We start from the raw sequence: 57,671 nt of genomic DNA, 5'->3' as shown, positions 1-57,671 counted from the left end.
TTGCCATACCACTTTTTGTTTAGTGAATATGGTAGTGTACCAACGCTCATAATCGGCCACTTTATGGCGGTGGGTTTCGGTGCGGTTTATATCTTCTTTCAGCTTATTAATTTGCTTCTTAAGCTGACCTATTTCGTCTATGTCTACACCGCGATTATTCAGCTCATTTTCAAGCCACTTTTGCATATCTTCACGGTCGCGAGCGGCATTCGCTTTTGCCTGCTGCATGTCTTTATCAATTTGAGAAATACGCCCTGTGCTATCGGCAATTAGCTGTTGCCAATGGAAGCTATGTTCTGTTTCCGACTCTCGCTGCTGATCTTTTATTTCGTCACGGCTAAGTTCATATTGGGCTTTGGCTTGTTTTTGGGCTTGAAGATTAGCTTCAAGCTTTGTTTTCGCCTTTTGCTTGCGTGCGGAAAGCGCCTGCTGATATTCACTTAACAGGCTATCACGGTCTTGTTGAGCGCGCTTACGGCTAGCTTCAGCACTTTTAACCGCATTGTCTTTTTGCGTCATCGACAATTCAGCATTGCGAACATCTTCATTGGCTTTAGCTAAGCGCGTTTCGCATTCATTCTGCGCAGCAAGGGATGCCGCTTGACGAGTTTCAGCTAACTGAAGCTGTTGCTTCAAGGCTTGTTCAGTTTGCGCGTATTCAGGCGTTTCAAGCTCTGAGAGGGCTAAGTTGATGCCCATCAGCGAAGTGCTCGTTTCGCCGGTGTCTGATTTAGCGTCTTCGGCAGCTTTAGTCACGCTGGGGCTTAAGTCGTTCCGGTCTAACAATTCAGGGCGAAGTACTTTACCTAGCGATAACTCCCAATCATCAACATTGGCACGTAAGAACTCTAGCAATGAGCCCTCACCTGGGTACAGCAAGCTATTGATTTTTGAAACTGCACTTTCTTCTTTTTGAAAGGCAACGCGCGCTTTATCAAGCGCATTTGAAGCATCTTGCCTAAACTGCACCGCTTTACTGTGGGCTTGCTGAGTTTGTCGGTAAGCCGCTCGAGCTGCATCTTCGTTAACTGACGCTTCTTTAGTAGCGGCATCAAGCAAATCTAATTGCGACTGCTCAAATTCGTTGTAACCCGCGTTAGATAGCGAGGCCTTTAGTTCAGCTTCAGCTACTTTAAGCTCACCAGAGGCGGTTTGAAAATTGGCTTGTAGGGTGCTGAGCTGGCCTGCGTAATCATCGCGAATGCGCTGTATAGCTTCATGCTCTTGTTGCGTTTGCTCTGCTTTGGTTTCCGCTGCCTCTTGCCTAGCCGCTGATAGCGACTCTAACGAGAGTGACAACTTATCGCCTAGTTCAGCCAATCGTTTGTTATAAGCTGATTCAATATCTTGGTGTTTTTCAGTAAGTAATAAATAGCGGCTGTCGGCCAATTCACGGGCGTTTTGCCATTGCGCTAAATTGGCAACGTCTTCTTTTAACTGGTCGATATTCTGGTCTTGCCATTTATCGAATTCACGTTCAACGGTATCCAGTTCACTGGTGTATTTTTCAACATCGGCCCGGGCAGACGAAATAACTTGATTAAGATGATCCCGCGTATCGTGCCACTGACTATCAGTTTGTTTACGCTGGAAGGTATTCTCATCTAATTCGTTTTTAGTGGTATCAACGCGAGTAGATAAGTGTACCTTATCAAGTTCAAAGCTATGCTTTAAGTTGGCTAACAGTTGCTCAATGCTGCTTAACGCCATATCGGCTTGTTCAAGTTTGCTGAACTCAGGGCGAATATTGTCGAACTGTTTAATTAACTGGCACTCTTTAATCCAGTCATCAACACGATTACGGCTTAAGCCTGATGTAGGCGGTGTTACCCCATCTTCTTCCAAAATAGCAGCAATCATGGCTTTGATGGTTTCCATCTTGCCTTCTTTTGAATGTACTGCTTTTGCAAGCTTTTCAATATGACGCATATGCTTGCTGGGCTCGCACAGGCTGAATATTTTGGCGTAACCTAATAGTTCTCGACCGTTACCGCTTTGGTTTAATACACCATGATCGTTTTGTACAATCGCGCGGAAATCTTTGGTGTTCAGCAAACTGGTTACCATCACGTTATTGCGTTTCATTGCGCGAGCAAGTTCCGCACTGCTTACGCTAACGTGTTTACCACTTTTTTGCTTAATTAAGTAGTCGTCAATATCGAACGGTTTTCCTACTAAGCGATAGTTAACGCCCGTGCCATTAGAGCTTAAAACCGCTTGGCATATATCACCATCGGCGCGAGCATACTCATAAATAATAAAGCTAGATAAACGAGGTAAGTACCAACGTTCAAAACTGTCACGGGTGGCTGGTACTACACGACTAGGATATTCGCCGTAAAAAACTGGAATGAGCCGCTGCAAGGTAGTTTTACCCGATGCATTTGTACCACAAATGTTGGTATGCCCATCAAGCTTCAATTCTACTACACCCGGTAAATGGGTATCGATGAGAACAATACGTTTTAAGCCTGCCATTCAGTATCCTATTATTTTGAGTATCAGCACACAGCCCCCTTTGGAGCTTGAAGCACATTTATCTATTTTAAACGTTGTATTTTTACAATTAACAAAATGCACCTCAGGTGCTACTTGTAAATCGATTAATGAGCCGTTCAGTGTATTATGAAATGAATGATTTGCACAGGCAGTATGAAGAGACAAACACAGTAGAATGAGTAACTGCTGTTTTTTTACGCAATGGTGATAAGTGTTGTACTAAAAAGGGAAAGTTAAGCGACTACCTTGGCAGTAGTAACGTGGAAACCATGCTTTGTAAGCCATGCGAAACCTTCGCTCGAATTTTCGACATGACAAATATTGTCCTTGTGTTTCTCTGCATCTAACATGCGATTAAGCTGGTACGTTTTAAGTGCGTGATCTTTATAGACCCTCGCTGTATGTGTCATATTATTAACTTGTGCCCAAGGAGTATGATTAAGCTGTCGGCCTACTTTTTTAAATTCTTGGCTAAATTTCTCTGCAATAGCAAGATCCCAAGCGCCTTTGACATGCACAACCACCTCATTATTGTCTGTTCTAATGAAGTAGTTCGCTTTGATCATTATGGTCTCGTATAAAAATCTAATCGCGTAAGACTTTATTATAGCTCACGGTTGTCTAAACCATAATTTTACTAACTGATAAAATTCACTTAATTAGCAATACAGATGCCAATTCAGGCGCGGTGATAGACGCGTAAAACTGCTTACGTCCTGTCACTTAAACCAAACGACTCGCCTATAGAATTAGATGCACGAAAATAAAAAAGCCCCATCTTAAAGGATGAGGCTTTCAACATAATTAATTTTTTTAGGCTATCTTGGTGGGAACATTCCGCCACCGCCGCCGAAGCCACCTGGGCCGCCAGGACCACCTGGAGGCATCATACCTTTCATCTGGCGCATCATTTTTTTCATGCCGCCGCCAGACATTTTTTTCATCATTTTCTGCATTTGAGTAAACTGTTTAAGTAAACGGTTTACATCTTGAATCTGGGTACCAGAACCAGCAGCAATACGGCGCTTGCGCGACCCTTTAATAATATCAGGGCGAGAACGTTCAGCCGGTGTCATCGAATTAATGATGGCTTCCATCTGATTAAACTGCTTGTCGTTAGCTTGTTCTTTAATCTTTTCTGACATACCGCCCATACCAGGCAGTTTGTCCATCATTCCCATCATGCCGCCCATGTTCTTCATTTGCTCAAGCTGATCTTTAAAATCTTGCAGATCGAAGCCCTTGCCTTTTTGAACTTTTTTGGCCAGTTGCTCCGCTTTATTGCGGTCAACCTTACGTTCTACTTCTTCAATTAAGCTGAGTACATCACCCATGCCTAAAATACGTGACGCGATGCGCTCTGGATGGAATGGCTCTAGCGCATCTACTTTCTCGCCCATACCGATAAACTTAATAGGTTTACCTGTAATATGACGAACAGAAAGGGCAGCACCGCCGCGCGCATCACCATCGGCTTTCGTTAAGATTACGCCGGTTAATGGTAGTGCATCGTTGAACGCTTTTGCTGTATTAGCCGCATCTTGGCCTGTCATGGCATCAACCACGAACAAGGTTTCAATTGGCTTCACAGCAGCATGTAAATCTTTAATCTCTGTCATCATGTCACTATCGACATGTAAACGACCCGCGGTATCAACTAGCAGTACATCAAAGAAGTTTTTCTTCGCTTCATCAATGGCGCCTTCAACAATGTGAATAGGCGTTTGCAAAATAGTTGACGGGTGAAAAGCTACATTCACTTCGCTAGCAAGGGTTTCCAATTGTTTGATCGCTGCGGGGCGATAAACATCGGCACTTACTACCATCACCTTTTTCTTTTCACGTTCGGTAAGGTATTTAGCGAGCTTAGCCACTGAGGTGGTTTTACCCGCCCCTTGAAGGCCTGCCATCAAAATAACCGCAGGTGGCTGAGTAGCAAGGTTTAGCTTTTCGTTAGCTTCCCCCATCACAGCTTCAAGTTCAGACTGAACAATCTTGATAAAGATTTGTCCAGGCTTCAGGCTCTTGGTAACTTCAGTCCCTACCGCACGTTCTTTAACTTGTGCAACGAAGGATTTAATAACCGGTAATGCAACATCCGCTTCAAGTAACGCCATGCGCACTTCGCGAAGCGTTTCTTTAATGTTGTCTTCTGTAAGACGCCCCTTACCACTGACATTTCGTAATGTCTGGCCTAAGCGTTCTGATAAATTTTCAAACATAGTATGAAACTTCTATTTATTTCAGACGTAATGCGCCTATTGTAACGTAAAAGGGCAACTTAACGTACCGTCTAGTGAAGGAAATTTCTTTCCTCTGTCTACTGCTCACGCATACAAGCGCGCTATGAGCCACCATTAAACTAATTCAGGTCGTTATTGTCTCATCTCGCAGGCTTGCATGCGAGGGAATTAAACGAACTCTATTGCCCCAATACATGGTACTTGCATAAAGAAAAACAAGGAGATGGTTGAATTTAAGCCCAACTTCCAGTATCAATACCGCCAGTATTGGTGATAAACACCATTTTTTACAGGAAACATCATGAACACCGCTTTCGCCATTGCCGCCGCTGCGCTTTACGCTATGGCCGCCATTGTTTTACTTGGCAAGTTTGTACATCAAGAAGGCCCAAACAAACGCTTAGGCCTAGGCATAGCTAGCTTAGGTGTTGTTGCGCATATTGCGTTTTTGCTTAAAGTTATTATGGTTGCGCCTGGCCAAGACATGAGTATTACCAATGTGCTTTCACTCGTGGCGTGGATAATCACCACCGTCATGCTGATATTTGCTCGCGCTATTCCCAACCTAATTTTGCTTCCGGTAGTATTTGGGTTTGCTAGCTTATCAGTGCTGGCCTCGCTATTTATCCCCGTGTCTTACATCATGCATATAGAGCTGCAACCGGGGCTAGTGGTGCATATCAGCTTGTCTCTGTTTGCTTATTGCACATTGGTTATTGCTTTTCTTTATGCCTTGCAAATGTCATACATTACCTATCGATTGAAGCAAAAAGGCGCAACGCTTCTACATTCATCTTTGCCACCTTTGATGTTAGTCGAAGGCATATTGTTTAAACTTTTGCTGGCGGGTACCTGCTTGTTATCTGTATCACTACTTAGTGGATTTGTTTTCTTAGACGATATGTTTAATAAAACGTATGCGCATAAAACGGTGCTATCAAGTGCCGCGTTAGTGGTGTACTTAATACTATTGGTCGGTCAGAAACTTAGAGGATGGCGCGGCAAACAAGTGATATTTATGACAGTACTCGGCGTTATTCTACTGTCACTTGCTTACTTCGGTAGTAAATTGGTACGAGAAATATTGCTATAAATCGCCATTTATCCAAATGAATTAATCAATTTTACGTGCACACCTAGCGTATGCTGCGTATATTGCACATGTAGACCTAATTTCAAATTATAGTATTTGAACATCAATAAATGATAGGAACCCAATAGTTGGACGACATATCTACGAGTACGCTGTTTATCGCGCTCGGCGTACTCATATTACTTTCTGCGTATTTCTCTAGCTCTGAAACAGGCATGATGTCGATAAACCGATATCGCCTCAAGCACTTGCAAAATGAAGGCAATAAATCTGCCCAACGGGTTCAAAAACTTCTTGATCGCCCCGATAGACTTATCGGTCTTATATTAATAGGGAATAACCTTGTAAATATTGCCGCGTCATCGTTAGCGACAATTATTTGTATACGCTTGTTTGGCGATTACTGGGGCTTGTTCGCCGCTACCTTTGGCTTAACTTTAATTCTACTTATTTTTGCGGAAGTCACCCCAAAAACATTAGCTGCGCTTTACCCCGAGAAAGTGGCCTTCCCGAGTTCAGTCATACTATTACCCTTGCTAACGATACTTTATCCGTTCGTGGCGTTTATCAATGGCATCACCAATGGCATTTTAGCACTGCTTAAAATTAGCCCCTCAGATGGTAATGACGACTCTTTAAGCCGCGAAGAATTACGCACTGTGGTATACGAAGCGGGAAGCCTTATCCCTAAAAAACACCAAGATATGTTGGTGAGCATCCTTGATTTAGAAAGTGTCACTGCTGAAGACATCATGGTGCCAAGAGCTGAAATTGTTGCCATAGATATTAACGATGAATGGAAGCGGATTCAGAAGCACCTTACCCATGCCCAACATACCCGCGTGTTGCTTTACCGCGATAGTATTGATGATGCAGTAGGGTTTGTGCATGTGCGCGATGCACTGCGGTTACTATCAAAAGACCAGTTCACCAAGTCGAGTCTATTACGTGCGGTAAGAGAGATATACTACACGCCAGAATCAACGCCATTACATACGTTGATGTATAAGTTCCAAGCAGAAAAAGAACGTATAGCACTCGTTGTTGATGAGTATGGCGATATTATGGGCTTGGTTACGCTAGAAGATATTCTTGAAGAAATTATCGGTGATTTCACGACAAGTATGGTGCCTGATCACAGCAAAGAAGCGCACGTTCAGCAAGACGGTTCTGTACTGGTAGACGGCAGTGCTAACATTCGCGACCTAAATAAAGAAATGGATTGGAACTTGCCTACCGAAGGGCCGAAAACGTTGAATGGGTTATTGCTAGAGTATTTAGAAGAAATTCCTGAGAACAAAGTGAGTGTTCGCTTGGCAGGTTACCCGTTAGAGATTGTGGATATTACCGAAAACATGATCAAAACGGTTCGTATTATGCCGGAGTACTTCAATGCACCCCAGTCTGGCGCTTCAGACTAGATTTTATCTACTGCTTTTTGAGCACGTTTGGCAAGCACTTGCGCTTTTGCAGCCGCAACCTTGTCAGACAACGTAGACAATTTTGTAATAATGTCCTGCATCTCCTCATCTTCGCGCAAATCTGCTTCCGCCATGTGCGACTGCAATGAACGCTTGAGGAGTTCAGGAATAGATTTGCTGGTCATTCCCCACCCTGCTTTCGAATAAACTTTGACACTCTCAATATTAATTATCGGTCAAAAACAAAACTTCTGAAGCAAAATTCACAAATAAATCTTTAGTCTAATGTAACCATGGATGTTCAAGCCAGATACACACTTATCTCGGCCTATTATCGTCAATTAAACCTTCAGCCTTGATAATGCGTTACCAAGGTACCTTTTTGTGTTCTGGGTGAGTATCGGATGACGGCAATAGAGGCGGTAGCGAATAAACTGGTTGTGTAAGACTGGCACAGTGCATCAACTAAATAGCTAACTAAGGGCATATGGCTAACCACCAATATTCGCTTAAGAGGTTGTTTTGTATTCACAGCACTGTGAATGCGTGCCGACAAATAATCGCTAACCAATTCTGCTGAGCCGTCGGGAATAATATCTTCATTGACTTCGACTTTATCAGCGACAATATCGAGAGACACCATATCAAGGGTTTGACGCGTTCTGCGATAAGGGCTGATTAATGCCAAATCCACGGCGTTGTCGGGACAATAATTCGCACACAACCACTGCGTGGCGGCCGACGATTGCTGTCTACCAACTTGAGTAAGCTGCCGACTTTTGTCATCCAAACGCGGCGCTTCTGCCTCTCCGTGGCGCATGATAAATAAAAAAATGTCGTCGTTGCTACTTTGACCTGACATAACATTACGCATACTATGTTTTATGTGCAGTTACGATAACAGAGTGCTTTAATTACGCATAGCACAAAACCTAAATAGTGGTTATTAAACTGTATTATTTCATTTCAGGGATTGTGAGCAGTTCGTGGTTTTCCTGACAATTTTGTCTTGAGTTTTTACAATGAGATCATGTGACTAACGTTCAAAAATTTGATAATGCATACCATCTTACCTTGCCTAACGGCCTTAGAGTTATGTTATGCCATGAGCCACAATCCAGCACTTCCTATGTTTCTATGGCGGTTCGTGCGGGCCATTTTTACGATCCAAACGATTGTCAGGGTTTAGCCCACTTGCTAGAACATATGCTCTTTATGGGGAGTCGACATTTTCCAAACCCAAATAGCATTAATGGGTTCATCGAGCAGCATGGCGGTAATATAAACGCGTGGACCGGCACTGAATATGCAAACTACCATTATCAGTGTGACGGCTCAGCTATTGCGCAAACCCTTCCGGCCTTTGCTGATATGTTGCGCCAACCTATTTTAAATGAAACCGCGCTCACTAATGAAATAAAGTCTATTGATGCAGAGTTTCAGTTTAAGATTAAAGACGACTTACGCCGGCTTTATCAGATTCACAAAGAAACCTGTAATCCTGCCCACCCCTTCTCAAAATTTTCGGTTGGCAATGCTGATATATTTTCAGAGCACGAGGTGAGCAGCCTTCGCGAGGCATTAAGAGCCCTACATAAACAGTATTATTGTGGTCGCAATATGTGTTTGTGTATTTCAAGCCCGGTTCCTATTGCTCAGTTAGAAGCTTTGATAACGCAAAGCTTTTCGAGTTTTGAAGCTGGCGCGTTAGCTAGCGACGCTTGGCCTGCACTTTACTCCTCATCTCAGCTTGGTATTCAAATTAACATTAAGCCGCTACAAACTGCACGGCGAATGATAGTCACTTTTGCATTGCCTGGTATTCACAACGATATCGATACCAAACCGCTAAATTATATTAGTCATCTACTTGGTGATGAAGGCGAAGGCAGTTTACTTGCTTATTTAAAGAGCCAAAACTGGGCGGTAAACCTTATCGCAGGCTCGGGTATTGAAGGCGACAAATTCAAAGATTTCAATATAAGCTTTCAGTTAACAGAGCTTGGATTAGCAAATCAACAACATGTTGTGATGGCGCTATTCAGTTACTTAGAATTGGTTAAGCAGTCGATTAACGACTCATGGCGATTCGAAGAAAAAGCGCAACTTACCGCGCTAGCACTAGAATATGAAGAAAACGTCAAGCCGCTAACGATGGTTTGCGAATTTGCTCAGCACCAATTTTTATTCACGCCAGAACAACTTAGAAAGCTTCGCACGAGTATCGGTAGTTATGACGGCGCTGTCATGAAAGAGGCTTTGTCGTTCTTTACGCCTTGTAATATTCGGTTAAAAGTAATCTCTCCGGATGTAGAAACCGACAGAAGCTGCGCATACTACAACGCAAGATACCGTGTTCAACCTATTGCTAAAGAACAATTGAACGCCTTTACGTCACCAATAACGATAGAAGCGTTATCGCTTCCCCCTCCAAACCCTTATTTAGGGGAAAGCTACGCGTTAGTATTGCCAGAAACGGGGTTTGATAACCCTACGAAACTGGTTGATAAAGACGGCGTGCGCTTTTGGTTTGCACAGGACCAGCAGTTTTTTAGTCCTAAAGGCGACATTTATTTATCGTTTGATATGGTGCATTTCTCTGATTCATTAACCGCAGTAGCTGCTAAACGAATTTGGTTAAGTGCATTAAATGACTACCTGCAAGCCAAGTATTACCGCGCTGAAATTGCAGGGTTACATTATCGAATTTATGGTCACCAAGCTGGCTTTACGCTGCATACCCGAGGCTTTACCAATCAGCAGATGTTATTAGCTGAGCAGTTATTAGAAGCAGTCTTATCGTTTAAACCATCAGAGTTTAACTTTCAGCATTACAAACAAATGCAGCTTCAGAATTTACAGAACTCACTGCTGAACAAACCGACTAACCGCTTGTTCTCTAGGTTGAGCGTGTTGATACAGCGCAATACTCAAGCTCCTGTGGAATTACTGGAAGCAGTAGCCAACACTTCCTATGAAGATATGATTAACGTGCGTGACACTGCATTTGACGATTATTTCATAGAAAGCTTCGTGCATGGCAATTGGGCCAGCGAGCAAGCACAAAGCTTCGCGAAAAGTATTGATAGTAAATGTGTTAATACCAGCGGTGTGCCTTTGTCTCGCGCGGTGTCAAAACTTCCCGTTGGTGAAGCTTTTTATCATCAAGTCAGTTGTGAGCACGACGATGCTGCTGTTGTGCTGTATTTACAAGCACCCACTGCAGGCCTACACGACACTGCACTTTGTATGGTGTTAGAGCAAATGTTGGCTGCACCATTTTTTAATGCGCTTAGAACAGAACAGCAGTTGGGCTATATTGTTGGAACCGGTTATGTTCCCCACAATCAACACCCAGGAATGGCATTTTATGTACAAAGCCCAAATAACAGTGCCAAAACGCTTCTAGATGCGATGACGGTATTTTTATTTCAACAGTTAGAAGAAATCGAGTTCTATCGTTTTTATTGGTCTACCATCAAACAGAACTTATTGAAGCAACTAGAAGAGCGCGACCTTAACTTGTCGATGAAGTCGCAAAGACTATGGATAAGCTTAGGCACGCAAGATTTAAGCTTTAATAGAAATACCCAACTTGCTGAATGCATTAGCGCATTAAGTTTCGAAGATATACAAAGCTATGCGCATCAACTTGCCAAACGAGAGCGTTGCGGAGAGTTGATTCTGTTTGCTGAAGGTAAACACGAAAAACTAGAAACGCCAAAGCACAGAACCATAAATGGAATTTCTGAGTTTAAATCCCAAATTCCTTATTATTAGCAAATAATGGTTAACAATTGAACCATCACCCACCTATAACTAAAAATCGCTTGTAGAGCCCGCGTTATTTCGGCATATTTATTGTTCTGGCTGTTAGGGATGCGGCCAGCCTAACTATAAATTATAATGATAAGGCGTAATGCCAAAGGTGTGTAGGTGCGCTCAACCCTAGCTTACTCAGTTATAGCTATATGGCTTCAACTGCTCGGAGTAATTTTCTCCGATGCGGCAGCCATAGAAGTTGCTGATTTACAATTTTCTGAGTTAGATAAACGAGACGGTTTATCCAATACTGTTGTCCTCGACATTGCCGAAGACGACAAGGGATACATATGGCTTGCGACAATGAATGGCCTAAACCGATATTCCGGCTACGATATAAAGCAATACCACCCTTCTGATATCGACCCCAATGCACTTCCCAGCGGCTTTATTCAAAAACTATTTGTCGACTCAGAGGGGACACTTTGGATAGCTACTCATTCTGGATTGGCTAAATACCAACCTAAAACTGATAATTTCAAAACCTTCTCTAGTACGAACTCTTCTATTAAACTTGAATTAATTACCACCATCAGCGAGTCAAAAAACGGCGATATACTTTTTACTGATTCAAAGTTTCTTTACTCACTCTCTAAAGAAAAAGAGGAGGTAAGAATAGTAACGAAGGCTTTCGATGTACCAAGTAATATTAAAGTGGTTTTCGATGAAAGCTCAAAAATTTGGATTGGTTCGAATGAAGCCGGCGCTAAAATTTTCGATAAGTCACACTCTCAAATATATAGCTTAGACAAGGTTAACCCCTGGGGAATCAACATAGCTATAGGCGCAATGCATGATATTGAGGTTATCGAGGGAAATTATTGGTTAGCTACCAATAAAGGTGTTTTCATTTTAGGAAACAGAGGCAATTTAATTCGCTCTATTGATAAAGACTTGTTGTCAATAGAGCATGATGTGAATGTACTCAGTATCGAGCGGGTTTCCGATTCAGTTTGGGTTGGAACAGATGCAGGGCTATTTATTGTCCATGAAAATATTAACGAACCGACAAAAATTACCGCGTCTAGCCTTACTCATATTGATGCATCCACAGAAAATGTAACTGGATTGAATCAGAACCTTATTTTTAATCTTCAGAAAGACGCAACTGGGGGGGTATGGCTTGGTACACTTCAAGGCGCCTTTCGATTCCACAAAAATTACTCTGAAGTTAAATTTCATCCTAGCTTTAAGGAGAGTAATTCTGATAAACCAGTCGAAGCTACGATTTGGGGATTAGCTCAAAATTCTGAAGGTGAAATTTTATTTGCATCTCAAAATCGCGGTGTAGGCGCTTTACATGAGGTAACAGGAGAGCTTTCTTACTTAACGAAACATCCTAAACCCCAAGAGAGTACAACCTTCTGGGATTTGGCCGTAGATCAAAGTAACACTTACTGGGTTGCCTCATCAGATGGTCTTCTAGCTTACAGAAGAGAAAACGATAACCTTTATCTGATTAATCATTTTTTTGAAGGGCAATTTATAGATTATATACATCAAGATGCAAACTCTCTTTGGGTATGGTTAGACGAAGATGGGCTGTATTCAATTGATTTAAAAAAAACCAGTAACCAGTCATATGATTCACTTGTTACAAAACGAAAGATAGAGTCCAACTCGACTTTTCACCTACCAATCTTCACCGATTCTAATAATCGAGTTTGGCTTCGCCATAAGGACGGCGTCTTAATATACAGCGCTAAGAACGATCAAGTAGAACAAGAACTCGATAAACAAAGCGGTATTAACTCACTGGTATACAGCGTTTACGAGACATCGGATGCTCTTTGGCTAACGACTCGTTCAGACGGCGTCGTAAAGTTAAACAAAAGTACCTTTGAAGTCATTCAAAAGCAGAGCAGAGACGGTGGGAACGGATATATTTTCTCTTCTGTAGGCATAATGGATTCTATATGGTACGCAGACAGTGCTGGTGTTCATCAGATAGAGCTTCCCTCTCTCCAAGAAGTCACAACAATATCAAATGCTCAATTAGAGTTTAATTCCCTTGGTGAAAGCGCGATTTTGGCGACATCTGAAGGGGACATTTATTTTGGTGGTAATAAAGGCTTTAATAAAATTGCTAAATCATCCTCCAACTTTAATCATCAAGTAAAAACGCTAGTACCCGAGCTTTTTGGGTTCAGCGTATTTGGCCAGCCAAAGTTTAGTGGTCAAGAACTACGTAATGCTGACAATAGCCTAATAGAGAGTGATGTCTCTAAAGTAGAAAATATAACTTATGATCAGTCAAAGGTTTTAGATTATTTTGAGTCGAGATTTAGCGTTTCATTTGGGCTTATTAACCCAGTTTACCCCGATGAAGTTTCTTATCGATATCGCCTTAAAGGTTTAGATAATATTTGGGTTTACAATAATAAAAACAGAAAAGCCCAGTTCAATAATATCTCGTTTGGTAATTATCTATTCGAAGTTCAAGCCAGAGAATCGGGCAAAAGCTGGTCAGATAGTCGAACATTAGAGCTGAAAATATCTAGACCCCCTTGGTTACACTCAGTCGCATTGGTTTTTTATGCACTTATACTTACCATTGTTCTAGCCTTTATCATTCGACAGTATCAGTTGCGTAAATCGAACCAACTTTCCATACGTGAATCAGAGGAACGCCTTAAACTTACTTTATGGAGTTCTGGCGACGAACTATGGGATTGGGATGTGTACCGCGGTCAAGTTTATCGAGCCAACACATGGGGCACATTAGACTTCCCACAAGACGATATAAGAACCACTGGCGCCTATGATGCTAATATCCATCCTAACGACATTGGTCGGGTTAGGGATGCATTACGCAGCCATTTAGAAGGTAAAAGTGACTTCTACGAGCTTGCCTATCGCGCTAAAACCTTCAAAAACCAGTGGATATGGTTACTCGATCGCGGAAAAGTCGTTGAACGGGATCATAATCAGCAGCCGGTTCGTATGACCGGAACGTTGAAGAACATTAACCATCTAAAAGAAGCTGAAGAACAGCTGAATCTGTTTAAGCGTTCAATTGAAAATATCTCTGAGGGTGTGTTTATTACCACCACACAGTTCAAGTTTATTTCAGTAAATAACGCTTACTGTAGCTATACAGGTGAAACTAGAGAACAAGCCCTAGCTAGCTATCTGCATTTCCATTTGTATCCCGATGCGTTTACCGAAGAGATTAAAAAGACTCTGAAAACCAAAGGAAATTGGTCAGGTGAAGTAGAATCTGTTCGCGTTAATGGTGAACGCTATGAAATGGAATTAAACATTGATGCGGTGCACGACGACGATGGAAAAATAAGTCATTTCGTAGGTGTATTTAGTGATATCACCTCACGTAAGAGCACTGAAAAAGAATTACTGAAACTGGCTAATATAGACCCATTGACCGAGCTGCCTAACCGCTCATTCTATCAAGCGAGTCATCAAAACTTGGTCCGTAAAGGCGCCCCTCACACCCTGCTGTGTTTGGATATGGACAACTTTAAGAAAATAAATGACTCGCTTGGCCACCAAACTGGCGACATTTTAATTAAACAAATTGCTAAACGCTTACAACGAATTACGGGCAAAAATGCCACTTGCTATCGCCTTGGTGGCGATGAGTTCAGTGTCTTAATGGAAGATAGCGCAGATATTCATACTGTCACCCATTATGCGCAAAACCTACTCGATACCCTTGCTCGCCCTTTCATTATCAATAAGCAAGAGTTTGTATTGGGCGCAAGCTTAGGGATAGCCTTCTTCCCTGACGACGGTAATACGCCACAAGAAATGCTAAAAAATGCAGATACCGCCATGTACTTTGCAAAAAATAATGGTGGTAATAGCTATCAATTCTTCAGCGGTGAAATGAACCAAAATGCGGTTCGTCAGTTGCAAATCGAAAACTTAATTCGCCAAGGAATTAAAGACGACTTATTTACGGTTTACTACCAACCGAAGGTTGATATTGCCTCTGGTAAACTTGTTAGCATGGAAGCGTTGGTGCGTTTTGAACACCCGCAGAAAGGCATAGTGAGTCCCGGGCAATTTATTCCCCTTGCTGAGCAAACAGGCCAGATTATCGAAATTGGTGAGCAGGTGTTACGTAAAGCCTGTATAGATACAAAACGCTGGGTCTCTCAAGGCCTGTTTACCGGCCGAGTAGCCGTAAATATCTCAGTTAAGCAATTCGAACTTCCAGATTTAGACGACAGAATTAACCGAATTTTAAGCGAAGTAGGCCTATCTCCACTGCACTTAGAGTGTGAAATTACCGAAGGGACGCTAATGGAAGACCCTGAAAATGGTCTTCGGATGATGAGCCGACTGAGAGAGCGCGGCATACACCTTGCCCTTGATGATTTTGGTACTGGGTATTCATCCTTGGCCTATTTAAAGCGATTCCCGCTCAATACCCTTAAAATAGACAAAGCGTTTATTGACGATATCGCTAAAAGTAGCGTAGACCGTCATATGGCAGCAGCAATAATTAATATCGCCCATAACCTTGGCCTAAAAGTAGTGGCTGAAGGGGTTGAAGAAGAAGAGCAGCTTAATATCTTACGTCGCTATGATTGCGAGATGCTACAGGGCTTTTTATACAGCCGTCCGCTCAATGCAGAGCGTTTTGAAAAATTACTTTCTGAAAATCAAAAACTTCATAACCTGCTTGGCCATTCAAATATCTGACTATATTTTGGCGCTTACTACTTTTGGCTAATCCAAGTGTCAAAAAACACACCAAAACAACAATTAAACCAATTAAATCAACAAGTTAAAAAGTTGGCACAACTCTCGCAATATCCTCTATAACCGGTAAACATCCTTTCTATCGGTTTTGTTTGTTCGTTCTTAAAATAAAAAAATCAGAGGAATATTAAAATGTTAAAAGAGTATGCTGTTGCATTAGTACTATCTACCGCTACCCCTGTTGCTGCTGATAACCAAGAAGGCGCTAAACAAGCCCCTGAGCAGCAAAAAGAGTCTGTTACACAACCTCAAAGCTACCGCCCTAAAAGTGGTAATGGCTACGGTGTAGGTTTATAATAGCCTTCCAGAATTCCAAAAAAGAGAGTATATACTCTCTTTTTTTATGTCTGCAATTTAGCTGTGCACTAAATGTATAGCCTCAATGAGAAATAGAGAGGGTTAACCCCTTTAACCACAACAGGGCTTCTATAGCCGTTCTATTGTCTTTCTTTAGTCTTTATCTAATCGTTCTCTAACCGCTCTCTAGCCAATCCGTAGCCGTTTAAGCTTCTACCATCAAATTATTAAATCCTACCGCTCTGCGCCAATGTATATGTCTGGCAATACCAAACATAGGGAATACAAAAGGCCCTATCACTAAAGCAAGCACTGCCCAATATTTGGCATTCATTCCCCACTTTACAGCCTCTACATAAAAGAAAGCACTGCTTAACAGGCTTATCGATATTAAAACAAACAAGACACTCTCCTACTTAGCTCACTCTTAAGGGAAATAAAAAAATCTTTTAAATATAACGCCAATATTTTGACTGGTATTTTTTTAAGCCGCAGAATTGTACTGATAATTGACTAGCAAACCAGCAAAATTACTTATTACACACAAAAAAGCCGGGAACCTTCATTTCAGGCTCCCGGCTTTTTATCTGTAGCTTACATGTTAGTAAAAGGTGCTATTATCTTCAGCCATTTTCACCAATACATCTGCAGGTGCGAATTTGTCACCCACAGTGCTAGCGTAATGATTCAAACGCTCAACAACATGCTTAATTCCCAGTGTGTCCATATAACGGAAAGGTCCGCCTAGGAAAGGTGGGAATCCGATACCAAAGATAGCACCAATGTCGCCATCACGGGCATTGCGAATAACACTCTCGTCTAGACAACGAGCGGCTTCATTAAGCATCATAAGAACGCAGCGTTCAGCCACTTCTTTTTCACTTAATTTCGTTGACGGTGTTAAGCCCAATAACGAGTAGATACTTTCATCTACTTCTTTACCTGGCTTCTTACCTTCATAGCTGTAAAAACCTTTTTGGTTCTTTTTACCTTTACGACCATCAGCCAGTACTTTATCGAAAGCTGAAGGCGCCGTAAAACGCTCTCCAAAGGCCTCTACAAGGAAAGGAATGATCTTAGTACCAACATCAATGCCTACCTCATCAAGTAACTTCACAGGTCCAACTGGGAAGCCAAACTTAACTAGGGACTTATCAATGTGCTCAATAGGCTCACCAGCAAGAATTAAGCTTGCCGCTTCATTCATGTAAGGGGCTAAAATACGGTTAACATAAAAGCCTGCGCCGTCTTTAACAACGACGGGTGTTTTGCCCTGCTTTTTCGCAAACTCGACGGTAGATGAAATAACCTGATCCGACGTAGTTTCATGAGCGATAACTTCGGCTAATGGCATTTTATCTACAGGTGAAAAGTAATGAAGACCAATCACGTTTTGAGGACGAGCTGCTTTGGCAGCAATTTGGGTAATTGGAATAGAAGAAGTGTTAGAGGCAAAGAGGGTGTTCTCTTTGCAGTTTTCTTCAATATCCGCGACCATTTTTTGCTTAAGATCTAAATCTTCAAATACCGCTTCAACCACAATGTCGGTATCTTGGTAGCCGCTATAATCTAAGGTGCCAGTGATAAGCGACAGCTGCTTTTGCATTTCGCTACTACGCATGAAGCGCTTCTTCACTTTCTTATTTAAAATGTCGTAGCTGTATTTCATCGCGTTAGCAATGCCTTCAGGGCGAACATCTTTAATACGAACAGGCACGCCAGCTTTAGTAGAGGTTACAAACGCGATACCGCCGCCCATTAATCCGCCGCCGAGTACGCCAACCTTTTTCATCTTCTCTGGCGCTACGCCTTCAATACCGTTTTCTTTCTTCATATCGGTAGTCGCGAAGAAAATCTGACGCAATTGAAAAGATTCTGGTGTCATCACCAACTTTCCGAATGCTTCAGCTTCGGCTTTAAGGCCCGCTTCAATGCCATCACGCATGCCAGTTTCGATGACATCAATGATGTAACCTGGCGCTGGATAGTTACCTTTGGTTTTAGCAAACGTTGCTTCGCGGGCCTTTTTGAACATCATACCGCGGCCTGGGCCGGTATTTTCAAGCATTTTGTCCATTACGCTTTTTTGCGGCGCTTCACGCTCAGGCTTACGCTTAAGGGCGAACTGCTCTGCCACTTTTAGTAACACGCTATGCGGTACTACATCATCAACAATGCCGTACTTTTTAGCTTGCTTGGCGCGCGCTGGCGCACCAGTAAGCATCATTTTCATGGCTTGCTGTATACCAATCAAACGAGGTAATCGCTGCGTTCCACCACTACCTGGCAATAGACCAAGTTGAACTTCAGGCAAACCTACCTGAGTGCTCGGTGAATCGGTACAAATTCGATAGTGACATGCTAGGGCAAGCTCTAGACCACCGCCCAATGCTGGGCCATTTATGGCTGCAACAAAAGTTGCTTTCATGCGTTCAATACGGTCAAAAATAGCTTGGCCGCCAGCCGCGATGGTGGTGGCATCTTCTGCAGTATTACACGCTGCCAACATACTTATATCGGCACCGGCTACAAACGAATTTGCTTTACCACTTACCAGCACTACACCTTTAATACTGGTATCAGCATCAATGTCATCCAGCATGGCAGATATTTCATCGCCAAAAGCGGCTTTTAGCGTATTCATAGACTCACCAGGTACATCCATGGTGAGTATGGCAACGCCATTGTCTTGCTTGGTTAACGTAAAGGCACCAGATGTTGCTTGAACGTCATTTGTCATTGTTGTGTCCTGACTCATATTATTCTGTCTCCACAATCATAGCTGCACCTAAACCACCCGCTGCACAAGCGGTTAGTAGACCAGTACCACCACCGCGACGGTTAAGTTCGTTAAGCATTTGGGTAATCATTCGCGTGCCTGTTGCCGCAAACGGGTGACCGTAAGCAATAGAACTTCCCATAACGTTAAATTTGTCCATGTCGATTTCACCGGTAGCTTTTGCACGACCAAGTTTTTCTTGGGCAAATTTATCGCTGGCGAACATTTTTACGTTCGAAAGTGTCTGTGCGGCAAAAGCTTCATGCATTTCGATAAGCGTAATATCGTTTAATGTCATGCCTGCGCGATCTAGCGCAATTGGCGTGGCGTAAGATGGCCCCATCAGCATGTCTTCCCATACATCAATGGCTGAGAAGGCATAACTCTTAAGGTAACCTAATGGCTTATAACCCAATTCTTTAGCACGGCTTTCCGTCATCATAATAACGGCTGAAGCACCATCAGTTAGCGGAGTAGCGTTCGCTGCCGTTACTGTACCGTATTTTTTATCAAAAACAGGGCGAAGTTTGGCATAGCCTTCAAGCTTAGAATCGAAACGTACGTTGTTATCGCGAGATAACGCGCCTTTATACGGTTCTGCGTAAGCGGTCATTACTTCACTGTCTAACTTACCCTCTTCCCAGCTTTGCGCGGCAAAACTGTGTGAACGATGCGCAAGTGCGTCTTGTTCTTCACGTGAGATATGGTGGGATTTCGCCATTTGCTCAGCCGTTTGTCCCATAGACAAACCTGTTGAGTATTCTGCAACCGCTGGCGGCACAGGCGCTAAATCTTTAAGGCCTAAACGCTTAAAGATATTAAACTTCTGACCCAAAGTTTTAGTTTTTTGAAGATCGACCAATGCGCGTGCTAGGTTTTTAGATACACCAATTGGCGATACAGACGTAGAGTCCGCACCACCAGCAATACCTACCTGAACGTGGCCAGCCATCATACTTTCGGCAATATTAACGGTAGACTGGAAGCTGGTTGCACATGCACGAGAGACGCTGTAAGCATCAGTATGCACATTCATACCAGTACCCAATACGATTTCACGGGCGATATTCGGCGCTTCAGGCATTTGAACAACCTGACCATAGACAACCTGATCAACCCATTCTTTTTGAATGCCATGGCGAACGAGCAGTTCGTTTACGACCATTTTACCTAAATCGACAGCGGGAACACCGTGGAAGTATGTCGCCATTTTTGCAAACGGAGTACGTAACCCCGCCACAATGGCGATACGATCACCCTCGCGGGTAGTAACAGATTGTCTTGTTGACATAATGCACCTAAATTAAGGACCACGGGAAATAAGTGGTCTGACCTGTAATAAACCCAATTTTTACAAACAATGAACAAAATAGCAAATTATCAACGTTCACGGACAGTTTTCAGCCTATTTGTGTCGAATAATCGTCGCCTATCTGAAAATTAGATGTTTTTAACGACTTGAACTAGACGACAAGGGAACCATATAAGAAAAACATAGTCTGTTTTATGCCAATTTATCTACTCGTAACATACATTTGGGCGAGTTAATTGGTTTACTTTTCCTGATAACTAGAATTTCAACGGAATAATTGCATTATGGCAGCGGAACAATTTCAGCAACTGCAGAAGTATTTAGACCAGCAAATCATTGGTCAAAGTGCACTTACCAAAAGCCTCCTTATTGCGCTTTTAGCTGATGGGCACCTTTTAGTAGAAGGGCCTCCAGGTCTTGCAAAAACCAGAGCAATTAACGCGCTTGCTAATGGTATCGACGGTGACTTTCATCGCGTTCAGTTTACCCCTGATTTACTGCCTGCTGATTTAACCGGCACTGATATTTATCGCCCTGAAACCGGTGAATTTGTTTTTCAAAAAGGCCCCCTATTTCACAACTTAGTATTAGCCGATGAAATTAACCGTGCTCCAGCTAAAGTACAATCGGCACTGTTGGAAGCCATGGCTGAGCGCCAAATAACGGTAGGCAGCAAGACCTACCCGCTTCCTCCTTTATTCTTGGTAATGGCGACACAGAACCCTCTAGAACAAGAAGGGACTTACCCACTACCAGAAGCTCAGCTCGATCGCTTTTTGATGCACGTCGATATTGATTATCCAGATGCCGAAACAGAGTTAGAGATTTTGCGATTGACCCGTGGTGAAGCATTATCAGTACCGCCAGTAACGCCGCCTAAATTAACCCAGCAAGATATCTTCTCTTCACGTAAAGAGGCGCTAGCACTACATATGGCGCCCGAACTTGAGCAGTATTTAGTGCAATTGGTGATGGCGACCAGACAGCCAGCTAAATTTGACGCCAACCTTGCCGAATGGATTGCGATGGGTACTAGCCCTCGTGCCACCATTAGTTTAGACAGATGCGCACGCGCACATGCGTGGTTAAGTGGCAGAGATTTCGTTGGCCCTGATGATATTCAAGCGGTGGTACATAATGTACTTCGCCATCGCATTATTTTGTCTTATCACGCAGAAGCACAAGGCATTACTATGAATGATGTGCTTAACCAAATTGTTGCTACCGTAGCTGTTCCATAAACGATGAGTGATGTTCATTCGCAGTTAGCGTTACTGCAAACCAACGGGGTTAATTTGTCTACTGCTGAACTATTGCGGTATCAGCAGTTGGCAAAATTATTTAGTCTTGCGCCCAAGCGTTCTCCTCAAGCCCGACTTGCTGGCAGCTATTTAACCAAGCACAAGGGTCGCGGCATGGAGTTTGACGAAGCGAGACATTATCAGCCCGGCGACGACATTCGTGCGATCGACTGGCGAGTTACCGCCCGTACCGGTAAAACCCACACCAAAATATATCGTGAAGAGCGAGAACGCCCTGTATTTTTGTTTTGCGACTTCTCGCCGTCAATGATGTTTGGCACACGATTACTGACTAAATCTATGCAGGTTGCCCACATCTGTTCGTTGATAAGTTGGTCTGCGGCAGCCCATGGCGATAAAGTAGGTGCCTTGTTATTTAACCAAAGCCAGCATAAAGAAGTGAAGCCCCTTGCTCGAAAACGAGCTGTTTTGCACATTTGTCACGAATTGATGGATTTACATGCTACTAGCCATGAGCAGGTAGCGAGTAATGAGGCTGATGTCCAAGCCTTTGCCGATGCGTGTGCTCGACTTCGTCGGTTAGCTCGCCCCGGTAGCCTAGTATACCTACTGTCTGATTTTCAGCATTTAGGCAGTGCAGCACAGCAGCATTTAAGTCAGCTTTCACGTCATTGTGAAGTGAGAGCAATTATTGTCGACGATCCTATTGAGCATACACTGCCTCAAACTCGCTCCATTCAACGGGTAAGCGTTTCCGATGGCATTAACCAACAACGATGGCTATTAGGTGACAGAAAAGAAGAAGATACCTATCAACGTTGGCGTGAACAACAAAACAGTGCAATGGAACAATCGCTTAAACAAGCAAATATTTCTCGTTACCATATTTCTGCGGGACTGCCTCTTGATACCCAAATTCAAGGCATGCAACAGGAGCGCTTTTGATGCAATCAGCCCAAGGTATGTCGCAAACCGATCCTCTTGCACAGCTTAAAGATATACACGTTCCTAACAATGTAGACATCTGGCCTCTGGACTGGGGCTGGTGGTGCTTAATTGCGTTATTTTTAGCAGGCACAATAAGTCTCATTATTTATCTTGTTAAAAAGCGTAAATTCAACAAGCCTCGTCGCGATGCACTAAAACTGCTTGGAAGTATCTCATCTTTAGATGAAAACTGGCCTATGCAAATCAATAGTGTACTAAAACGTACCGCCGTGACCTATTTCAAACCACAAGAAGTAGCAGGGCTTTATGGGAACAGTTGGCATGATTTTCTATTGAATACGCTGCCAGAAAGACGCAAAAATACTATGAGCGACTCACTATCAACGCTGCATTCGCAGCAGTACGCGCCCAAATGTGATAACAAGCATTTTAACGAATGTAGTAAAGCAGCAATTGCGTGGGTGAAACACTTTAACGTCACCTCGCCTTCTAATAATAAGAGATTGCGCGCTTCACAGCAGCCATCATCGTTTGAACAGCAAAAAGGTAAGGAGGCAACCCATGCTTGAGTTCGCATGGTGGTGGGCTTTGTTCCTACTTCCCCTTCCTATACTGGTTCGATATTTAGTGCCCGCGAAACCCCAGCACGTAATGGCTGCCCTACAAGTGCCTGCTTTAAGGCCGGGTATTCAAGACACTCCCTCACCGCTTAAAAGCAGCAAAATCCCGGTGGTTATTGCATCGCTAATTTGGCTCTGCGTGGTAATTGCAGCGGCACGCCCTCAATGGTTGGGAGAGCCCATAAGCATTCCGAGTGAAGGCAGAGAGATGATGTTGGCGGTAGATTTATCCGGCAGTATGAAAATTGATGACATGGAGTTAAATGGCAGGCAAGTGAATCGACTGACCATGACAAAGTCTGTGCTGTACGATTTTATCCAGCGCCGCGTGGGTGACCGTTTAGGCTTAATATTGTTTGCCGATACAGCCTACCTTCAAGCGCCACTCACTTATGACAGAGATACAGTTTCGACTTTACTTAGCGAATCTGTGATTGGTTTGGTGGGAGAGCAAACCGCTATTGGCGATGCTATTGGTTTGGCTGTAAAACGATTTGATGAAAAAGAAGAGTCAAACAATGTACTTATTTTGCTTACCGATGGACAAAACACCGCTGGTTTTATTACTCCTGAGCAAGCAAAAGAGTTGGCGGTAAATAAAAAAGTGAAGGTTTACACCATTGGCGTAGGCGCAGATAAAATGCTTATTCAAAGTTTCTTTGGTAGCCGACAGGTGAACCCCTCGCAGGAGTTAGATGAAGACATGCTTAGTGACCTTGCTACCTCTACAGGCGGGCAATACTTCCGCGCTAGAGATGTAAATGAATTAGAAGCCATTTACGCAAAGTTAGATGCATTAGAACCTATACAGGGTGAAGCACGCAAAATGCGGCCACTTACCGCTCTTTTCTACTTTCCATTGGCGGTAGCCTTAGCTTTATCTGCCTTATGGGCATTAGTAATAATTGGAAGTACATTGATTAAATCACTGTCACGCACACCTCTTTCATCAAGCGATAAAAAGGAAAGTGTGTAATGGAAGACTTTATTAACAATGTCCATTTTCTGCGACCCGAGTGGTTTATAGCACTTATTCCCGCGCTTATACTCTATATAGCTCTTAAGCGAAATACGTCGAAAAAGTCGGGCTGGCAGTCGGTTATACCCTCACATTTATATCAGCATATGGTGATAGGGAAATTTACGAAAGGGCAGAAGCCCCCATTCTGGCTGCTTGCATTAGGATGGTTGCTAGCCGTTGTTGCCTTAGCAGGGCCAACATGGGAGCGCCTCCCCCAACCGGTTTATCAACTTAAAATGGGCCATGTCATTGTAATGGATATGTCTCTGTCGATGCGTGCTACCGACATTACCCCAGATAGACTTACCCGTGCAAAATACAAAGCCATCGATCTTGTAAATCAAATAGGCGAAGGCGAAATGGGTTTAGTGGCTTATGCGGGAGACGCGTTTGTAGTGAGTCCACTCACTCAAGATGCAGCCAATATCACTACCCTGCTTCCAAGTTTATCACCCGAAATCATGCCCGTTCCTGGTAGCGACCCTTTGTTAGGTATTGAAACCGCAGCTGAGTTATTAACGAACGCTGGCTACAGTAAAGGTATGATCTACTGGATAACCGATGGCGTTGACTTTCGCCAGCAACAAGAACTACAAGAATACGTGGCCGAATTACCTTTCACCTTAAATGCGCTGGCGGTAGGAACAGATGACGGAGCACCTATCAGGCAGATAACAGGTGAATTACTTAAAGATAGAAGTGGCGCTATTGTGATCCCTAAACTTAATAGCAGTGCAGTCAATGCCGTTGTAAGAGCTAGCGGCGGTAAATTTAGTGAAATCACCACTAATGATGACGATATTACTTCACTCGCTTCCTTGTCGTTACTTGATAGAGACGGCGAATCTGAGGAAGATGCGAGTGATACCGAAGGCGACCAATGGCGCGAATTTGGCCCCTATCTATTATTGGGTTTACTTCCCTTAATAGCCCTTGGGTTTAGGCGAGGTTTAGTGTTTGCAGTCATAGCAGCCATCTACATGCCGATGAGCAGTGAATCTGTGATGGCGCAATCTGTCGCCCAAGAACCGCCGTCAGAGAATTCGACTTCCTCGTCAGTGTCGTGGTGGGAAAAACCTTTTTTAAATGCCAATCAAGAAGGGTTAGCAAACTACGCTGATAACGCATTTGATGAAGCCGCCTCTACTTTTGAAGACCCTGCGTGGCAAGGCGCGGCACATTACAAAGCCGGCGATTACGAACAGGCACTTGCCGCTTATCAACAACAAGGCGGTATTGAAGGTTTGTACAACCAAGGCAATGCATTGGCTCGCTTGGGCAAGCTAGATGAGGCCATCGCCAAATATGATGAAGTATTATCACTAGATGCTAACTATCAAGATGCTGCAGAAAATAAAGCGTTATTGGAACAGTTGAAGCAGCAACAAGAAGAACAAGAAGAACAAGAACAGCAAAATCAAGAAAATCAGCAATCGAATGAGGGTGACAACCAACAAGATTCTGGCGAAGGTGAAAATCAAGAAGGTAGCGACGATAATAGCCAAGATAGCCAAAGTAATGATGGTTCAAACAGTGAAGACTCATCTGAAGAAAATAGCGAGCAGAACGCGGCTGATAATCAGAATGCTAGCGATGAAAATGATAGCCAAAATGATCCCCAATCTTCACAAAATGAAGGGGGTGAACAAGATGATAGTCAGAACCAAAATGAGTCGGACGCGCAAGATGGTGCCAACGGTGAAGAAAACGACAAAGAAGACTCAGGTACCCCACAAAATACTGGAAATGAAGAAGGTACAGATGAAACCCAGCAAGAAACCGATGCAGCCATGGCCCAAGCTGGTGAGATGACAGATGCTGAAAAAGAACAACAGCAACGTCTTGAAAATTTAATGCGCAGAGTACCAGATGACCCCGCGTTCTTATTAAAACGAAAAATGCAATTAGAAGCGCAGAAGCGCCAAAGACAACGCATGCCTTCAAATCGGAGTGATTGGTAGATGAAAGCAATTTTATTCACTACAACCCTTTTCTTACTTTTACGCAGCATGGTTGTGCTGGCAGATGTGACTTCGGTTGAAGCCACCATCGATAAAAATCCGGTTATGCTTGATGAGGCTATTCGGTTAACCGTTGTGGCAAATGGCGGCGCAGACCGTGAATCTTTTGATAGCTCAATATTACTAAAAGACTTCGTTGTTGGTAGAACGTCGGTAAGCAGTCAAACATCTATTGTGAACTTCGACACCAAGAAAACCACTACCTGGACTACCACCTTGTTTCCGCGTAAAGAAGGTACCTTTACCATTCCGGCTATTAACATAGAAGGCAAACAATCTGCGCCTATGTCGGTGAGTGTTATTCCTGTTCAACAGTCTGATAATGTCGCGCGCGATTACTTTGTGACTACCGATATTGATTTAAAAGAAGCCTATTTAAACCAACAGCTTTTCTACACCATAAAACTGCATTTGGCGACGAATATTGAGCGCGGGAGTTTGCAATCGCCCACCATGCAAAATGCAGAAATAAAGCAGTTAGGTGACGATAAGCAATATACCGACATTGTAAACGGTCGCCGTTACCAAATTATCGAACGCCAATTTGCCATCGTGCCCCAAGCATCCGGCGAATTTACCATTAGAGGGCCGGTATTTACTGCTGAAGTGGCTGCCGCTAATACGAATCAACGTTTCGGGTTATTTAATAGAACTCAACAAGTGAACCGTGTTGGACCCGATATTACGGTAAATATCAAACCCATCCCTACTGGTATTGACTACCCATGGTTACCCACTGAATTGGCGCGGGTTGATGAAGAATGGCCCCAGGGCGATGCCTTTGTAGTCGGTGAACCTATCACTCGTGTGGTAACACTTACGGCACTAGGTGTAGTGGAAGAACAGTTACCAGAAATACCAGAGTTTTATCCTCCTCACTTTAAATTGTATCCAGATCAATCCTCTACCACCACAGTAGAAAAAGACAGCACCTTGATTGCACAGCGTAAGAGCTCGTTGGCGGTAATTCCCACTCAAGCAGGCAGCTTTGTATTACCGGAAGTCACTATTCCTTGGTTTAATACCTTAACCGAACAGACAGAGTATGCGACTATCCCGGCCCGCACAGTCACCGTTCAGCCAGCCAACGTTCAACCAGATGCTGGTGCAACGTCACCTTCTATGCCTACACAGTCAGGTTTCGATAATCAATCGGCTAGTAATGCGTCCTCAATACCTGCTAATCAAGCTAGCCAAACTGAAAGTGATAGCGGGCTAAATAGTGAATCACAAAATTCAGTAGCCAATAATGGCGAAGCGCAAACTCCCCATTACTTAACTTGGCTATTTGCAGCCCTCTGGGTGATCACGGCTATCGCTTGGATAGCGACTTATCTAATGCAAAGAAAGCAAAAGCCAGATTATACGGCCACTTCCGCTAATACTTTTTCAGCAGCGAATTCAGGTGATGAAGCGGCGGCATTTAAGTCGTTAATGGCGTCAGTAAAAGCGAGTAATACATCGGCAATTGCACCAGCATTGCAAACCTGGTTGAAGTGTTTATATCCTAATCAAAGAGGGTTTATAAATCCATCCGACCACGGTGCAACTAGTGAGATTCAGCCTCATTTAAATGCATTGCAGCAAACGCGGTTTAGTCAGTCGAAAAGCGATTGGAAACCAGAATCGATGCAAAGTGCGATTAAAAACGCCAGAGATACTTGGTTAAAAAACAAGAAGTCTGGTAAAAATACCTTAACTAATTTGTACCCCTCTACATAGATACTGCGCGAAGGAAAGGCGCTTTACTTGGACTGCTTGGCACGAGTAACTTAAAAAAGAGGCATTAACTCGTGCTAGGGGTACAAATTTAAAGATAAAGCTAAAAATTAGACGGTAGAAATACTACCGCGACCACCTAACCAGGAGAATTCATGAAAACACCACTGCTATCGTTATCACCAATTGCTATTGCAATGCTTGGGCTAATGGCATGTTCACCCGCACCTGAAACAAGCCAAACCACTCAACAACCGCCGCCAGCAGTAGAAACTGAAAGCCAAACTGATTCAGCACGAGTTAATGCTTTTTTTGAACGCACTTTCGAAGAAGATCTCAAAAGCTCGCCTATGTTTCAAAGCTACCTAGGCATCAAGTGGGACTATGATAAGTGGAATGATGTTTCTGAAGAGCAAAAAGAAAAAGACATTGCCAAAGCAAAAAATCGCCTTGAAACTATTGAAAGTTTCGATACAACTAAGCTGAGCGAGCAAGAAAAATTAAGCCTTCGTTTATATAAATTGGGTATTGAAAGAGATTTAGCTAACGATGAATTTCGTCATCACAGCTATGTAGTACACCAATTTCGTGCCGCCCATACCCAAGTACCTAGCTTCTTAATTAATATTCATGGTGTAAAAAGCAAAGAAGACGCCCAAGCCTACATTAGCCGTCTAGACAATGTGAGCGAGTATTTCAAACAAGTTATCGAGCAGATGAAGCTACGTGAGCAAGCCGGCGTATTTCCCCCTGCTTGGGCTTATGAGCAAATGATTGCAGCATCACAAAATGTGGTTACTGGCGCACCGTTTGATACCAGTGATACCCCCTCCACTATTTGGGAAGATTTCAATACAAAGGTCGATAACCTTGAGCTTGATGATGTAGAAAAAACCACCCTACTAGGTGAAGCGAAAGCCGCGCTAGTTACGTCTGTAATGCCGGCTTACAAAGACTTTATTCAAGAATTAGAACATCAAAAAACCATTACCCCTGAAGGTGACGGTGTATGGCGCTTGCCTGATGGCGATAAGTGGTATCAGAACCGCTTAAACTGGTTTACTACCACTGATTTAACTGCCGATGAAGTGCATCAGATAGGCCTTGAGAACGTTGAGCGTATCCATACAGCTATGCGCGATATTATGAAAAAGGTGGAATTTGAAGGCACGTTGCAAGAGTTCTTCGTATTTATGCGTGAAGATGAGCAATTTTATCTTCCAGCAACCGAAGCCGGACGTCAGCAGTACCTAGATGATGCAACGAAAGCCATTGACGACATGCGCGATGCTTTGCCAGATTACTTTGGCATTCTTCCCAAAGCCCCTATGGTAGTTAAGCGTGTTGAGGCGTTCCGTGAGCAATCAGCAGGAAAGGCTTTTTACCAAAGCCCTGCGCAAGATGGCAGCCGCCCTGGTACGTATTACGCAAACCTTTACGACATGAGCGCAATGCCAACTTATCAACTAGAAGCATTGGCGTACCATGAAGGCATTCCTGGCCATCACATGCAGCGCGCCATTGCACAAGAACTTGAAGGTGTACCTCAGTTCCAAAAATTCCTAAGCTTTACCGCGTATACCGAAGGATGGGGGCTATATTCCGAAGAGCTTGCTAAAGACATGGGTTTTTATCAAGACCCATACTCTGACTTTGGCCGACTTGCGATGGAATTATGGCGTGCATGCCGACTGGTTGTTGATACCGGTATTCATGCTAAAAAGTGGAGCCGTGAAGAAGCGGTGACCTATTTAGTTGAAAACACGCCTAACCCAGAATACGATGCACAAAAAGCAATCGAGCGTTATATCGCCATGCCGGGCCAAGCCACAGCCTACATGATTGGTAAGCTTAAAATTATGGAGCTACGAGAAAAAGCCATGACTGAGCTAGGTGATAACTTTGACTGGGCCGGTTTTCATGATGAAGTACTTAAACATGGCCCTGTTCCGCTTTCAATTTTAGAAGAAAATATCAACAATTGGATAGCCAGTAAAAAAGTTAGCTAGTTGTGTATTTCAAAATTAAACGGGTTCTAACATTAGACGCGTTTGTTATTAAATCCGCTTTCTACGCAATTTAATAACCTCTAGCAATGAAACTTAAAGCAGCCTTAAGGATAAACCTTCTGGCTGCTTTTTTGTGTCATAATTAATTAAATTAAAAAATGTCGGATTTTTTATGTTTGCACGAAATAGATCTGGAAGTAGTCAGGTCTTATCCAACATGAAAGCAAAACACAAACGATACGAAGCGCTCGTCAATGCGTTTCACGCAGATATATTCCGCTATGCATACTGGCTGGTTAAAGACCGCTCGGTTGCGGAAGATATTGTGCAAGAAACCTTTTTAAGAGCATGGCGCTCACTCGACTCACTCAACGATGAAAAAGCGGCCAAATCATGGTTAATTACCATATTGCGCCGTGAAAATGCGCGTCGTTTCGAACGTAAGCAATTTGATACTGTCGATATCGATGATGTGTCGGTGCATGATGAAACCCAAGATGCAGAAGGCGATGTACAAGACAGAGAGCTACATCGTTTGTTAGGCGGACTAAGCGACGAATATCGTGAGCCTCTGGTCTTGCAGCTTATATTTGGTTTTAGCGGTGATGAAATATCACAGCAACTGAATTTGAATAAAAATACCGTGATGACGCGATTATTTCGAGCAAGAAACCAATTGAGAGAGGCGTTAGAAAGGCAAAATGAACAGAGAGGTCAGGCAAATGGATGAATTAGAATTTAGGCGTCGAATTTACGCCGATCCAGAAACCACTGACAGTGATGTTATCGCCGCAGCGAAAGCTGATGAAAACAAACGTAAATTCTGGAACGAACAAAAGCAATTCGATAAGCAGTTAAAACAAGCTGTAAAAGTAGACGTGCCTGAAGATTTAAAGCACAAACTTATTTGGCAGCAATCGGCGAACGAATTTGCAATCTACCAGAAGCGTAGTCGCTGGTATGTGGCTATGGCCGCTAGTATTGCCTTTACGGTGGGGATAGGTTTTACCATGTGGTATCACCAGCCTGTTAGTATTGGCGGGCAGGCACTTGCTCACATGCAATACGCAGAGACTGAGCGAGCGCATACGTTATTGCCAGTAGATTTAGAGCAAGTTAATGCAAAACTAGCCAGTTTTGGTGGCAGTTTTACAGACATGATTGGTGATGTTGAAGTGGTTAACTACTGCCACTTAAGTACGGTAAGAAGTTTGCATCTTATTGTTGATACCCCGCAAGGGAAAATGTCAGTGTTTATCGTGCCCGAGCGCGGTGATGTGAGAGTACCGGCTGAGTTTGAAGACAAGCAATATCATGGCGAAAGCATAAAAATGCATCACGCCAATATTATGGTGGTTGGTAATAAAGACGCTGACTTAACTGAAATGAAAAAAGCCATTACCGACAGAATTCACTTTTCTGCTTAGCTTATTCTATTTTAGCTTTGGCTGTTTTAGCTTAGGTTGAATAGCTTAACGGTATCCACTATACCCACCTTTTTCAATCGGCCCTTGCGGCCGATTTTTTATACTTAAGTATAAGATAAAATATAGTTATCTGGCCCAGTATATTTAAACACTGCGCAGTTTACTTTATACTATTGTCTAATAATAACATTTGGTGTCGTTTTTCTTCCCTAGCGCCCGTCTAGAGTAGATAAGAAAACGAGTATTACCCTATGAATATACGCCTTAGTCGTGCGGTTTCCCCTCTTTTCTACTTCTTTTTTCAGAAGACACGCCTCTGTTTTTTCGCAGTCCTGCTCTCTCTTACTTCAGTTAATGCGGTTGCTAATAACTTTCAAATCGAAGAAGAAAAGTTTCGCCAATTAGGCAATCTTGTTAACACTGTTATGTACATGTGGAATAGCCCTTCTGGGATGAGTAACGATGAGATCATTCCTCTGGTTGAAAAGAGCGGAATTCAAGAGGATTCATCAGAGATTGGTAAGGTAATCAAAACCGTTCTTTATCACTTAGACAGTTCTCTATCTACTCCAGATTCAAAACTTCCCTTAAATTTGGTTGAGGAAGCATCGCCAGCTGATTGGGCGTATCTCAAGAATATTAATGTAAGCCGGTATTTTGCTTTAAAAGCCGTCTTTATTATGTATAAAACTGCGAATGCGTATTTAGAAACGAGTGAACGTTTAGAATATAGCATTCCCCTACTCTATTCGCTCAAACAAGAAGCCTTAAAAACCACAAATCATCATGCGGTCGCCATTGCAAGCATCTGGCTTGCAATGGAATATTCCGAAATAAATCAAATGAAAGCCGTCGTGGAAATTGAATATGCACTGCCTTTCTTGAAACATTTTGATAAAGAGTACAACCTAGAAACTGCACTTAATAAAAGAATGGCGCATTCATGGCTCGCCGATGCTTACACCAATCTGAATGTTTATAGTCGTGCAGTCGCTCACCAGAGATTCGTCATAGAAGATAGCCACGAACATGACATTGCGACGTCCTACGTATATGTTGGAATTATCAATAGTCTAAACCACTTACAAAGATTCGACGATGCATTCACATTGGTGGAGGAGGCTGAGCAAGTTTCTAACGAAAATCGAAGTGTTCAACAAACGCTATTCAGTTTATGGTTAAAAGTCAGTGTTTACCTTCACAGAGATAAACAGGGCGATCGTGAGAAAATAGCCGCGTTAACTGAAAACTTATCTCACTTTGAGGGCACTACACTTCCCACTAATATAAATTTAGTGCCCGTATTATCTGTTCTTAAAGCAACTTATTTGGCCCTTGAAGGCAGCGACGCTAATTTCGAAGAGGCCATGAATTTGTTAACGTCGGATTTTGACTCACAAGCTAAGCGTTCTTCCTACAGTAGGTCTATTTTACTAAACAAGCATACCCTCCTTAGAGATTTATTTACGTTAAGAGGCCATTTTAAGAAAGCGCTTTACCACCAGCATCAGTACGATTTTCTGAAAAGCCAGCCCAATAGAGCATATATACACTTGGATGAGTTAAGTATCGATTCACCGTTGCAACGAGACATCACCATTAACAAGTTGCAAGAAATGGCACGACTAAAAGACAAACAAACCTTAAAGTTAAAAGCGGAGCGATTCCAAGCCCTCACTTTTGCGTTAGCTGCCCTGATGTCGACGTTTTTACTTTTCTGGTTTTGGCGTGAACAGCGTTCGCGTGCTCAAGCCAGTGAAATTGACGAGCTAACAGGCGCTCTTTTTCGACGTGCTATGTTTAAAGAAATCGCAAAACCTATGTCCAACAAAATTGCATCCTGTTTAGTGCTCATCGACCTAGACCACTTTAAACAGGTCAATGACAGATATGGTCATGTGGTTGGGGATGAAGTACTAACAAAATTTGGGCAAGTTGTTCGCCAGCGTATTAGAAAGACAGATAAGTTCTGCCGCTATGGCGGTGAAGAGTTTTTGTTATATTTGCACGATACAACAGAAGAAAACGCGAATGCCTTGCTTGAAAACATAAAGAAATCGTTAGAGAGCAATAAGAATTGGTCAGCAACTGACTCTACATTTAGTGCTAGCTTTTCTGCCGGCGTCATTCAGGTAAAAGGCGAGCGTAATATCAATAAGATTATTAAGGCATGCGACAATTTACTCTATCGCGCTAAAAGTACCGGCAGAGGTAAGATAGAAACCATGTCGTTCCCCGCTTATTTGAATGAAAACATATAAAATCAACGTCCATTTCGGCCTTGATAGGTTTCTACATTTAGAAAACTTTATTGGGGTTTGCACGTATCCACATATGCAAGGTTAATGACTTACGTAGAGAGTCTTTGCTATTGATGGTAGCATTGCATGAAAAAACATAGGGAATTTATATGGCTACGGGTACGATCATTTCATTGGGACTCTATTTTGCTGTCATGCTGGGTATCGGTCTTTTCGCTTACCGCCAAACAGATACTAATGTAGAAGGTTACATGTTAGGTGGCCGGCAACTCGGTCCAGCCGTCACTGCATTATCAGCCGGTGCATCAGATATGAGCGGGTGGATGCTCATGGGCCTTCCCGGAGCAATGTATGTTTCAGGCCTTTCCGCGGCGTGGATTGCCGTTGGTCTTGTACTAGGCGCATTAGCTAATTACATCTTGGTTGCACCTCGTCTAAGGGTTTATACCGAGGTTGCGAATAACTCTATTACTCTTCCTGATTATTTTGAAAACCGCTTTGCTGACAACTCTCGATTACTTCGTGTTATTGCCTCGGTTGTTATTGTTATTTTTTTTACCCTTTATACCTCTTCAGGGGTAGTCGCGGGTGGAAAGCTATTTGAGACCTCATTCGGTCTTTCCTACGAAACCGGTTTGTATGTTACCGCAGGCGTAGTGGTTGCTTACACACTGGTAGGTGGCTTTATGGCAGTCAGTATGACTGACTTCGTGCAAGGCTGTATTATGTTTATATCACTAATACTTGTGCCAGCAGTGGTCATCACTGAATTAGGTGGTATAGGCGCTTCTATTGATGCACTTGATACTATTAACCCTGCCCTATTCAATGCTTTTATGGATGCATCTACCAATGAGGCTATCTCGGTAATCGGTATCATATCTTTGATGTCTTGGGGTGTTGGTTATTTCGGACAGCCACATATTATTGTACGTTTTATGGCAATTCGCTCTGTAGAAGATATTCCAACGGCACGAAGAATTGGCATGAGTTGGATGATAGTTTCTATTATTGGCGCGCTAATGACAGGCTTGTTTGGCCTAGCCTATGTGACGGGCAATGGGAACAATATTGACCCTGAAACTGTCTTTATTTACTTATCTCAAATCCTCTTCCACCCACTAATTGGTGGCTTCTTGCTAGCAGCTATTCTCGCTGCCATCATGAGTACTATTTCATCTCAGCTGTTAGTAACATCAAGTTCATTAACTAACGATTTTTACCAGACTTTTGTTCGACGTGATGCGTCTGATAAGGAATTGGTCATTGCCGGTCGCGTTAGCGTGGTGGCGGTCGCCCTTGTTGCAATCTTCTTAGCTTACGACAGAGACAGCAGTATTCTTGATTTAGTGAGTAATGCGTGGGCTGGTTTCGGTGCGGCATTTGGTCCACTGGTATTGTTCAGCTTGTTCAAGCGTGAAATGACCCGTCGTGCTGCTCTCGGCGGCATGATTGTGGGTGCAGTAACTGTATTACTCTGGATTTATCTGCCAATCACTATTGACGGCGAATCGTTAGGAAGCTGGATGTATGAGATTGTTCCAGGGTTCATCCTATCTAGTCTGACCATTATAATATTGAGCAAATCAGGTACGCCTCGAGAAGGGGTGCTTGAAACCTTCGATGCGTTTCAAAAGAAACTTGAATCACATAGATAGTCGATAGGAAATTATATAAAGCCCCGTTTTACGGGGCTTTTTTGTAGGTTTCACCCGTTAACAATTGCACTATTTTCTGACAATTAGAGTATGTAACACCGGCGACCTTTGACTGAAAATTCGGCGCTTATGCCAAAATTGTATGACAGTTTTATTTCTTGGAATAAGGCAGCTATTTTAAATAGCTAAATCGCATACTACATTAGTAAATAAATGTGTTATTGTTCTATGCATAAAAATAACTCGTATATAACTTAATCTTATATAACATAAATCGGACTCGAAAATGACTGCAAGTATCCCGTCTGTTACGCATCTGAAACAACTCGAAGCCGAGAGTATTCAAATTTTCCGTGAAGTTGCTGCGGAATTTGATAATCCGGTAATGCTTTATTCTGTTGGAAAAGACTCTTCGGTGTTGTTGCATTTAGCGCGCAAAGCTTTTGCCCCTGGTAAAATTCCATTTCCATTGCTTCACGTAGACACTACGTGGAAATTCCAGGAAATGATTGAGTTTCGTGACCAGCAAGCCAAGAAACATGGTTTCGATTTGCTAGTACACATTAATGAAGAAGGTGTTGAACAAGGCGTAGGCCCGTTCTCACATGGTTCAGCAAAGCACACTGATATCATGAAAACTGCTGCACTTAAGCAAGCATTAAACAAATATAAGTTTGATGCTGCCTTTGGTGGTGCACGTCGTGACGAAGAGAAATCTCGTGCGAAAGAGCGTGTTTACTCATTTCGTGATAGCAACCACCGTTGGGATCCTAAAAACCAACGTCCTGAGCTTTGGAACATCTACAACTCTCAAGTTAACCCAGGTGAAAGCATTCGTGTATTCCCTATGTCTAACTGGACTGAGCTTGATATCTGGCAGTACATTTACCTAGAAAACATCGACATTCCTCAGCTTTACTTATCGAAGCCTCGCCCTGTTGTAGAGCGTGATGGTGTATTGATTATGGTTGATGACGAACGTATGCCAATGAACGAAGGCGAAACGCCTGAAATGCGTTCAGTACGTTTCCGTACGCTAGGTTGCTACCCACTAACGGGTGCTGTTGAATCTACTGCGGCTACCTTGCCAGAAGTTATTCAAGAAATGCTACTGACTAAAACCTCTGAGCGTCAAGGCCGCGTGATCGATCACGATAGCTCTGGCTCTATGGAGAAGAAGAAAATGGAAGGGTATTTCTAATGGCCACCGACAACGTTGTTTGGCACAAGCATGAGGTGAATAAAACCACCCGCGCTGCAAAGCTGAATCAATCGCCTCGCGTGTTCTGGCTTACCGGCCTAAGTGGTTCTGGTAAGTCTACTCTGGCCAACTTGCTTGAGAAGAAGCTTCACGAGCAAGCTAAGCACACTTACCTATTAGATGGTGACAATGTGCGTCATGGCTTATGTGGCGACTTGGGCTTTAGCGATAAAGACCGTGTAGAAAACATTCGCAGAATCAGTGAAGTAGCAAAACTATTTGTCGATTCTGGCACGCTGGTATTAACAGCGTTCATCTCTCCTTTTAAAGCGGATCGCGACTATTGCCGTGGTCTTTTAGAAGACGGTGAGTTCGTTGAAGTGTTTATCGACACACCTATCGAAGTGTGTGAAAAGCGCGACCCGAAAGGGCTTTATAAAAAAGCGCGTAGCGGTGAGATTAAAGATTTCACTGGTATCGACTCTGCTTATGAAGCACCGGAAAAGCCTGAGATACATTTAACGTATCAAGATGAACCTGCAGAGCAAACTGCTGAACGCTTATATGCGTTACTGCAAGAAAAAGGACTTGTGTAATGGCCCAGGCTAATACAATGACTAATACACTGGCACAAACCATTCTTCGCATTGCTAAAGAAGCAGGCGATAAGATAATGGCGATTTACGATAAAGATTTCGCTATTTACGAAAAACAAGATACCAGCCCGCTAACCGAAGCTGACTTAGCGGCGCACAACGTAATTGTTGATGCCCTTGGAAAAGAATCTGACCTTCCTATTTTATCGGAAGAATCGGCAGACATTTCATGGGATGAGCGCAAACAATGGCAGTCTTATTGGCTTGTTGATCCGCTTGACGGCACGAAAGAATTCATTAAAAAGAATGGTGAATTTACAGTGAACATCGCGTTAATTGAAGACGGCAAACCTACCATGGGTGTGGTGTACGCACCGGCACTTAACAAAAGCTATGTAGGTATTGTAGGTGAAGGCGCATGGACTGAAGTAGACGGCGAATTTACTGCTATTTCTGCACGCAAGCACGATGGTGCTGAAGTATGGAAAATAGTAGGTAGCCGCTCTCACCAAAGCCCCGAAATTCAAAATTTACTGTCTCAACTAGAGGGTGAAACTGAATTAGTGGCCATGGGTAGTTCATTAAAGTTATGCCTAGTGGCTGAAGGTGAAGCTCACCTTTATCCTCGCTTAGGCCCAACATCTGAGTGGGACACAGGCGCCGCCCATGCTGTAGCCCTAGCCGCAGGTGCCAATGTAACTGTGCTAGACCCGAACAATCCGTTAAATGACAACGCCGACGCTCTTACTTACAACCAAAAAGAGTCTGTGTTAAACCCCTTTTTCCTTGTGAGCGCATAACATGAACAACGAAAACAATTTATTAAAGCAAGACATACTGTCTTACCTTGAGCAACACGAACAAAAAGACATGCTACGTTTCCTTACATGCGGAAGTGTAGATGACGGTAAAAGTACCCTAATCGGTCGCCTACTTCATGACTCAAAAATGATTTATGAAGACCAACTTGCTGCCATTACTAAAGACAGCAAAAAGTCAGGTACTACTGGTGAGAAAGTCGATTTAGCCTTATTGGTTGATGGCCTTCAGTCAGAACGTGAGCAAGGTATTACGATTGACGTAGCGTACCGCTACTTCTCTACTGATAAGCGTAAGTTTATTATTGCTGATACTCCAGGACATGAGCAGTACACACGTAACATGGTAACTGGCGCATCTACATGCGACCTTGCCATCATACTTGTTGACGCCCGTGGCGGTGTAAAAGTACAGACTAAACGTCACTCATTCCTAGTATCTTTGTTAGGTATTAAGCACGTTATTGTTGCTATCAACAAAATGGACTTGATGGATTACTCTGAAGAAGTGTACAACCAGATTAAGCAAGACTATCTGAAGTTTTCAGAGCAATTGGATATTCCAGATATTCAATTCGTACCACTTTCTGCACTTGAAGGTGATAACGTAGTAAACGTGAGCGAACACACACCATGGTTCGATGGTATTCCGCTTATGCAGATGCTAGAGAACACAAAAATTGGTGAAGACGATAATCATGATGATTTCCGTTTCCCTGTTCAGTACGTGAACCGCCCTAACCTAGATTTTCGTGGGTTTGCCGGTACGGTGGTATCTGGTCAAATTGAACCAGGCGACGAAGTAACTGCTCTTCCTTCTGGAAAAACGTCGAAAGTAAAATCGATTGTGACTTTTGAAGGCGACCAAGAGCGTGCTTATGTACCTCAAGCGGTTACCCTTACACTGGAAGATGAAATTGATATTTCACGTGGCGACATGATTGTTAAATCAGGTAACTTGCCACTACTTTCTACCCAATTTAAAACACATTTGGTATGGATGGACGAAGAGCCACTTATGCCAAACAAGCAGTTCTTGTTTAAGTTTGCGACCAAGTCAACGACAGGTGTTGTGTCTCATATCGATAACCAAATTGATGTGAACACCCTTGAAGAAAAAGACGCGATGCACCTTAACTTGAATGAAATTGGTGTGGTAGATGTGAAATTTACCCAAACCGTAGCGTGCGACCCGTACAAGCGTAATCGCCCTACTGGTTCTTTCATCGTTATTGATCGCATGACTAACAGTACAGTTGGTGCAGGTATGATCATTGATGAACTTGCTAAAGATGCACAACACGCTTCTCCAGACTTCTCAGAGTTTGAATTAGAGTTTAATGCACTAGTACGTAAGCACTTCCCTCATTGGAGCGCTGTGGACATTAGCAAGCTGTAAAAGCAGGACTGGAAAATATATGGATATTAACCAGTTTATCGTGCTGGCGATTTTCGCCAGCACGATTTTTGCGCTGATTTTTTCAAATCAGCGCCCGTCTACTGTTTTTTCAGGCGCCGTGTTATTACTATTGGTATCTCAGCAGTTGTCGCTTGACGACATTTTGCTGAACTTAACCAACAAAGGGTTAATAACCCTTGTCTTGCTACTGCTAGTCAGCAGTGCAATTGATAAAACTGCGTTAATAAAGCGTATTGGTAGAAAGCTAGTGAGTACGAGCTTTTCTAAATCATATTGGAAATTGTTTTCACTCACCTTCATTTCTTCAGCGCTATTAAACAATACGGCTATTGTGGCCAGCCTTATAGGCCCTATTAAGCAGAATCAATATCACCCTGCTTCGCGCTTACTTATTCCGCTTTCCTATGCCGCCATACTCGGTGGAACAGTCACCCTAATTGGTACCTCCACCAACTTAATTGTAGATAGTTTCTTGCAAGAGCATGGTCATCCTGGGTTTAACTTTTTTGACTTCACGCTATATGGGCTAGTAGCCGGTTTAAGCTGCGGCGTACTGATGTTTGTGCTTACACCATTACTACCTAATATTGCGAACAAGAATGACAACTACCAAGAGTACATGGTAGAAGCGAAAGTAAATTCGGGTTCAGAACTCATTGGCAAAACCGTTGAGCAAAACCACCTTCGTAACTTACCTGAATTATTTTTGGTTGAAGTGGTTCGTGACGGGAACCTTATTTCTCCCGTAGGCCCCGACCTAGTGATTGCTGAAAACGATAAACTTATCTTTACCGGCAATGTGCAAAAGCTTGATAACTTAAGCCACATAAAAGGGTTAACCACCTTTGCCGAAACCGATGGCATTTTGCGTGAAAGCTTAACCGAAGTGGTGGTAGCAAACCGCGCTCAAATTATTGGGCAAACCATAAAAAACCTCGGTTTTAGGGCTTTGTTCGATTCAGCCGTAGTGGCTATTCGCCGTGATGGCGAGCAGCTATCAGGCAAGCTCGGTGAAATAAAACTTAAAGCAGGTGATTTCCTATTACTTGCCGCTGGCCCAGATTTCAATACGCGACAAAATTTAAGTAAGAACTTCTTTATATTGTCTGAGCAAAAAATCTCTCGCCCGCTTACCAACCGACAGGAATGGATAACCCTTGGCGGTTTCCTTACCGTTGTGACATTAGCCGCGGCAGATATTATTTCACTCGCAATCGGGCTGTTGTTTTTGGCGGCCGTATTGATTGGCTCAAAGGTAACGAACAACGGTGAGATGAAGCGTAATTTACCGCTGAACCTTATTATTGTTATTGTTGGAGCATTAAGCTTAGCCACCTCATTAGAGTCGTCGGGCGTTATTGCCATTTCTACTGCGCAATTGATTCCCTACTTAGCCGACACCAATTGGTTTATTGCGTTAATTGTAGTGTATTTTACTACCCTACTATTAACCGAATTTGTGACCAACAACGCAGCAGCGGCGCTCATGTTCCCCTTCGCATATGGGCTGGTTGAAATAATAGGCGCACCGCTTATGCCATTCGCCTTAGCGGTTGCCTTTGCGGCAAGTGCTAGCTTTATTTCGCCGTTTGGATATCAAACGAACTTATTGGTGTTTAATGCGGCTAATTATAAATTTAGCCACTTTATACGAATAGGGCTACCTATCTCGTTACTGTATAGCGCTATCGTGCTGTGTTTATTGAACTTAACGTATTTAAGTCAGTAACGATAAACCGCTATTACTAAGTAGTAGCTATCCAATAGATGACGTTATCAAAAGGCCAGTATGTAATACTGGCCTTTTTACGTTTTTGGCATTGCTGTAAGTACAGTTGAGTTTCTCAGCTAGGCTCTCGACACAAGTTTTTACTAAAAAGAGGTACAGTTCTTTAACCCGCTCCTGTACTTAGCCTTGGTATATCAGTAACCTAAACAAAACTAATATAATATTTTATCTCGGAGCAACGGATGCATTCAGTATCAAACCCCTTTCAAGCGTGTAATGATATATTTTTTCGGCCCAATGGCGTGTTTAAAGCCGTCGGTGAAAAAAACAACTGGAGTTGGTTCCCCTTTCTTATTGTTATGATGATCACGTTAGCGGCTCAATATCTATACGTTAACTTCGTTGATATCGAATGGTTTGCAAATATTAATATTGCAGCCCAAGATGCCATGAGCCCAGCAGAAGAAGACCAAATGCGCGCCTTTTTCACCAGAAACACCCTCATGCTTTCCCAATTAGTAGGCGCATTCTTTGCTCTTACTATCGTTAACGCTATTTTTGCTGTTTATTTGAATTTAACGACACGCAGTGATGACAGTCATGTTTTCGGCTTTACAGATTGGTATGGTTTTACCTGGTGGGTATCTATGCCTTACGTAGTAACAGGCCTTATCGCGGCGGCACTTATTATGTTTGCGGGCGACCATCAAATATCACCGGCAATACTTGCTCCACTGTCACTTTCTTACCTACTCGGTGTCGAAATGACATCACCATGGTTTGCCTTTGCTCAAGCTATTCGGGTTGAGTTGTTTTGGACTATCTACCTCACTATGGTAGGCATTACTCAATGGACCTCATTCTCTACGAAAAAGGCGGCAATTATTGCTTCTGCGCCATACGTCGTGATTTACGGTATTTGGGGTGTGTTCGCGCTTATCTAGTATGCTATACCACTTGCAACGCGCTTCTTACACCTAAGCTTGGTGTAAGAAGTGAGTTCAAAACGTCGTTATGTCGAAAAGCGGTAGCTGAATAGAAGGTTTCGCTCCCGCCCTAATAGGCCTAAAGTACTCGCTATTGTTATAAAAAGCTTCATCTTGGTTTTCGTACCACCCTGGTATGCCAAGCAAAGGAATAGGTTTTAATAGCGGAGATTTGTTAAACGCATCAAGCTCAGTGATACGTTTTACCAATGATTTGTCTACCTCTTGTCGCTGTTCCCATTTATTCATCTCGTTAAACCCTTTAGGCACACTCACTGCCAACCACTTCCCCGTAAGCCCGATAAAAGGCGAAAGCATCATCTCAAGGTTTGCATGCCCAAAAACAAAGGGGGTTATGTGGGTTCCCCACTCGTGCCTATGGGTTAAAAAACTATCCTGCCATTGATGTTGGGCTAACGTATTCAGCAACATGTTTGATTTACTCGCGTCGCCTTCCTCAAGCGCCAGTACTACGCCGCATTCGTCAAAATGCGTAATGCGGTTTCGTCGCTCGGTTCGTGGGTGTGTGCCATGGTGCGCAATATCTTGCATGTGTAGCGTATTCAGTAACGCTTTTGTCGCGGGAAATTGGATCCAGATAAGGGCATTGAACAAATCATGCCAGCTATTTTCCCGCGTAGGTACGCAGTTGTCGCACGCGATAATTTCTTCATAGTAACGGCTGTCATTTTCTGTACTTTTGTCACAGCTGTTAGCCGTTCGCTCATCAAGCTCTCCTTGCGCAATAAACAAAGGGCCCTGCCATTGCGGTTGAAACGCTTCACGCAAAAGATTAAGTCTTGTAGCACTAGGAAAATCGGTGTCGTCTAACAACATGAATTCTTTCAACAGCGTATGTACTGGTAAAGACGCATTATCTTGAATATGGTGTTTACACCAAGGAGTAACAGGTATTGGCATACTTAATATTGGTTCGTCTTAAGGTTTTCTCTATACTGGGCGGTATTGTAGAGCAAACAGAGACTAACAATGAAAAAAATGTTTTTGCCCTTGCTGGTAACTGCCGTATCAGCGGTAAGTGCTTGCAGCCCCGATAACGCGCCTGAAAACGACACGACGCAGCCTGAAACTCAAACTCAAACTCAAACTCAAACTCAAAAAAAGAATATCGCGACTAATTTCGACGCAGTTTACGCCAACATTTCAGATGCAGATATTCGCGAACCATTAAAAATACTGTCATCTGATGAATTTGAAGGTCGTTTGCCCACCACCGCTGGTGAAACCAAAACACTGGATTATCTCACCCGTGAGTTTGAAAAAGCGGGATTGTCACCGGGTAATGGCGGCAGCTACCTTCAAGAAGTCGCGTTAATGGAAATTACCGCTAACCCTGAAATGACCATGACAATTGGTGATAATAGCTTTGCGTATAAAGAAGACATGGTTGCTTCATCTAAGCGTGAGCAAGAAACCGTTTCACTTGAAAACTCAGAACTTGTGTTTGTGGGCTACGGCGTTAACGCACCAGAATACGACTGGAACGATTATGAAGGCTTAGATGTTACTGGCAAAACCGTCGTGATATTGGTGAATGACCCAGGCTTCGAAAACCCTGAAAGTGGGAAGTTCCAAGGTACAACGATGACCTACTATGGTCGCTGGAGTTACAAATACGAAGAAGCTAGCCGCCAAGGTGCTGCCGGCGCACTCATTGTTCACGAAACGGCTCCAGCCTCTTATGGTTGGTCAGTAGTGGCGAATAGCTGGAGTGGTCCCCAGTATGGATTAGTATCAAAAGACCAAGGCGCTAGCCGTGTTGCCATTGAAGGCTGGCTAACCTTAAGTGCCGCAGAAAAAGTATTTGCTGATGCAGGTTTTAATTTTCAAGACGAAAAGAATCAAGCCAAGCTTGGGCCTTATCATAAAGCGATGGATATCAATGCTTCGGTAACCGTGCAAAATACATTTAAAAAATCACAAAGCCACAATGTTATTGCCACACTACCTGGCTCAGAGCTACCCAACGAGCATGTTATTTACACCGCGCACTGGGATCATCTAGGAAAAGATGAAACTAAAGAAGGCGACAATATCTACAATGGTGCCCACGATAACGCCACAGGAAGTGCTGCTATTTTGGCTATGGCAAAAGCCTACGCCAACTTAGATATTGCACCGAAGCGTTCTGTATCGTTTTTAGTAGTTACCGCTGAGGAACAAGGTTTATTAGGCAGCAAATACTACGCAGACAACGCCGTCATCCCACTGGAAGATACGGTGGCCAATATCAATATGGATGCCATGAACGTGTTAGGTAAAACCAAGAACGTCGCCGTGGTAGGCATGGGTAAGTCAGACTTAGAGGATTACCTTAAAACCGCTGCTGATAAGCAAGGCAGAACGCTTACTCAAGAAGATCGCCCTGAAGCTGGCTACTATTATCGTTCCGATCACTTCAGCTTCGCGAAAAAAGGTGTACCTGCATTGTATGCCGAAGGCGGAGATGAACCCGCAGACGAAGCAACAGCCAAATATCGTAAGCGTATGAATGTCATAGTAACGGGTTGCTACCATCAAGTGTGCGACCAATACCGTGACGATTGGGATCTAAGCGGCATTGTGGAGGATACCCAACTTTTATTTGACGTTGGCTTTCAGGTTGCGAATGCAGACCAATGGCCTTCGTGGAAAGAAACCAGTGAATTCCAACGCCAAGATTAACCCGTATTCTAAAATAAAAGTGTGAATTTACGTTGAAAGCCCTGTTAAGACAGGGCTTTTTGTTAGTACTAGATCAGGTGCTTTACGGCATATACTCTCGTCGTATGGCCCTTATATGGCCCTTATATGGCACTAAGCACAACCATTTACATAAACAACCCTTTGAGCTCTTCAGCGCCAAACGTCGCTATTTCAAACGCAATCAAGATTATAATTATCCATTCCAAAAACGATGAATGTTTATGATTTAGCTCTTCAGCTAACATCTCGAACAACTCATGAATAACATTCAGCTTGTTGGAGAGAACATCTACCCTGGGGCGGATATCTAAGTATCGCGCCGTGGCATTATAAGCATGTTCATATTCTGGATATTCCCAAAAGAACTCGGGTGTATCAAGCAACCCATAATGCAAAAAGATGTCGCTCTTTGTGCTAAATAAATGCCCGCGGATTTTCGCCAATGCGGGTCGACGTAACGTTATCTTGCCTGTTTCGGCCAACGCTTTTGGCAAATACGCATAGCGCGTAATAGTATCTTGCGCTTTATGCTCGTATTCATTGAGCTTTATTGATTGCGCTAATCCGTGGCTGATTGATAACCGAAGTAATGGATCGTCAATCGAGAGCGTAATTAAGTCCCGTTGCAATCTAAGTACATCACTAGTAAATGCAAATTGCAGATGCTCTTGATGAATACCAGACAACAACTTAGGGCTAACCTGTAACCTATTTAGCAAGGCTACACGCTCCTCTTCTACGACACCCCAAAAAACCACCACACCATACTCAAAAAGCCAAGCTTCACCGCCTGTCACTTCAATGTGCATGGCATCACGATAGCGTGAACCCTGAACACTCGCGTCCATTTGAAGGCTATCTACATCAGGAATAACATATACCGAAACTCGGTCGTTTGAAAATTGCATACCCTTTACCAGGTGTTGAAAAAACCGGCAGATTATGCGCCCAAAGAACGCAAAGAGATACAAATATAAAAACTACAAAATCAACGAGTTATAAAATAAATTTTGATATAAACACAGGAGGTAAAACTTGTATACTGCCTAGTATTTGTGCGACATTTTAGTTAATGACACTAACAGCAGCGACGCTTTGGCCAAAGAACATCGTGTTTTGGAATAATAATTTCCATTTTCTCATCATATTGTACTTGCAATTTCCTGTCAGACTGGCACATTCAAGGCATGCGAAAGCGCGATTAAAAAAAACAACAATACCTTCGCCAACTCGTTCGCGAGTACCCGACAGAAAAAACCTCAATTATTTTTCAACAAGTGAACAGAGAGAATCCGTTTTATGTGTGGTATTTTCGGTATCCTTGATATCAAAACCGATGTGTCTGAACTCAGAACCCAAGCCCTCGAATTAACAAAATTATTGCGCCACCGTGGCCCTGACTGGTCGGGAATCTGGAATAATGACAATACCATTCTTTGTCACGAAAGATTGGCTATTGTTGATGTGGACACCGGCGCTCAGCCGCTTATCAGCCAAAATGGCAAACAAGTTTTAGCCGTCAATGGCGAAATTTATAATCACAAGCAACTTGCTGATGATTTAGCAGAACCTTATCCATTTAAAACTCGCTCAGATTGCGAAGTTATTCTTCCGCTTTTTCAACAAAAAGGTGTGAGTTTTGTTGATGAATTAGAAGGCATGTTCTCGTTTGTGCTTTATGACGAAGAACAAGATGCTTATCTAATTGCTCGTGACCATATGGGTATTATTCCTCTATACACAGGTTACGATGAGCATGGCAACTTCTACGTTGCTTCAGAAATGAAAGCGTTAGCGCCTATTTGTAAAACCATTAGCGAATTTCCTCCTGGGCATTATCTTTGGAGTAAAGACGGTCAGATCACGAAATACTACAAACGTGATTGGATGGAATACGATGCAGTAAAAGACAACACCACTAATCTTGACGATTTACGTGTAGCGTTTGAAAAATCAGTGAAATCTCACATGATGTCTGACGTACCTTATGCGGTATTGTTATCGGGTGGTCTTGACTCATCATTAGTCTCTGCGATTGCGGCAAAATATGTTGCTAAACGTGTTGAAGACGAAGATAAAACAGAAGCATGGTGGCCTCGCCTACATAGCTTCGCGGTAGGCCTTGAAGGTGCACCCGATTTGAAAGCTGCGAAGAAAGTGGCTGATATGATTGGTACGGTACACCACGAAATTCACTTCACCATACAAGAAGGCCTTGATGCCATTCGTGACGTGATTTTCCACCTAGAAACTTATGACACCACCACCATTCGTGCGGCAACGCCAATGTATTTAATGACCCGTAAGATTAAAGCCATGGGCATTAAAATGGTATTGTCTGGTGAAGGCGCCGATGAAATTTTTGGTGGGTACTTGTACTTCCACAAAGCACCAAATGCGAAAGAATTCCACGAAGAAACAGTACGTAAACTAGATCGTCTTCACTTGTTCGATTGTGCTCGTGCGAACAAGGCAACTTCAGCATGGGGTGTTGAAGCCCGTGTTCCATTCCTAGATAAAAACTTTATCGACGTGGCCATGCGCTTAAACCCACAAGATAAAATGTGTCTTGATGGTAAAATGGAAAAATGGATTTTACGTAAAGCGTTCGACAACGGCGATACTCTGCCTGCTGAAGTGCTATGGCGTCAAAAAGAACAGTTCGGTGATGGCGTAGGCTATTCTTGGATTGATTCTATCCGTGATTTCGTTGAGAACGAAGTATCTGACCAACAATTTGCTTCTGCTGAGTTCCGCTTCCCAGTGAACACACCAGATACCAAAGAAGGTTACTACTACCGTACTATCTTCGAAGGTTACTTCCCGCAAGAAAGCGCTGCCCGTTGTGTACCTAGTGGCAAATCTATTGCCTGTAGTACGGTTGAAGCGCTTGAGTGGGATGAAAGCTTTAAGAACAATGCCGATCCTTCAGGTCGTTCAATGAAAGACGTGCATTCAGGTGCCTCTGACTAATTCTAGTCACCTGAACTTTTAAATAAAAAACGCGGCTCTTGCCGCGTTTTTTTATGAGTTATATGTATGTTCTATAAGGGCTGTAGATAAAATCTAGAGCGAATTGTAAGCCCTACTTTACTGTTCAATTACGTACCAAAGCCGCTCGTCGGCTAACGGTGTTTCAGGCGGTAATAAGGGGTTATCAAGCGTATAGATTCGTCTGTTTTTGATGTCTAACTCTTCTAAAATTGCTTCATTCGAAGATTTAAATAACGCTTCAAAAGAGCCGTCCTCAATTGCACGATTCAATCCTGTTTCAATTAGGCGTGCTAACGTTGGGTTACTCTTATTAACGAAATAGTACATGGCAGTTGGGTAATAAACTGCCATATCGGGCTCTAATTTAAGTGATGGCGATCGCCCTTCAAGTTCAGCTGATACCTCAATAACCGAGCGAGGAAAGAAATCCCCTTTGTTTTGAAGCAATAACGAATAGGCATCTTTGAAATTCGGCACTGTGGCAACATTAAAGCCATTAGCTTGTAGTATTTTAGTGTCTGGCCATTCTTCACCTTGTAATGGTGTGAAGTTCATTAATTCATTTTTTGATGAAACCCGTGCAAACTCCGCTTCCCTGTCTACATTGATAACAAATACCCGAAGACCAATGAGTCCTTTCGCAATGGGAATTCGAATAGGGAGAAGGTCTTTTTCACGTTGGCTGTCCGTCATGCTCCACACCACGTTCACTTCACGATTTTCACGCAGTTGTCGCAATGCCTTTGAAGACAAAAGAATGCGATCTGATGGTAATAACTCGTAATTTACACCCGTTTTATCAAGGGCCAGTTTAAGCAAAGCAATGGGGTATTCGGCGCGAGCGTCAGAGTCATCTAGCGGTTTAGGGTAGTTAATTGTCCACAATGCCGCGGCACTTTGTGTTGCTACAAGCAACGAACACAAAAGCAGTGCCGTTTTTACATACTTCAACGCCATTATCGAACTCCTTTGCTCACGCTTATGTAATTTATTCTATACCAATATATTTATGTGTTTGTAAGGATAGTCGCCAATTACGGGCTATGCAGGTTTGTACTGCAAGTTCGGTCGCCCTTGGTTGCTGACTTATCGGCTGTAAACAAACCTGCTTACCTGCTAACGAAGAGACATCGGCTAGCAGCGCATCTAACTCATCAATGTGTTTTTGCATGGCAATAGGGTGTTTTATTTCATTCGCGCGCTCAAGGGCACTCAGCAAAACTGGCATGCCCCCTTTCATATTAATTTTAGGTGATACCGTCACATAAGTTCTATCATCACACAACACTTCATAAGTACCGCTGGTTTCTATTTGAGTAGAAAAGCCATTGTTGTGTAGCAACGTGGTAAGTGGGCGCAAGTCATACATACAAGGCTCACCGCCGGTGATAACCACATGCTTTGCCACATAACCTTGTTCAGAAAATAGCGACAATAGCTTGTTTTCATCAATTTCAAAAAAGTGCTCAGACTCGTTGGTCTTATCAATAACTTGTTGTGCCGTGGTTACCAAGGCGTTATCCAGCGTCCAAGTATGTTTGGTATCGCACCATGGGCAACCCACAGGACATCCTTGTAAGCGAACAAAGATAGACGGGATACCAGTATGTGCCCCTTCCCCTTGGATGGTTTCGAACATTTCATTGATGTTCAGCGTGATTAATTTCGACAAAATGTCACCCTTTAACGATTGTATGTTTCGATTTTACCAAGGATCACATAAAATTCGGGCATAATTTCTCAAAACTTTAAAACTATGTCAGAAAACGTTGTTGTTATCTATTCAGGTGGAATGGACTCATTCACTGTTTTACACAAAGCCTTACGTGATGGTAAGACCGTTCACGCCCTTTCTTTTGATTATGGTCAGCGCCATAAGAAAGAATTAGATTATGCGGCAGCAGTGTGTAAATCGTTAAACGTGCCCCACAAAATTGTGGATATCAGTGCTATTAATAGCTTAATAGGTGGCTCATCGCTAACCTCTGATATCGATGTACCAGAAGGGCATTACGAAGAACCTAGCATGAAGCAAACGGTCGTGCCTAATCGTAATATGATTTTGCTGTCGTTAGCCGTGGGCTATGCCGTAAGTTTAGAAGCAAACGAAGTGTATTATGGCGCGCATTCGGGCGATCATGCTATTTACCCAGACTGCCGTCCTGAGTTTGTGGAAAAGATGAGTGATGTTTGTCGCATTGCCAACTACACCCCGGTAGAGATTGTGACGCCTTATATTAAAGACAGCAAAACAGCGATTTTAACCGACGGGTTGAAAATGGGCTTAGACTACGGCGAAACGTGGACGTGTTATAACGGAAGAGAGAAAGCTTGCGGCAAATGCGGGGCCTGTGAAGAGCGCTTAGAGGCGTTCAGAGAGAATCACTGCACTGACCCACTTAGCTACGAATAATCGATTTGGCGCCTACTCAGGCGCCTTTTAGCTTATTCACCGTTACGCGAAGTGAGTGGCTTATGGCCACTGAAATAAAAGCACTACACCCCAGTGCACCACCAATTCCATCTAGCAATGGCAGCAACACCATAAAAATGACGGCAAAACATAACGACGAAATAGTTAGCAAGTAATACGAAAAACGATGTGGTGCGCTCATACCTACAAAACTACCTCCGAAAAACACCGTGGCCCAAAATTCAGCCGCATCGGGTGAACGAGTTTCACTTATTAGTACGCTGTGAATAAGTAGCACTGAAAAGTAAAATACAATAGTGAGTAAACTGGACGCTCGAATTACATTAAACCTTGGCAGCTTGGCTAACCGGTAAGTGGTGAACGCGCCGGCAAGGGTAGTGATAACAACTAATAATTCCGTCAAAACAACGCCCTTAGAAAAATAAGGCTACTGACTGCGGTAAATGCAATAGCCCCTAGCCGACCACCAAAACCTTCGAAAATATTGCGCGTTAGGGTATAGACGCCAGCCCCTACCACAGAAATAAATAATAGCGCTTCCCACCCCGTGATAATTGCACTTGAACACATACCAGCGAAAGCGCCAGCATAAATAGCGGCTTGAGGGTGATTGCCATACTTTTTAGGCCAATGCCAAAAACTGCCTACTAAACCCGTAAAAGCAGCGGCCAACACTACTGGTACATCAAAATAATGATGCAGTGAAAAGCATAAATACGTTCCGAAAAAGAACGACACTAATTTAACTAAGAAGAAGATAAACCATTCCTTTTTGGTTGAAACGAAAAACGCCCTGTTTTCACAAGGCGTTTTCATACTTAATTTGCGTACCTAACCTACTTTTGACTTTCAGCTATGAAGTAAGTGAGCTCTTTGATGCAGTGTCGTAAAACTGGGTTCAATCGTGTGTTCTTGCCATTCATTACAAATAGATCGTGGCTAAAGTTATACAAGCTGCCATTGGCGATAGGCACCAGCCCTAGCGCTGCGCCCTGCTCTTTTGCCATGTAGTCAGGTAATAAACCAATATACTCACCCGTCATGATGGCAGACATTGCAGCGTCGAAGGAGTCTGAAAAGGTTTGAATAGCAAGACGAGACTCATTATCGATGTAGTTTGCTGAAGATAAACCAGAGATACCAATCGCCGGATAGTCTTCAATTTTAATATTTTCAGGCAATGCAGTATCACGATATTTGGCTAACGGGTGTGTAGGTGAACAATATAAACGTCCATCTGTGGTGATCCCGATAGGATGAAAAGTCACAGATTCGGGTTTTACCATATCATAGGTCGATACCACCAAATGACATTCACCGGATAAGGCAACATGCTCTACTTCATTGTATAAACGTGTTTGGATATTAACGTGGATATCATCAAATTTCTTCATTGTGCTTTTAACGGCTTTACTCACCGCTAAATGCATAGAAAGCGGCAGACCAGCCATAAGCACTAGCGTAATGTGACCTGAGTAGTCATCGTGCAATGATTTCAAATTAAATACAAAATTATCGAAGGCGTTAAAAATACGCTTGGTTTCTTGGAAAACCACTTCGCCTTCTTTTGTCATCTGAAAGCCACCACGACCGCGGTGGCATAATACCAAATCTAAACGTTCTTCAAGCTTCTTAATTGCAGCACTGATATTTGGACGTTGCATGCGCAACACAGGTTCTGCAGCAGTAAAACCATTACAACTTGCTACCGCATAAAACACACGTAACAATTTGATATCCGACTCTTGAAGACGATTTAGCATAAAGGCACCATTATAGGTATAGTTATAGATACTTAAGTATCAACTATATGCAACTGGCGCCTCGATTACAACGACAATTTAAGGTGAATCTCTGCGATAAACATACTGTTATATGCGATTAAACAAAATTAACGTGATTATTTTCTAAGCAGAATCACCAACGAGTTCATTACGACAACGCAACGACCTGCTTTCTTAGAGCCTCTACGTCGTCTCTTAACGACGCAGCTTTTTCAAACTCAAGCTCTCTGGCATATTCAAACATCTGCTTTTCAAGCTCGGCTATTTGATCCATTAACTCAGTCGCACTTGCCGCCTTCTTCTGTTTCTTCTTCTCTTCTACTTTGCGAAGCCTTACTTTACCGGACGCTGGATGAGCCCCTTCACCCAAATCCATAATATCGGTAATTGGCTTATTCAAGCGCATCGGCGTGATGTTATTCGCTTTATTATGTTCAATCTGTTTTTCACGGCGACGCTCAGTTTCGTCCATGGCTTTTTTCATCGACTTAGTAATTTTATCGCCATATAAAATGGCGCGACCGTTGATGTGACGTGCCGCTCTACCAATCGTTTGAATTAGCGAGCGCTCTGCGCGCAAAAAGCCTTCTTTATCGGCATCAAGAATTGCTACCAGTGAAACTTCAGGCATATCTAAGCCTTCACGAAGCAGGTTAATCCCTACCAGCACATCGAACTTACCAATACGTAAGTCACGAATAATCTCAATGCGTTCTACCGTGTCGATATCTGAATGCAAATACCGTACTTTAACGCCATGCTCATTTAAGTATTCACTTAAATCTTCGGCCATTCGCTTAGTGAGCGTAGTAATAAGTACCCTTTCATCAAGCGCCACTCGTTTGTGAATTTCCGATAATACGTCGTCAACTTGGGTAGCGACGGGGCGCACTTCAATGATGGGATCTAACAGCCCTGTGGGGCGCACCACTTGCTCTACAATGTCGCCATGGGTCTTTTTAAGTTCATACTCACCAGGAGTAGCCGATACGTATACCGTTTGTGGGCAAATTTGCTCAAATTCTTCAAATTTCAGTGGGCGATTGTCAAGCGCTGAAGGTAAACGGAACCCGTATTCCACCAAGGTTTCTTTTCTAGAGCGATCGCCTTTGTACATGGCACCAATTTGAGAAACCGTTACATGGGATTCATCAATGAACATGAGGCCATCCGCAGGAAAGTAATCTAATAACGTTGGGGGCGGCTCGCCAGGCGCTCGGCCAGAGAGATAACGTGAGTAGTTTTCTATGCCCGAGCAATACCCAAGCTCCATCATCATCTCAATATCAAATTGAGTACGCTGAGAAATTCGCTGCTCTTCTATTAGTTTGTTAATTTCTAGCAGCTGCGCCTTTCTAGACTTCAATTCCCCTTTTATGTGCTCGATGGCATCAAGGATTTTTTCTCTTGGGGTTACATAATGGGTTTTCGGAAACACCGTTGCCCGTACAACCGATTTGTCGACTGCGCCTGTCAGCGGATCGAACAAACTAATTTTATCAATTTCATCATCAAACAGCTCAACACGCACCGCTTGTTTCTCTGAGTCCGCAGGGAATATGTCAATCACATCGCCACGCACACGGAATGTCCCCCGCTCGAAGGCTAAATCGTTACGCTTGTATTGAAGCTCGGCAAGTCTGCGCAAAATATCTCGCTGATCCATAGTATCGCCCTGTCGCAAATGCAAAAGCATTTTCATGTACGACTCGGGGTCACCCAAACCATAAATAGCCGAAACACTGGCTACAATCACAACATCTCGGCGTTCCATCAATGCCTTTGTTGCAGACAAACGCATTTGCTCGATATGATCGTTTATCGATGCATCTTTCTCAATAAACGTATCGGTACTTGGTACGTATGCTTCTGGTTGGTAGTAATCGTAATAAGAAACAAAATATTCAACCGCATTGTTAGGGAAAAAATCTTTCATTTCCCCGTATAACTGTGCCGCCAAGGTTTTGTTATGCGCCAGAATGAGCGTTGGTCTTTGAACTTCGCTAATAACATTCGCCATGGTAAAAGTTTTACCAGAACCGGTAACACCTAATAGGGTTTGCGCTGCTAAGCCACTTTCTAGGCCATCCACCAAGGTTTCTATGGCAGCGGGTTGATCGCCCGCTGGCTTGTAGCTTGAATGAAGTTCAAAACCTTTACTCATTTATTAAATACCTTATTTACCTTGCCACCTAGGTAGCATGTTGTTCCTGTTTAAATACCGAGAGCGTATTTTTAAATACAACAAAAGACACGGTCGCCATGGCAATGTTTGCCACTACCGTTCCCCAATACAATCCGGTTAAACCGAAAAAGTAACTTCCCGCGATACTTATTGGCACAAAAAATACAAACAATCTGATAACACTCAATGCCAATGCACTCAAAGGGTGGTGCATCGCATTTAACGAAGAATTCGTCAAAATAATAATACCCTGCATGCCATACCCTAAAGGCACTATCATTAAAAACAGTTGAATGAGTCGGCTCACCTCCGGCTCGCTGGTGAAGGCAACAGCAATCCAGCCGGAACACACCCACATAACAACAAATACGAACAACTGCCAGAAAAGCACAAATTTTAACGACACCATATAAGCGCTATGCACTCTATCAAATCTATTTGCACCCACGTTTTGGCTAATAAATGGCGGTAAAGTCATAGAAAGAGCAAGTACCACAATACTGGCAATAGACTCCATTCTGCTTCCTACTCCCCAAGCTGCTACCGCTTCGGCACCATAACTGGCCACCACTGCGGTCATTACACCACCAGCTATCGGCGTAAGCATATTAGCCCCAGCCGCCGGCAAGCCTATTTTTAATATATCCCCGCTTATTGCCTTTAGTTCTAGCAATGAAAGAAGTCGGGGCAGAATAAGGTTTCGTTTAACCGCCAGTAAATAAAGTATCCACACTGCACCCACCATCCACGCTAATAACGTAGCAAGGGCAGCGCCTTTGATGCCCATTGCGGGAACCGGACCTGCACCGAAAATAAACAAGGGGTCGAGCAATGCATTTAAGCCCCCTACGGTTGCCATAACAATACTTGGGGTACGCGTGTCGCCACAGGCCCTTAGTACACTGTTTCCCACCATAGGCAATGAAAGGAAAATACTCGACGCGTACCACAAGGACATATAATCCCTTATATAGGGTAATAATGTTGGCGAGGCGTTTAGCAAAGTAAAAATGGGTTCAATGGTGAAGTAACCAATTAACGCCAGCGTACCCACTAATAGGGTAGAAAGCATCAGCGAACCAGTCGCGTAATTCTTCGACTCACTTAATTCTCTACTGCCTTGCAGCTTGCCAATAATAGCCGACGTACCGATGCCTAACCCAATATTTAAACTAATAACGGTAAAGGTGACGGGAAAAGTAAAGCTAATGGCAGCGAGAGGCTCAGTGCCGAGTAAACTGACAAAGAAGGTATCGATTAACCCGAAACTCATCATCATGACCATGCCCAGTATCATAGGTATTGTCATGCGTTTTAGGGTAGAAGGAATATCACCGTTTAAAAGATTCGCTGCTCGGCTCGGGGACTCGTCTGTTTTCACAAACCCTCTCAATAGTTGATTGGTAGAAATAACTGGCGCTAATAAATACTGACTATCGTATATAACTAAACTTGCCTCACAACAAGATGCTGACAGTAGTCTATGTGAGACTGACCACATTGGCTATGTTAAATCGACCAAGCTAGGTTTGGGCTTGGTCAGGTGTCGGTTTTGCCACCTGAGCATCTTTTAAATTAATACTAATGGCTAATTTACACGTTTTAGGCAGACATTGGCGCAGATGTCGTTGAACACACTTTTTTGCTAGCTAATGTTAGAAGCCTTGTCAGGTTAGTTTATAAATTAAGCCAATTTACTGTAATGACAATTTCATTACGGCTAGATTGCGCTTTTAAGACAGTCGTTCGGTCGATTAACCCTAGGTTGCCTTAAGAACTATGCCGAACAAAATGTAAAATTTATGTAAACCTTTCATTTCTGACTGTTATATCGTTGAAAAAGTAACTGATAGTCGACGAATTAACACACAAGATATTTTTTGTCCAACAGATCTATTAAGATCTTAACAAGAGATCTAGCGTTAACACATAAGTTATTGAAATGATTTTAATTTTAGTGCTAACGGGCATATGAAGTTAACGATCATGACCACGATGATCTTACCAATTTATCCTCAAGTTAATAACTATCAACATAGTTATCCACAGAATTAGTGGATAAGTAGCTCTACCCCAGCAATTACGCCCTATGCTGGGTAACCCCTTCCTAATTATGTAAGTGAAGACTAACCTTGAGATACTAAGCCGTAGGTTACATATTTATTAAACACTGTACACAATACCAGTATACAAAACATTTTTTATTCTATTTTATTATATAGGTTTCGTATTTTGCTACTCCAAAAAACGAGTCGCTGTTCGTTAATATTCACTCCTTCGATAATACAGTTAAATACGGCGATACGAATACTCGCTCAGTAATTAAGCATCACTTTCTTGGTTTTGGTGCAAACTTGAGCACAAAACCCCTGAAAAGCTATTTTTTGACCACTTAGCATAAAAAATTGATTAAGGTTGTTGACAGAAACCCAGATGCTCTTTAATATTCCGCCCCGTTGAAAAGCAGGTCCCCTTTAGCTCAGTTGGTTAGAGCGACGGACTGTTAATCCGCAGGTCCCCCGTTCGAATCGGGGAAGGGGAGCCAACTTTTCATCGACAACTTTAAGTGCAATTCCCCCTTAGCTCAGTTGGTTAGAGCGACGGACTGTTAATCCGCAGGTCCCCCGTTCGAATCGGGGAGGGGGAGCCACTTTTCTTCACTGGGAACTACTTCAGAGTTCACAGACATAAGTGCCTCAGGCCTGTATTTCACTGTTATTTCATTACCTTGCAAAACTATACTGTCTATAAAGGTTTTGAAAAATTCACGAACTTTACCCGGGTTATTCGTTGTTTTAATAATATCGGTAAGCAATTCACTTAATTCTGTTAAGTCACTCTCTGATATTTCCAACGTTGGTGGTTTCTCTGTTTCAGCCAGGGCAAGTTCGGTGTTTAGTTTTCGAACCGTTTCATTATTGGAGCGCAAGCGCGGGGCTAAATCTTGTAGGTTGTAATCTCCACTATCAGCTTCGAGTAATTCATAAAGTCGTGAGTTTTTTCGTTCATACTCCCTAATTTGCTGAATAATTTCATTGCATCGGTCGCGCTTTTTCTGTGCCCAAGAACCGCATAGGTCGTTTAATTGCAGTAACAGGTCTTTCAAATTTCGCTCTGTAAGCACTTCTGAGCAGATTAAGTCAGTCATCCAAGGGTCGAATATGTCTGAGTTGATTCTACGATTCTCACAGCCTCTACCTTGCTGTTTCGTGCTGCAATTGTAGTAGTAATAGTTTTTAGTGGCGCCCTTCGCTTTTTCTATCCTCATCGACTTGCCACATTTCCCACATTTCAAAATACCGGTAAAAAAACGAGTACTTTTAGGTGAGCCCGCATCTTTTGACGCTGCAGGGGTTTGTTCATCCATGGTTTTTTGCACTGCGTTGTACAGTTCCAAATTTACAATGGGTTCGTGGCTATCAACGAGGATCCATTCAGAGCGAGGTAATGCGCCGGCCCTGCTTTTTTTACCAAAAGCAATACGGCCCACGACACGTTCGTTACGTAACAGCACTAACACAGAGGTTTTATTCCATTTTTTTCCGCGGTTTAATCGTCCCTCAGCATTTAATAATTCAGCTATTTGTCGGCCGCCGTACCCCGACATTTTTAATTCGAAAATTCTGTTAACCGTTGGCGCTTCCATAGGGTTAGGAATTAAACGATTTTTATTTTTTT

42 protein-coding genes and 2 tRNA genes (1 of these 44 running past the window's edge) are annotated in these 57,671 nt (G+C 43.1%); 27 read left to right on the top strand and 17 right to left on the bottom strand.

Annotated elements, in window-relative coordinates:
- The 3 genes from J5X92_RS02155 to ffh form a co-directional block, all read right to left on the bottom strand.
- Positions 1–2,478, bottom strand: the 5' portion of a protein-coding gene (locus J5X92_RS02155) for an ATP-binding protein (protein ID WP_208804481.1). The gene continues 1,263 nt to the left of window position 1, outside the view; the window shows 2,478 of its 3,741 coding nt (coding positions 1–2,478); it begins with the start codon at positions 2,476–2,478; its stop codon lies beyond the left edge, outside the window.
- A 254-nt stretch (positions 2,479–2,732) separates the two neighbouring features.
- Positions 2,733–3,065, bottom strand: coding sequence for a hypothetical protein (locus J5X92_RS02150; protein WP_013784912.1), 333 nt, complete (start codon positions 3,063–3,065; stop codon positions 2,733–2,735).
- Between the two features lie 252 nt (positions 3,066–3,317).
- Entirely contained in the window at positions 3,318–4,721 is a 1,404-nt protein-coding gene (ffh, locus tag J5X92_RS02145; RefSeq protein WP_208804479.1) for a signal recognition particle protein, read from the bottom strand.
- A gap of 322 nt (positions 4,722–5,043) precedes the next feature.
- On the opposite strand from ffh, the gene ccsA reads away from it, so the two are divergent.
- The gene (gene ccsA, locus J5X92_RS02140) at positions 5,044–5,835 is read left to right on the top strand and encodes a cytochrome c biogenesis protein CcsA (protein ID WP_208804477.1); all 792 of its coding nucleotides are present in this window, start codon (positions 5,044–5,046) and stop codon (positions 5,833–5,835) included.
- 128 nt (positions 5,836–5,963) lie between these two features.
- A complete protein-coding gene (locus J5X92_RS02135) occupies positions 5,964–7,256 on the top strand; it encodes an HlyC/CorC family transporter (RefSeq protein ID WP_013784915.1) in 1,293 nt (430 codons plus the stop codon).
- On the opposite strand, the gene J5X92_RS02130 is transcribed toward J5X92_RS02135, so the two are convergent.
- Together J5X92_RS02130 and sixA are read right to left on the bottom strand one after the other, a co-directional pair.
- Complete coding sequence (locus tag J5X92_RS02130; protein WP_013784916.1) at positions 7,253–7,441, bottom strand: hypothetical protein; 189 nt, start codon at positions 7,439–7,441, stop codon at positions 7,253–7,255. The genes J5X92_RS02135 and J5X92_RS02130 overlap by 4 nt on opposite strands.
- A gap of 164 nt (positions 7,442–7,605) precedes the next feature.
- Entirely contained in the window at positions 7,606–8,118 is a 513-nt protein-coding gene (gene sixA, locus J5X92_RS02125; RefSeq protein ID WP_244360039.1) for a phosphohistidine phosphatase SixA, read from the bottom strand.
- A gap of 170 nt (positions 8,119–8,288) precedes the next feature.
- On the opposite strand from sixA, the gene J5X92_RS02120 reads away from it, so the two are divergent.
- The 3 genes from J5X92_RS02120 to J5X92_RS02110 all read left to right on the top strand — a co-directional run bounded on the left by J5X92_RS02120 (position 8,289) and on the right by J5X92_RS02110 (position 16,103).
- Positions 8,289–11,036, top strand: a complete 2,748-nt coding sequence (locus tag J5X92_RS02120) for an insulinase family protein (protein ID WP_208804473.1) — start codon at positions 8,289–8,291, stop codon at positions 11,034–11,036.
- 156 nt (positions 11,037–11,192) lie between these two features.
- On the top strand, positions 11,193–15,746 hold the full coding sequence (locus J5X92_RS02115; RefSeq protein WP_208804471.1) for an EAL domain-containing protein: 4,554 nt from the start codon (positions 11,193–11,195) through the stop codon (positions 15,744–15,746).
- Positions 15,747–15,938: 192 nt separating this feature from the next.
- Positions 15,939–16,103, top strand: a complete 165-nt coding sequence (locus J5X92_RS02110; RefSeq protein ID WP_201299241.1) for a hypothetical protein — start codon at positions 15,939–15,941, stop codon at positions 16,101–16,103.
- Positions 16,104–16,308: 205 nt separating this feature from the next.
- Here J5X92_RS02110 and J5X92_RS02105 read toward each other — a convergent pair whose 3' ends face one another.
- The 3 genes from J5X92_RS02105 to fadI all read right to left on the bottom strand — a co-directional run bounded on the left by J5X92_RS02105 (position 16,309) and on the right by fadI (position 20,173).
- Positions 16,309–16,506: a hypothetical protein gene (locus tag J5X92_RS02105; protein WP_126871891.1), complete on the bottom strand. Its 198-nt coding sequence runs from the start codon at positions 16,504–16,506 to the stop codon at positions 16,309–16,311.
- Positions 16,507–16,704: 198 nt separating this feature from the next.
- On the bottom strand, positions 16,705–18,843 hold the full coding sequence (fadJ, locus tag J5X92_RS02100) for a fatty acid oxidation complex subunit alpha FadJ (protein ID WP_208804469.1): 2,139 nt from the start codon (positions 18,841–18,843) through the stop codon (positions 16,705–16,707).
- 19 nt (positions 18,844–18,862) lie between these two features.
- Complete coding sequence (fadI, locus tag J5X92_RS02095; protein WP_013784923.1) at positions 18,863–20,173, bottom strand: acetyl-CoA C-acyltransferase FadI; 1,311 nt, start codon at positions 20,171–20,173, stop codon at positions 18,863–18,865.
- Between the two features lie 305 nt (positions 20,174–20,478).
- On the opposite strand from fadI, the gene J5X92_RS02090 reads away from it, so the two are divergent.
- The 17 genes from J5X92_RS02090 to J5X92_RS02010 all read left to right on the top strand — a co-directional run bounded on the left by J5X92_RS02090 (position 20,479) and on the right by J5X92_RS02010 (position 41,848).
- Positions 20,479–21,435, top strand: coding sequence for a MoxR family ATPase (locus J5X92_RS02090; RefSeq protein WP_057793039.1), 957 nt, complete (start codon positions 20,479–20,481; stop codon positions 21,433–21,435).
- Between the two features lie 3 nt (positions 21,436–21,438).
- Positions 21,439–22,401: a DUF58 domain-containing protein gene (locus J5X92_RS02085; RefSeq protein ID WP_126871893.1), complete on the top strand. Its 963-nt coding sequence runs from the start codon at positions 21,439–21,441 to the stop codon at positions 22,399–22,401.
- Positions 22,401–22,973: a DUF4381 domain-containing protein gene (locus J5X92_RS02080; RefSeq protein ID WP_126871894.1), complete on the top strand. Its 573-nt coding sequence runs from the start codon at positions 22,401–22,403 to the stop codon at positions 22,971–22,973. Before J5X92_RS02085 ends, J5X92_RS02080 begins: the two co-directional genes overlap by 1 nt.
- Entirely contained in the window at positions 22,966–24,000 is a 1,035-nt protein-coding gene (locus J5X92_RS02075) for a VWA domain-containing protein (protein WP_208804467.1), read from the top strand. The genes J5X92_RS02080 and J5X92_RS02075 overlap by 8 nt, the downstream gene beginning before the upstream one ends.
- On the top strand, positions 24,000–26,006 hold the full coding sequence (locus J5X92_RS02070) for a VWA domain-containing protein (protein WP_208804465.1): 2,007 nt from the start codon (positions 24,000–24,002) through the stop codon (positions 26,004–26,006). Before J5X92_RS02075 ends, J5X92_RS02070 begins: the two co-directional genes overlap by 1 nt.
- Positions 26,007–27,788 carry a BatD family protein gene (locus tag J5X92_RS02065; protein ID WP_208804463.1) on the top strand — a complete coding sequence of 594 codons (1,782 nt, stop codon included), beginning with the start codon at positions 26,007–26,009 and terminating at the stop codon, positions 27,786–27,788. It abuts the gene before it with no gap.
- A gap of 152 nt (positions 27,789–27,940) precedes the next feature.
- Positions 27,941–29,794 carry a DUF885 domain-containing protein gene (locus J5X92_RS02060; protein ID WP_208804461.1) on the top strand — a complete coding sequence of 618 codons (1,854 nt, stop codon included), beginning with the start codon at positions 27,941–27,943 and terminating at the stop codon, positions 29,792–29,794.
- Positions 29,795–29,966: 172 nt separating this feature from the next.
- Positions 29,967–30,524, top strand: a complete 558-nt coding sequence (locus J5X92_RS02055; RefSeq protein WP_041452566.1) for a sigma-70 family RNA polymerase sigma factor — start codon at positions 29,967–29,969, stop codon at positions 30,522–30,524.
- Positions 30,517–31,221, top strand: a complete 705-nt coding sequence (locus tag J5X92_RS02050) for a DUF3379 family protein (protein ID WP_208804459.1) — start codon at positions 30,517–30,519, stop codon at positions 31,219–31,221. The genes J5X92_RS02055 and J5X92_RS02050 overlap by 8 nt, the downstream gene beginning before the upstream one ends.
- A 452-nt stretch (positions 31,222–31,673) precedes the next feature.
- Complete coding sequence (locus J5X92_RS02045) at positions 31,674–33,482, top strand: GGDEF domain-containing protein (RefSeq protein WP_208804456.1); 1,809 nt, start codon at positions 31,674–31,676, stop codon at positions 33,480–33,482.
- A 149-nt stretch (positions 33,483–33,631) separates the two neighbouring features.
- Positions 33,632–35,140: a sodium/proline symporter PutP gene (gene putP, locus J5X92_RS02040; RefSeq protein ID WP_208804454.1), complete on the top strand. Its 1,509-nt coding sequence runs from the start codon at positions 33,632–33,634 to the stop codon at positions 35,138–35,140.
- Between the two features lie 286 nt (positions 35,141–35,426).
- Positions 35,427–36,341 carry a sulfate adenylyltransferase subunit CysD gene (gene cysD / locus J5X92_RS02035; RefSeq protein WP_013784935.1) on the top strand — a complete coding sequence of 305 codons (915 nt, stop codon included), beginning with the start codon at positions 35,427–35,429 and terminating at the stop codon, positions 36,339–36,341.
- Positions 36,341–36,937, top strand: coding sequence for an adenylyl-sulfate kinase (gene cysC, locus J5X92_RS02030; RefSeq protein ID WP_057793062.1), 597 nt, complete (start codon positions 36,341–36,343; stop codon positions 36,935–36,937). The genes cysD and cysC overlap by 1 nt, the downstream gene beginning before the upstream one ends.
- A 17-nt stretch (positions 36,938–36,954) precedes the next feature.
- Entirely contained in the window at positions 36,955–37,737 is a 783-nt protein-coding gene (gene cysQ, locus J5X92_RS02025) for a 3'(2'),5'-bisphosphate nucleotidase CysQ (RefSeq protein WP_208804453.1), read from the top strand.
- Between the two features lies 1 nt (position 37,738).
- On the top strand, positions 37,739–39,154 hold the full coding sequence (gene cysN / locus J5X92_RS02020; RefSeq protein WP_013784938.1) for a sulfate adenylyltransferase subunit CysN: 1,416 nt from the start codon (positions 37,739–37,741) through the stop codon (positions 39,152–39,154).
- A 19-nt stretch (positions 39,155–39,173) separates the two neighbouring features.
- Positions 39,174–40,904: an SLC13 family permease gene (locus J5X92_RS02015; RefSeq protein ID WP_208804451.1), complete on the top strand. Its 1,731-nt coding sequence runs from the start codon at positions 39,174–39,176 to the stop codon at positions 40,902–40,904.
- Positions 40,905–41,146: 242 nt separating this feature from the next.
- A complete protein-coding gene (locus J5X92_RS02010) occupies positions 41,147–41,848 on the top strand; it encodes a YIP1 family protein (RefSeq protein WP_013784940.1) in 702 nt (233 codons plus the stop codon).
- A gap of 57 nt (positions 41,849–41,905) precedes the next feature.
- Here J5X92_RS02010 and J5X92_RS02005 read toward each other — a convergent pair whose 3' ends face one another.
- On the bottom strand, positions 41,906–42,811 hold the full coding sequence (locus tag J5X92_RS02005) for a DUF3025 domain-containing protein (RefSeq protein WP_208804449.1): 906 nt from the start codon (positions 42,809–42,811) through the stop codon (positions 41,906–41,908).
- A 69-nt stretch (positions 42,812–42,880) separates the two neighbouring features.
- Here J5X92_RS02005 and J5X92_RS02000 point away from each other — a divergent pair, with 69 nt between their 5' ends.
- The gene (locus J5X92_RS02000) at positions 42,881–44,575 is read left to right on the top strand and encodes a M28 family metallopeptidase (RefSeq protein WP_208804447.1); all 1,695 of its coding nucleotides are present in this window, start codon (positions 42,881–42,883) and stop codon (positions 44,573–44,575) included.
- 146 nt (positions 44,576–44,721) lie between these two features.
- Here J5X92_RS02000 and J5X92_RS01995 read toward each other — a convergent pair whose 3' ends face one another.
- Positions 44,722–45,504, bottom strand: coding sequence for an RMD1 family protein (locus J5X92_RS01995; protein WP_013784943.1), 783 nt, complete (start codon positions 45,502–45,504; stop codon positions 44,722–44,724).
- A 391-nt stretch (positions 45,505–45,895) separates the two neighbouring features.
- Here J5X92_RS01995 and asnB point away from each other — a divergent pair, with 391 nt between their 5' ends.
- Positions 45,896–47,569 carry an asparagine synthase B gene (gene asnB, locus J5X92_RS01990; protein ID WP_013784944.1) on the top strand — a complete coding sequence of 558 codons (1,674 nt, stop codon included), beginning with the start codon at positions 45,896–45,898 and terminating at the stop codon, positions 47,567–47,569.
- Between the two features lie 117 nt (positions 47,570–47,686).
- Here asnB and J5X92_RS01985 read toward each other — a convergent pair whose 3' ends face one another.
- Positions 47,687–48,547: an amino acid ABC transporter substrate-binding protein gene (locus tag J5X92_RS01985; protein ID WP_208804445.1), complete on the bottom strand. Its 861-nt coding sequence runs from the start codon at positions 48,545–48,547 to the stop codon at positions 47,687–47,689.
- 31 nt (positions 48,548–48,578) lie between these two features.
- Complete coding sequence (gene queE, locus J5X92_RS01980) at positions 48,579–49,229, bottom strand: 7-carboxy-7-deazaguanine synthase QueE (RefSeq protein WP_041452970.1); 651 nt, start codon at positions 49,227–49,229, stop codon at positions 48,579–48,581.
- Positions 49,230–49,346: 117 nt separating this feature from the next.
- Here queE and queC point away from each other — a divergent pair, with 117 nt between their 5' ends.
- Entirely contained in the window at positions 49,347–50,003 is a 657-nt protein-coding gene (gene queC, locus J5X92_RS01975; RefSeq protein ID WP_013784947.1) for a 7-cyano-7-deazaguanine synthase QueC, read from the top strand.
- Positions 50,004–50,019: 16 nt separating this feature from the next.
- Here the strand turns inward: queC and J5X92_RS01970 are convergent, their stop codons facing one another.
- The 5 genes from J5X92_RS01970 to J5X92_RS01950 all read right to left on the bottom strand — a co-directional run bounded on the left by J5X92_RS01970 (position 50,020) and on the right by J5X92_RS01950 (position 55,290).
- On the bottom strand, positions 50,020–50,427 hold the full coding sequence (locus tag J5X92_RS01970) for a hypothetical protein (RefSeq protein ID WP_013784948.1): 408 nt from the start codon (positions 50,425–50,427) through the stop codon (positions 50,020–50,022).
- Positions 50,424–50,840, bottom strand: a complete 417-nt coding sequence (locus tag J5X92_RS01965; protein ID WP_013784949.1) for a hypothetical protein — start codon at positions 50,838–50,840, stop codon at positions 50,424–50,426. Before J5X92_RS01965 ends, J5X92_RS01970 begins: the two co-directional genes overlap by 4 nt.
- Before the next feature lie 20 nt (positions 50,841–50,860).
- On the bottom strand, positions 50,861–51,787 hold the full coding sequence (locus J5X92_RS01960; protein ID WP_129737265.1) for a LysR family transcriptional regulator: 927 nt from the start codon (positions 51,785–51,787) through the stop codon (positions 50,861–50,863).
- Between the two features lie 169 nt (positions 51,788–51,956).
- The gene (uvrB, locus tag J5X92_RS01955; protein WP_013784951.1) at positions 51,957–53,972 is read right to left on the bottom strand and encodes an excinuclease ABC subunit UvrB; all 2,016 of its coding nucleotides are present in this window, start codon (positions 53,970–53,972) and stop codon (positions 51,957–51,959) included.
- 28 nt (positions 53,973–54,000) lie between these two features.
- Positions 54,001–55,290, bottom strand: coding sequence for an MATE family efflux transporter (locus J5X92_RS01950; RefSeq protein WP_083820195.1), 1,290 nt, complete (start codon positions 55,288–55,290; stop codon positions 54,001–54,003).
- A 1,171-nt stretch (positions 55,291–56,461) separates the two neighbouring features.
- On the opposite strand from J5X92_RS01950, the gene J5X92_RS01945 reads away from it, so the two are divergent.
- Positions 56,462–56,538, top strand: a tRNA-Asn gene (locus J5X92_RS01945).
- A gap of 28 nt (positions 56,539–56,566) precedes the next feature.
- Positions 56,567–56,643 (top strand) — tRNA-Asn (locus J5X92_RS01940).
- The last annotated feature ends 1,028 nt before the right edge of the window (positions 56,644–57,671 follow it).

Source organism: Alteromonas sp. K632G, from assembly GCF_017653625.1.
Taxonomy (GTDB): Bacteria; Pseudomonadota; Gammaproteobacteria; order Enterobacterales; family Alteromonadaceae; genus Alteromonas; species Alteromonas naphthalenivorans.
Note: the sequence above shows the minus strand (reverse complement) of the source record. Positions and strands in the feature narration are given on the sequence as shown.

Excerpts from the sequence above, each read along its gene's own strand:
- J5X92_RS02150 (WP_013784912.1), bottom strand. The coding sequence starts at position 3,065 with ATGATCAAAGCGAACTACTTCATTAGAACAGACAATAATGAGGTGGTT.
- ffh (WP_208804479.1), bottom strand. The coding sequence starts at position 4,721 with ATGTTTGAAAATTTATCAGAACGCTTAGGCCAGACATTACGAAATGTC.
- ccsA (WP_208804477.1), top strand. The coding sequence starts at position 5,044 with ATGAACACCGCTTTCGCCATTGCCGCCGCTGCGCTTTACGCTATGGCC.
- J5X92_RS02130 (WP_013784916.1), bottom strand. The coding sequence starts at position 7,441 with ATGACCAGCAAATCTATTCCTGAACTCCTCAAGCGTTCATTGCAGTCG.
- sixA (WP_244360039.1), bottom strand. The coding sequence starts at position 8,118 with ATGTCAGGTCAAAGTAGCAACGACGACATTTTTTTATTTATCATGCGC.
- J5X92_RS02110 (WP_201299241.1), top strand. The coding sequence starts at position 15,939 with ATGTTAAAAGAGTATGCTGTTGCATTAGTACTATCTACCGCTACCCCT.
- fadJ (WP_208804469.1), bottom strand. The coding sequence starts at position 18,843 with ATGACAAATGACGTTCAAGCAACATCTGGTGCCTTTACGTTAACCAAG.
- fadI (WP_013784923.1), bottom strand. The coding sequence starts at position 20,173 with ATGTCAACAAGACAATCTGTTACTACCCGCGAGGGTGATCGTATCGCC.
- J5X92_RS02090 (WP_057793039.1), top strand. The coding sequence starts at position 20,479 with ATGGCAGCGGAACAATTTCAGCAACTGCAGAAGTATTTAGACCAGCAA.
- J5X92_RS02085 (WP_126871893.1), top strand. The coding sequence starts at position 21,439 with ATGAGTGATGTTCATTCGCAGTTAGCGTTACTGCAAACCAACGGGGTT.
- J5X92_RS02080 (WP_126871894.1), top strand. The coding sequence starts at position 22,401 with ATGCAATCAGCCCAAGGTATGTCGCAAACCGATCCTCTTGCACAGCTT.
- J5X92_RS02075 (WP_208804467.1), top strand. The coding sequence starts at position 22,966 with ATGCTTGAGTTCGCATGGTGGTGGGCTTTGTTCCTACTTCCCCTTCCT.
- J5X92_RS02070 (WP_208804465.1), top strand. The coding sequence starts at position 24,000 with ATGGAAGACTTTATTAACAATGTCCATTTTCTGCGACCCGAGTGGTTT.
- J5X92_RS02065 (WP_208804463.1), top strand. The coding sequence starts at position 26,007 with ATGAAAGCAATTTTATTCACTACAACCCTTTTCTTACTTTTACGCAGC.
- J5X92_RS02060 (WP_208804461.1), top strand. The coding sequence starts at position 27,941 with ATGAAAACACCACTGCTATCGTTATCACCAATTGCTATTGCAATGCTT.
- J5X92_RS02055 (WP_041452566.1), top strand. The coding sequence starts at position 29,967 with ATGTTTGCACGAAATAGATCTGGAAGTAGTCAGGTCTTATCCAACATG.
- J5X92_RS02050 (WP_208804459.1), top strand. The coding sequence starts at position 30,517 with ATGGATGAATTAGAATTTAGGCGTCGAATTTACGCCGATCCAGAAACC.
- J5X92_RS02045 (WP_208804456.1), top strand. The coding sequence starts at position 31,674 with ATGAGTAACGATGAGATCATTCCTCTGGTTGAAAAGAGCGGAATTCAA.
- putP (WP_208804454.1), top strand. The coding sequence starts at position 33,632 with ATGGCTACGGGTACGATCATTTCATTGGGACTCTATTTTGCTGTCATG.
- cysD (WP_013784935.1), top strand. The coding sequence starts at position 35,427 with ATGACTGCAAGTATCCCGTCTGTTACGCATCTGAAACAACTCGAAGCC.
- cysC (WP_057793062.1), top strand. The coding sequence starts at position 36,341 with ATGGCCACCGACAACGTTGTTTGGCACAAGCATGAGGTGAATAAAACC.
- cysQ (WP_208804453.1), top strand. The coding sequence starts at position 36,955 with ATGACTAATACACTGGCACAAACCATTCTTCGCATTGCTAAAGAAGCA.
- cysN (WP_013784938.1), top strand. The coding sequence starts at position 37,739 with ATGAACAACGAAAACAATTTATTAAAGCAAGACATACTGTCTTACCTT.
- J5X92_RS02015 (WP_208804451.1), top strand. The coding sequence starts at position 39,174 with ATGGATATTAACCAGTTTATCGTGCTGGCGATTTTCGCCAGCACGATT.
- J5X92_RS02010 (WP_013784940.1), top strand. The coding sequence starts at position 41,147 with ATGCATTCAGTATCAAACCCCTTTCAAGCGTGTAATGATATATTTTTT.
- J5X92_RS02005 (WP_208804449.1), bottom strand. The coding sequence starts at position 42,811 with ATGCCAATACCTGTTACTCCTTGGTGTAAACACCATATTCAAGATAAT.
- J5X92_RS02000 (WP_208804447.1), top strand. The coding sequence starts at position 42,881 with ATGAAAAAAATGTTTTTGCCCTTGCTGGTAACTGCCGTATCAGCGGTA.
- J5X92_RS01995 (WP_013784943.1), bottom strand. The coding sequence starts at position 45,504 with ATGCAATTTTCAAACGACCGAGTTTCGGTATATGTTATTCCTGATGTA.
- asnB (WP_013784944.1), top strand. The coding sequence starts at position 45,896 with ATGTGTGGTATTTTCGGTATCCTTGATATCAAAACCGATGTGTCTGAA.
- J5X92_RS01985 (WP_208804445.1), bottom strand. The coding sequence starts at position 48,547 with ATGGCGTTGAAGTATGTAAAAACGGCACTGCTTTTGTGTTCGTTGCTT.
- queE (WP_041452970.1), bottom strand. The coding sequence starts at position 49,229 with ATGTTCGAAACCATCCAAGGGGAAGGGGCACATACTGGTATCCCGTCT.
- queC (WP_013784947.1), top strand. The coding sequence starts at position 49,347 with ATGTCAGAAAACGTTGTTGTTATCTATTCAGGTGGAATGGACTCATTC.
- J5X92_RS01965 (WP_013784949.1), bottom strand. The coding sequence starts at position 50,840 with ATGAAAACGCCTTGTGAAAACAGGGCGTTTTTCGTTTCAACCAAAAAG.
- J5X92_RS01960 (WP_129737265.1), bottom strand. The coding sequence starts at position 51,787 with ATGCTAAATCGTCTTCAAGAGTCGGATATCAAATTGTTACGTGTGTTT.
- uvrB (WP_013784951.1), bottom strand. The coding sequence starts at position 53,972 with ATGAGTAAAGGTTTTGAACTTCATTCAAGCTACAAGCCAGCGGGCGAT.
- J5X92_RS01950 (WP_083820195.1), bottom strand. The coding sequence starts at position 55,290 with ATGATACTGGGCATGGTCATGATGATGAGTTTCGGGTTAATCGATACC.